The following is a 55,296-nucleotide window of genomic DNA, read 5'->3' as shown; positions in this document are numbered from 1 at the left end:
ATGCCGGAGGAGGCCCGCTTCCAATGCCCTGTCGCTCTCAGTGGGAGTGCGCATCGCCGTCGGCGTCGTGCGATCGGCCGTGCCCGTCGCTGTGCCCGTTGCCGTCGTCATCCTGCTGGTGTTGCGGTTGCTGATCCCCGACGGCGTCATCGGAACCGGGCAGCATGACGTCGGCTGCCTCCCGGTAGTGCTCCATCACGATGTCCGCCAGCTCCTCGGTCGCGCCCACGGCCTGGGAGTCCACGACTTCGACCTCGGGGTTCGCGGCGGACCAGCCTTCCGCATGCATGGCTGCGCGCTCCGTCAGCACACCCGCGAAGAGGACGTAGGGCAGGACCACGACCTTCTTCGCGCCCAGCTTGCGGCAGCGGTCCAGCCCCGAGGCCACGTCGGGCGCGGCGAGCGAGACGAACGCGACCTCCACGCCCGCGTATCCGCGGCCCTCCCACAGCAGCCGGGCGGCCCTGTGCACCTCGGCGTTGGCGTGCGGGTCCGTCGAGCCGCGTCCGACGAGCAGCACGGTCGTGCCGGCGCGGTCGCCGGGGGAGCGGGGAGCGGGGCCGTCGGTGCCGGTGCCTCCGTCCAGCGCTTCCTCGACGCGGCGCTCCAGCGCCGACAGCAGCGCCGGATGCGGGCCGAGCGGGCGCGCACAGCGGAAGGAGGTGCCGGGGTGCCGTTCCTCCTCACGGGCCAGGGCCGCGCGGATGTCGCCGTTCGAGCGTCCGTCGGAGACCAGCTTCAGCGGCACGGCTACGAAGTCCGTCACGCCGCGCTCGACGAGCTCGGAGACGGAGTCGGTCAGCGGCGGCGACAGCTCGAGCGAGCCGCCGGCGACGGGTATCTCCGGGCTGCGGGACGCGAGCTCGCCTACGAACGACCGGAAGTCCTCGGCGTCTTGGTCGTCACGGGGTCCGTGGCCGACGAGGAGAAGGGCGGGAGGCTGCGTCACTGGTTCTCCTTGCTGTGCTGGTTCTCCGTGGCCGCGCTCCCGCCGCCGTCCTCCCTGGCGCCAGACGAACTCCCGGCGCGGAGCGGCGCGTTGAGCACGGCAGCGGCCACCGCCGAACCGTCCTTCCCCGCGACGTCACCGGCGACCGGCAGACCGCTCGCCCGGCGCCGGCGTGCCACGGCGGCGGTCGCCATGGCCGGAGAACCGTCCGCGGGCACGGACTTGGTCTTGGGCACGATCAGCATGCCGTACTCGCCGGCGGCAGCGAGGGCGGCAGCCTCCGAGACGGACGGCGTCCCCATGGCGGCCCGCGTCCCGTCGGTGGGATTCGGCACCTCGACGGCGGCGAGGACATCGGCGGTGAAGGTGCGCAGCGGCAGGCGGAGCCGGTCCGCGGCCGCGAGCAGACCCGGTTCGCCGGCCTTCGCCTCGACCGTCGCCAACTCCGTGACACAGCGCAGGGACAGCCCCGCGTCACCGAGCGCCCGCTCGATCAGGCCGATCACTTCGTCGCTGCCGATGCCCCGGCCGGTGCCCACTCCGACAACCAGCGAGGGCGTGCGCGCCTCGGCCTCGGCCTCGTCCGGGTCCGCTCCCGTCGGCCGCGTCACGCGACGCACCTCTCCACGAACCGGCGGGCCATCATGGGCGCGGCGGCCCAGTGCACATGCAGATACGAGGCGTGGACGTTGCCCGAGGGGCCGCCCACGAAGCCCTCCTTGCGCCGCTCCGGACGCACGAGGCCCCACGCGGGCGTGCCGCCGGCCTGGGGAGCGAGTGTGGTGCGGTGGAACTCGTGCCCCCGCACGCGCAGTCCGGCCGGTGCCAGCACGCTGTCGTCGACGGCGACGGCATCGCGGTAGCCGAGCGTGAGCCGCCCGGTCATGCGGGCAACGCCGTCCAGCACTCCGCACATCTCCTCGCCGTCCAGTTCGCGGGACAGGTACAGCATGCCCGCGCACTCGGCCGCCACGGGACCGCCGGCGGCGACGAATTCGCGTACGGCCTGGCGCAGCGGCTTGTTGGCCGACAACTGCGGCCCGTACACCTCGGGGAAGCCGCCTCCGACGACGAGCCCGCGTGTGCCCTCGGGCAGGCTCTCGTCGCGCAGTGGGTCGAAGACGACGGTCTCCGCACCGGCCGCCTCCAGCAGTTCGGCATGTTCGGCGTAGGAGAAGGTGAAGGCGGCGCCTCCGGCGACGGCTATGCGGGGCCGCTCGCCGTGAGCGACCACAGGAGCACTCCGGCCGCTCACTTCGACCGCCGCCTCCCACGGTGTGACGGGCAGCGGGGGAGCGCTGCGCGCCAGCGCGCGCAGCGCATCCATGTCGCAGCCCTCACGCACACGGGCAGCCAGCGCGGCCACCGACTCCACTGCCTCGGCGTGCCGTTCGGCGGCCGGCACCAGCCCGAGATGCCTGGACGGTGTGTCCGCGCCGGCGTCGCGCCGCAGCGCACCCATCACAGGCACACCGGATCCCTCCAGCGCCTCTCGCAACAGGGCCTCGTGCCGGCTGGATGCGACCTTGTTCAGGACGACGCCCGCGACCCGCAACTCCGGGTCCCACGAGGCGAATCCGTGCACCAGCGCCGCGACGGATCGCGACTGCGACGAGGCGTCCACCACCAGCACCACCGGTGCCTTGAGCAGCTTCGCCACCTGCGCGGTCGAGGCCAGCTCGCCCGCGCCCGCGGCACCGTCGTACAGGCCCATCACGCCCTCGACGACGGCGAGTTGGGTCCCGGCGGCCGCGTGCGCGAACAGCGGCGCGATCCGCTCCGGGCCGCACAGATACGCATCGAGGTTGCGCCCTGGACGGCCGGTGGCCAGAGCGTGATAGCCCGGATCGATGTAATCCGGCCCGGTCTTGTGCGGCGAGACGGTCATGCCCGCCTCGGTGAAGGCGGCCATCATCCCGGTCGCCACAGTCGTCTTGCCGCTGCCGGAGGACGGTGCGGCGACGACGAGACGGGGTGGGTTCACGCAGCGTTCGCTCATGCACTCACCACTCGATGCCCCGCTGGCCCTTCTGGCCCGTGTCCATCGGGTGTTTCACCTTGGACATCTCGGTGACCAGATCGGCCGCGTCGATCAGCTTCCCGGGCGCGTTGCGCCCCGTGATGACCACATGCTGGGCGCCCGGACGCTCGTTCAGCACCGACACCACCTCGTCCGTGTCGATCCAGCCCCAGTGCATCGGGTACGCGAACTCGTCGAGCACGTACAGGCGGTAGGTCTCGGCGGCCAGGTCGCGCTTGACCTGCTCCCAACCCTCGTGCGCCGCCTCCTCGTTGCTCATCTCGCCGTCCCGCTGGATCCAGGACCAGCCCTCGCCCATCTTGTGCCAGTCGACTGGGCCGCCCTCGCCGCTGGCTCCCAGCACACGCAGGGCACGCTCCTCGCCGACCTTCCACTTGGCCGACTTCACGAACTGGAACACCCCGATCGGCCATCCCTGGTTCCAGGCGCGCAGCGCCAGCCCGAACGCGGCTGTCGACTTGCCCTTCCCTGGACCGGTGTGCACCGCAAGGAGCGGCCGGTTGCGGCGCTGGCGTGTGGTGAGTCCGTCGTCGGGTACGGAGCTCGGCTGTCCCTTCGGCACTATGCGGCCCTCCGAGTCTGCGGCTGGGTGTTCGGGGAATGCGGGGCGGCAGTGGTGGCGGCCGGCGCCGTGGACCCGCCCCGGGTGCCCGTTGCGTGCCGTACGAGGTCAGTGACCGCGTCCGCACGCAGCTCCTCCAACGTCACGGCGCTGCCTCCGAGATCGGCGGCCAGCGCGGCGGCGAGCCCGAGCCGTACGTGCCCCGCTTCGCAGTCGAGAACTACCGACGCCGTGCCGTCGGCCGCCAGCAGGCGCGCCGCGCGCCGCGCGCGCTCCACCGGCTCGGCACCGCCGGTGGCCCGGCCGTCGGTGACGGTGACCACGAGCGGACGGCGGGACGGATCGCGCATGCGCTCCACGCGAAGCACCTCACGAGCCCTGAGCAGTCCCTCCGCCAGGGGGGTACGGCCCCCGGTGGGCAGCGATTCCAGCCGCGCGGCGGCCGCCTCGACGGACGAGGTCGGCGGCAGGGCGACCTCCGCCTCCGACCGGCGGAAGGTGACCATGCCGACCTTGTCCCGACGCTGGTAGACGTCCAGCAGCAGCGACAGCACGGCACCCTTGACGGCGCTCATCCGCTGCCGCGCGGCCATCGAACCGGAGGCGTCCACGACGAACAGGACGAGGTTGCCCTCGCGGCCCTCCCGCACGACCTCGCGCAGATCGTCCCTGCGCAGCAACAGCCCCCGGCCGTCACGTCCGCGTGCGCGCTGATGCGGCGCCGCCGCCTGCACCGTGGCCGCCAGATGCAGGCGTCCCAGCGCGCCGCGCGGTTTCCGGGCGCCAGTGGTGCGGCCGTGCGCGGTGCGGGCACGGGAGCGGTTGCCGGCCACGCCCTCGCCGAGGCCGGGGACGTACAGGGTGCGGGCCCGGAAGGGCTCGGAGGCGGGAGCGGCGGGCTGCTGCGGCGCCGGGCCGCCGGTGCTGCCGTCGGGCGCTGGTGCCTGGTCGCCCTCGTCGTCCGCGCGTGGGCCGTCCTGGGCGGACGGGGCGGACGGGGCGGGCGGCGTGGGCTGCTCCTGCGGTTCGTTCCGCGCCGGTTCCTGCTGATCGGGCTGGGCGGACTCGTCACCCGGGTCGCCGTCGGGCTGCTGCGGGGGCGGCTCGCCTCCGCCGTCCGGGCCGTCGGGGTCGTCGTCGCCGTCGTCGGGCTCTGCGTGCTGCTGAAGGGTCTCGTCGAGCTTGTCCTCGTCGAGTCCCGGCGCGTCGAACGGATTCCGCCTGCGCCGGTGGGGAAGTGCCAGCAGTGCCGCCTGCCGTACGTCGTCCGCCGTCACCTCGGTGCGGCCCGCCCAGGCGGCGAGGGCCGTGGCCGTGCGCGCCATCACCAGGTCCGCGCGCATGCCGTCCACCTCGAACGCGGCGCATGTCGCTGCGATCTGCCGCAGCGGCGCGTCGCCGAGGTGCACCTGCGGAAGCAACTCCCGTGCTGCCGCGATGCGTTCGCGCAGCGCGTCCTCCTCCGCCGTCCACTGCGCCGCGAACGCGGCAGGATCGGCGTCGTAGGCGAGCCGCCGGCGCACGACGTCGACGCGTTCGTCGGTCTCCCGCGAGGCCGTCACCTCCACGGTCAGACCGAACCGGTCGAGCAACTGCGGTCGCAGTTCGCCCTCTTCGGGGTTCATCGTGCCGACGAGCAGGAACCGTGCCGCGTGCCGCACGGACACGCCCTCGCGTTCGACGTACGAGGAGCCCATGGCCGCGGCGTCCAGCAGCAGGTCGACGAGATGGTCGTGCAGGAGATTGACCTCGTCGACGTAGAGGACGCCCCGGTGCGCGTCGGCCAGCAGACCCGGCTCGAAGGCCTTCACGCCTTCCGACAGGGCCCGTTCGATGTCGAGCGCCCCCACGAGGCGGTCCTCGGACGCGCCGACGGGCAGCTCCACCAGGTGCGCGGCACGCGTCTCTCCCTCGCCTCCGAACTCGTGCGGCCCGTCGGGACAGCCGGGGTCGGGCGCTGCCGGGTCGCAGGAGAAGCGGCAGCCCGGCACGACTTGCTGCTGCGGCAGCAGAGTGGCCAGCGCCCGTACGGCCGTGCTCTTCGCGGTGCCCTTCTCACCGCGTATGAGGACGCCGCCGATCGCGGGGTTGACGGAGTTCAGCAGCAGTCCGAGCTGCATGTCCCGCATTCCGACGAGCGCGGTGAACGGGTAGGGGATGCTCATGCCCTCTTCTCTCCTCGGGGCCGGTCTTCGTGCGAGCGGTGCCAACCACCGTGCGAGCAGCCGAAGTCGGTCCTCGCTGCCGCGCCGGTCACTCGCCGTCTCCAGGGTCGCCGCGTGCAGGGCCGCCCGCGCGTGCCGGGCCGGTGCGCATGGTCTTCCCGTACGGCATGGGCCTTCGCTTCCGCGTCCCGCAGTTGGCCCGCCAGGTTCATCGCGGGCAGTTCAGTGCCGGTGGTGGAGCGGAGCAGAACAGTGCTCATGAGGACACTCCCGCGTGTTGTGCCTCGGGCGCCCCCGGGGCGATGAAGGGCAGGCCCGGCGGCGGGCCTTCCTCGATCAGGCGCAGCAGCGCGTCCGTGTCGGCGTGTTCCTCGATGAGATCGCCCAGGCGCTCCAGTTGCTCCTCGCGCAGCGCCGCGAAGCTCGTGTCCGGTGCCGGTACGAACCCGGTGCGTCCCGCGTCGGCGGCCACGCGGCGCAGAAGGGCCCGCCGGAAGCCGTCGCTCTCCAGCGACCCGTGCCAGTGCGTGCCCCACACGGCGCCAGAGCGGCAGCCGTCCAGGGCCGCGCCGTCCGCACCGCTGAACACGGCCTCACCGCCCAGCACTTCGGCGACGCCGTGATGGATCTCGTAGCCCTCGGCGTGCTCACCGAGGGCCCGGCCCGACGGACGGGTGAGCGTCTTCTCGGGCGCGAACCTCACCCGGACCGGCAGCAGCCCCAGCCCTTCGACGGTGCCCGCCCGGGACTCGACGTCGTCCTCGATGCGCTCGCCCAGCATCTGGAAGCCCCCGCAGATGCCGAGGACCGGCAGCCCTTCGGCCGCGCGGCGCCGTACCGCGTCCGCGAGTCCGCGCTCGCGCAGCCACGCCAGCGCCCGAACCGTGCCACGGGTGCCGGGCAGTACGACCAGGTCGGCGACGGCGAGTTCCTCGGGTCGGTCCGTGAACCTGACGACGACCCCGGGTTCGGCGGCGAGGGCGTCGACGTCGGTGAAGTTCGACATCAGAGGCACCGGCACGACGGCGACGCGCAGCACGTCGCTTCCGTGCGGGGGCGCCGTCGCCGACTCGCGGACGGTGCTGCGGGAGACCCTCCCCCAGACTCCGTCCGGGGGGACCCCCAGCCCGTCCTCCTCGTCGATGCCCAGCCCGTGGCGGAAGGGCAGCACGCCCAGTACGGGCCGGCCCGTCAGCCCGTGGAGCATCTCCAGACCCGGCTCCAGCAGCGCCACGTCGCCGCGGAACTTGTTGACCACGTACCCCGCGAGCAGTTTCTGGTCCCGGTCCGCCAGCAGCGCCGTCGTGCCGAAGAAGGAGGCGAAGACGCCCCCGCGGTCGATGTCCCCGACGACCACGACGGGCAGTCCGGCGGCCCTGGCCAGGCCCATGTTGACGATGTCGGTGCGGCGCAGGTTGATCTCCGCGGGGCTGCCGGCGCCTTCGCAGATCACCGCGTCGTGCGTGCGCCGCAGCTCGGCGAGGCAGTCCGCGACCGTGCCCAGCAGCCGCTCCTGCTTGCCGGAGTGGTAGCCGCCCGCGCTCATCTCGCCGACCGGCTTGCCGAGCAACACGACCTGGCTGCTGCTGTCGCTGCCGGGTTTGAGCAGCACGGGATTCATCAGCGCTGTCGGCTCGGTGTTGGCGGCGGCAGCCTGCATGGCCTGCGCGCGGCCTATCTCGGCGCCCTCCAGCGTCACGTACGAATTGAGCGACATGTTCTGCGCCTTGAAGGGCGCGACCTTCAGGCCCTTGCGCGTCAGCCAGCGGCAGATGCCTGCGGTGACGACGCTCTTGCCGGCGTCGGAGGTCGTGCCCGCGACGAGAAGTCCGCCGCCCTGCCCGCCGGCACCGGGCCTTCGCGCATGCCTGCCTTGTTCACCGGCCGTCGTCATCCGATGCCCCTTTCCGCCCGGCGCTTCCTGCCGAACGCACCGGCCACCGAGGTCACCAGCAGCGCCAGGGCGCTGACACGCCGCGAGAGTTGGACGGCTGCCGCGATGTCGTCCGTACGTACAGCGCGGCCAGGGGAGTTGAGGACCGGCCGGTGCTCGGTGCGTCCGCCGTAGCTGAGGGTTCCGCCCAGACGCACGCCCAGAGCGCCGGCGAACGAGGCTTCCACCGGGCCTGCGTTGGGACTGGGATGCGAGGGGGCGTCGGTACGCCAGGCACGCAAGGCCCCGCGCGGCGACGGACCGGCGAGCGCGGCGAGCGCGGCGGTCAGGCGTGCGCCCGGCCATCCCGCGGCGTCGTCCAGGCGGGCGGCCGCCCAGCCGAAGCGCAGGTGACGCGGCGACCGGTGACCGAACATCGCGTCGAGGGTGTTGACCGCGCGGAAGGCGGCCATGCCCGGGGCTCCGGCGGCCGCGCCCCACACCAGGGCGCCCACGACCGCGTCCGAGGTGTTCTCCGCCACCGACTCCACGACGGCCCGCGCGATGGCGTCCGCGTCCAGCGCCTGAGGGTCGCGGCCGCACAGATGCGGCAACAGCCGCCGCGCGCCCGCGACATCGCCGCTCTCCAGAGCGGCGGCCACGGCAAGGGCCTCCCGGCGGAGCCCGGTGCCGCCCAGCACGGTCCACGTCACTGCGGCGTCGGCGAGGGTGGCGCCACCGGTGCCCGCGAGAGCGCGTGCGGTGCGGGAGAGCGTGGTGACGGCAGTGACGGCTCCGGCGACGGTCAGCGCCGTGTGCAGGGCGCCCGCACCGCGGTGGTCCCGCCACAGGGCGCGCTCGGCAGCGGCGGCGGCCCGGCCGAAAGCGGCCACGGGGTGCCCTCGGCGGGGGTCGCCCAGCAGCGCGTCGCCCAGTTGACCGAGGGCCGCGCCGCATATGTAGGCGCGATGAGCCCGCACCGTCAGCGTGCCGTTGTAGTGCCTCGGAGGAGCATGCCGCGCCGCGGGCGGCCACGGTGCGGGACGTGCCTGCCGGGGACGCGGACGTTCATGTCGTCACGGAAGCCGTCGCGGAAGTCGTCGTCAAAGCTGTCGCCGCAGCCGCCGTGGACGCGGGCGGGGACCCGCGCGGCAGCGGCAGCCGTCGCGGACTCGGGAACGGACACGGGCGGGGGAGAGGCTGAGTAGCCACGCATGACGGAGTCCTCACTCAGGGTCCTCGCCCTGGTTCGACGTGCCGGCGGCGAGAGTCTCCTGGCTCCCGGATCGCTGCGTCCCCCGGCCTTCCCGCCCGTCGAACTGATGGGCCGTGGCCTTCGGTTGGGGGTGCGCTCCCCGGTGACAGTGGCGGGACCGCGCCGGATTCGCACCGGCTTCCTCTCCTGCCGCCGTTGGGCATCGGCAGTCCACCACGTACCAGGAGGGGCGTCAACTCGCCCTTGACCTGCGACGGGAGAGTGTGAGCAGGCACACGGGGAACCCCGCCGCCGCATGGAAAAGGGGTACGGAGCGCTGCTCCGTACCCCTTCCGGTATCGGCGGCCGCTGTCAACGGTTCGCCGGCGCCCGGTCGTTCAGGGCGCGGTGATGATGTAGATGCCGTAGGCGACGGCGGCCGCGCACAGCGCGAAGCACGCGTACGACCCGGTGCGTGCGAGCACGGACGCGCCACCGCCGTGCGAGCCGCCGGCCTTGCCGGCGGACGCACCCACGATGCCGAGCGTGAACACGCCCACCAGGGCGACCGTGGCTACGAGGCTCACGCCGAATACCTCGCCGAGCGCTGCCCAGTCGATGTCCATAGCGTTTCCCTGTCTGTCTTCCGGGCCGGGATCGCGATCCGTGGTCCGGGTGTGTGGTCCGGTTGTGACTGCTGGTCGGTTGCCGAGCCGGTGCGGTGCGGAGCCCGTGGACCGCACCGGCCCGGTCACCTAGCCGAGAGTGGAGGCCGCTCGCCCGCGCTCCGTCTCGGTCTGCGAAGACGAACTCGCCGTGCCGACGCCCTCCGGGGTCCTTGCCGGCCCCCCGTTGCCGTCCGCCCTGTTGTGGGCCGACGCCACGGGCGGCGGCGCGACGGTACGCAGCGCTGCCGTGACGACCCCGGCGGGTTCCGGCCCGGAAGTCCCGGGCAGGGCCGCGTCGTTGACATTCGTGTGGTCGACGGGCTGGCGGCGCGAGAGCAGCCAGATGCCGCCGCTGATGGCGAGCGCGAGCGCCGCGACCGTGCCGACGCCCCAGTCGCCCTGCCGCGCCAGCACCGCAGCACCCGCGGCGACGAGCGCCGCCGCCGGAAGCGTCAGGCCCCAGCCCGCCACCATGCGGGCCGCCGTCGACCAGCGCACGACGCCGCCCTTGCGGCCGACTCCCGAGCCCATGACGGCGCCGGAGCACACGTGCGTGGTGGAGAGGGAGAAGCCGATGTGGGAGGAGGCGAGGATCGTGACCGCGGCGGAGGTCTGCGCCGCGAATCCCTGCGGAGGCTTGATGTCGGTGATGCCGTTGCCCATGGTGCGGATGATCCGCCAGCCGCCCAGATACGTACCGAGGGCGATGGCCAGCCCGGCCGAGACGATCACCCAGGTCGGCGGGTCCGCCTGCGGGGCGATCACGCCGCCGGTGATCAGCGCGAGGGTGATGACACCCATGGTCTTCTGCGCGTCGTTGGTGCCGTGGGCGAGGGAGACCAGCCCGGCGGAGGTGATCTGCCCCGCACGGTAGCCCTTCGCGGTCTGCTGCTCGTCGGCCTTGCGCGCCGCCCGGTAGGTCAGTCGCGTCGCGAAGAGCGCGGCGAGGCCCGCGACCAGCGGAGCGGCGATCGCCGGGATGAGCACCTTCATCACCACGGTGCCGCCGTTGACGGCGCCGATGCCGACGGAGGCCACCGTGGCGCCGAGGAGGCCGCCCATCAGCGCGTGGGAGGAACTGGAGGGAAGCCCGGCGAGCCAGGTCAGCAGATTCCAGATGATCGCTCCGACCAGCCCGGCGAAGATCACTTCAGGCTGGATACCGGAGCCTTCGTCGATGATTCCTGATGAGATGGTCTTGGCCACCTCGATGGAGAGGAACGCTCCAACGAGGTTGAGGACCGCCGACATCGCCACCGCTGTCTTGGGCTTGAGGGCCCCGGTGGAGATGGTGGTGGCCATGGCGTTGGCCGTGTCGTGGAAGCCGTTCGTAAAGTCGAACACCAAGGCCGTGACGATCACGATCCCGATGAGAAGCGTGATGTGTTCCATTCACCCAGGCACAATCAGCTCGATGGTTGATGTCCAGATGAACGTAGGGAGAACGGGTGAACGGAAGGTGAACTGCGGCGGGCCTCGGGGTGTCACCTCACGGGGTCTGTTGTGAGCGGCGTCACACACCCGTCCCACCAGTGTCTTCGCCCTCTTCAACGGCTGCGGCAGGGCCTGGCGGCGGCGCACGCGAAGAACAGCAGCAGAGGAGGAACAGGCCGTGGAGTCGGCTGAATTGCTCGGCGCCTGGCGGGAGTTGGTGCACACCGCTCGGCGCACGACCGCCGAGGGGCTCGTCGTGGGAACCTCCGGCAACCTCTCCGTGCGAGTGGGGGACACGGTTCTCGTGACCCCTAGCGGTCTCTCCTACGAACGCCTCGGCGACGCCGAGTTGTGCGCCGTGGACCTCGAAGGGCGGCGCACAGCCGGGAGTCTGTCGCCGACGAGTGAACTCCCCATGCATCTGGCCGTCTACCGGCACACCGGCGCGCGGGCGGTGGTGCACACGCACGCAGTGCACGCCACGGCCGTCTCCACCCTCGTGCCCGAAGTCCCCGCCGTTCACTACATCACGGCCGAGCTTGGCGGCCCCGTACGCGTCGCGCCGTACGCCACCTTCGGCAGCGACGAACTCGCCGCACACATGCTCACCGCCCTCGACGGCCGCTACGCCTGTCTGCTGCAGAACCACGGCACCGTCGCGTACGGCGAGAACCTCGTCCAGGCGTACGACCGCACCGCCCAGCTGGAGTGGATGTGCCGCGTCTGGCTGGCCGCCTCCTCGGTGCCCGGACGCACGCCCTCCCTGATCCCGGACGACGAACTCGCCCGTGTGGAGGAGAAGTTCAAGGGATACGGGCAGCGGCCCGCCGCGCAGTGAACAGCCCCACTGCGGCACCTCGGCGGCGTGCGGACGCACGTGCCCCGGCGGGGAGTTCACCCGGGCGGCACCGCAGCACTGGCCTCGTGGCCGTTCCGTCACCGACACTGGCGCAATGCGTCTGCGCAACGCGGCCCTGGCCGCCACCTCAGTGACGGTCGCCGGTGTCGCGGCACTGGCTGCCGGACGGTACGCCGCCGACGCGGCCCTGCGGCCCGCGCGTCCCGGCAAGGCGCCGACGGGCGGGCAGCTTCCCGCCGGGTTCGGCGGACCTCCGCTGACCGTGCACGACGTCGGCGACGGCCGCGTCTCCCTCACCCGCTCCCTGACCGCGCAGCTTCCGGGTGTCTACGGGCTGGTCGGGCGGGACTGCCACGCGGTCGTCGGCCCCGTACTGGACGGGGAGCCCTCCAAGGCGCCCGCCGACACCGTCGTGCGCCGCCTGGAGCGGGTCGACCGCGGTGAGCTCAAGCCCGGTACCAAGGTGTGGTTCACCCCGCAGCTGTACACGGACGATTCCGACGCGGGCTCGGACGGCGCTTCGGGCATCGACGGCGCCCTCTCCCGCACCGCGGTCCAGGTGCCCGGTGAACTCGGCCCGCTGCCCGCATGGTTCATGCCCGGCGAGCGCGACACCTGGATCATCACGCTGCACGGGCTCGGCGCGACCCCGGCACAGGCGTTGCCCCTTCTCCCCTTCTACGCCGGCCTCAAGCTCCCCGTGCTCGGCCTGGCTTACCGCGGCGACGATGGGGCGCCGCCGCCGCCCGACGGCGTACGCCACCTCGGCGGCACCGAATGGCGTGACGCCGAGGCGGCGATCGCCTACGCGGTGCGCAGCGGAGCCACCCGGGTCGTCCTGCACGGCTGGTCCGCCGGCGCCTCCATGGCGATGCGCGCGGCGGACGAGTTGAGCGGCCACCGCTCCGGGCCGGCCGCTGCCGCGGTCGACGCGAGCGGCGGTGTCGCGGGTGACGGCGGCGTGGACCCCGACGCCGTCGGCAGGGTCGCCGGCCTCGTGCTCGACTCGCCCGTACTGGACTGGTGGGCAACCGTGCGCGCGCTCGCGGCGTCCCGGCACACCCCGCGGGCGCTGCTGCCGCTGGCCCAGCGTGCCGCTCAAGGACGTGCACGTGTCGAGCAGGAACGCCTGCGGCAGATCGTGGACCCGGCCGCACTGGACGTCCCGGCTCTGGTGCTGCACGGACCCGACGACACCGTCGCCTCCTGGCAGCGCTCGGAGGAACTCGCCGGCACCCGCGGGGAGTTCGTCCGCCTCCAGACGGTCCCCAACGCCCCGCACGCGGCGATGTGGAACGCCGACCCGGAGGCGTACGAGGAGCGGCTTCGCCAATTCCTGACGCCGCTGATGTAACCCTGCCGGGGGGGCGGCGCGGGACGCGCGCGACGGCCACGACCGGAGCCGGCGGAGCGGCAAAGAGGAAGCACCGGAGAGGCACGGGCACGGACGCACGCGCACCGCCGCGACGAGCGAGCCGAGCCGCCCGCTTTCATCCCTCAAATGGGCATCGCTGCACGGAAATCCGCCCTGCCACAGCAAGCGGATTCGGTCATTCCGGGACCCCGTTTGGGGTTTGCGCCGCAGACCGTGAAGACTGCTCCTGTGACGTCGTCCCGTACCCCGCGAGACAACCCGCTCCGCCTCGTCCCCACGCGGCCGATCGCCGCCGCCCGGCGCACCGTGACAGCCCGCCGCCGGCGCCCGTCCCCGCCGCCGCCCGAAGGGCTGCCGCCCCGCGAGCAGCTGGCCCGGCAGGCCAGGGCCGCGCTCGCCGACGCCGTCGTGCTCGCCCGCTGGGCCGAGCGGAACGAGGCGCTCCCCGGCAGCGGCCCGGAACGCGAACGGGCCGCCGCCGCACTGCGCATGTCCGCCGAGGACGTACGCACCCACTGGGACCGCGCACGCCTCGCCGGGCTCATCGAGCTGCACGGCGGCACCGCACGTCCCGGATGGCGGCTGCGCGCCTGGGAGCGTGACGACAGCGCGGTGCTGCGTGGCTGGATGGCGCTCTTCGACGCATGGTCACTCGCCTATCCGGCGCCGACTCCCGCGGATCCCGCGCTCGTCGCCGAAGTGGTGGAGGCCGCGCCCCAGTTGCTTTCTGTCATGCATCTGACCGCCGGGCCCGTCACCTTCCCCGCCCTGCACGACCTGCTGGCCCAGCGCGTGGCCGAACTGCGCGCCGAGCGTGACGCCATCGATGAGGCCTCCTCCCCGGAGGCCGGCAACGGCGCCGCCGTCACGGACCAGTCCGAACAGGTGCTTCTGCCCGCTCTGCTCGACTGGGCGCTCGACGGTTTCGCCGCCGTAGGAGCCCTCACCCGGTGCACCGATGCCGAGGCGTCCTCCGAACCGCAGGGTGCGGAAGGGGAGACGGGCGTACGGCAGGGCTCGGCGGTGCTCACCCCGCTCGGCAACTGGGCCGTATGGACCAAGCTCGAACAGATCTGCGTCGCCGCCCAGAGCCCCGCGGGGAACATCGAGCAGTCCGCCCAGGACATGCTGCGCGGCTGCGCACGGCTCACGCCCGGTCCGGCCCGCGACGAGTACCGCGCCTGGATCGCCGCCCGGTCCAACGGCGCCGCCGTCACCGAACTCCTGGCGGCTGCCCGCGGCGACGACGCCCTCATCCGCGGCCTGGCCTTCGAGGCCCTGCGCGTCATCGGCGCCCCCGCCGAGGAGGCCGTACGGGAAGGACTGCAGGAGCCGCCCCTTCGCCCCTACGCACTGCTCTGGCTGGCAGAGCTGGACGGGGCCGACCCCGAGGACCTCGCCGGAGGTGCCCCGGGAGTGCTCAGCCGTCAGGAGGCGACGTGGCTGTGGGTCGACACCGCGGCGGCGGTCACCGACCACGGCGAACAGCGCCTGCTCGTCGACCACTTGGAGACGGCCGTGCAGGGCACCGTGCCGAAGCTCTTGGAGGAGGTACGCGCAGTCGGGCATCCGCGCACCGTGCAGGTGCTGGTCGCCCTCGCGGCCGCACACCCCGACCCCGCCCTCGCCAAGGCGGTGCGCCGCGCGGCCTTCCAGGTGCACACCGGCGGAGTCTGACGGAAAGGGCCGTGCGGCTGCCGGCCCGTCAGAGGCTCAACCGCCCAGCGCGGGCGTGTAGGTGCCGAAGCTCCACACGTTGCCCTCGAGGTCACGCGCCAAGTAGTCCCGTGAGCCGTAGTCCTGGTCGACGGGCTCCATGAGGATCTCCGCGCCCGCATCGCGCGCACGCGCGCAGTGCGCGTCCACGTCCTGGACCACCACGTAGATCCCGACTGTCCCCGCCCCGCGCATCGCCTCGGAGAAGACGCCCTCCCTGCCCTTGGTGCCGACCATCACGGCGCCGTTGCCGTAGGACACCTCGGCGTGCATCACCGTGCCGTCGTCCGCCTCGTACACCGCGACGCGTCTGAAGCCGAACGCGTCCTCCAGCTGTGCGATGGCTGCCTTGGCGTCCTTGTAGAGCAGCGTCGGGTACAGCGTGGGTGCGTCGGGCATGCCGCTCGCCTTCCTTCGGGCCGGCAGAGGCCGGAACACCTCCGGCCGATCCGAAGTGTGGCACCGGTCACTGACACCGGCGCGGGGAAACCACGCGGGGAAAGCAGTTGCGCCACGCCGCTAGACTGGCGACATGGCTACTCACCCGATGCATTAGCGCCGTACGTACGCCGCCGTCCCCGTCCGTACGTACGTCCTGACCCTGCCTGGAGTAGTCCGTGATCACCGCCACCGGCCTCGAGCTGCGCGCCGGCGCCCGCATCCTGATCGAGTCCGCCACCTTCCGCATCGCCAGGGGTGACCGCATCGGCCTCGTCGGCCGCAACGGCGCCGGCAAGACGACGCTCACCAAGTGCCTCGCGGGTGAGGGTTCCCCCGCCTCGGGCACCATCAGCCGTGGCGGTGAGGTCGGCTATCTGCCGCAGGACCCGCGCACCGGCGACCTCGAGATCGTCGCCCGTGACCGCATCCTCTCCGCGCGCGGCCTCGACGTCGTGATGCGCAAGATGCGGGAGAACGAGGACCGCATCGCACACGGCCAGGGAGCCACCCGCGAGCGTGCGCTGAAGAAGTACGAGCGGCTGGAGACGGAATTCCTCACCAAGGGCGGCTACGCCGCTGAGGCGGAAGCGGCCACCATCGCCGCGAGCCTCGGCCTGCCCGACCGGGTGATGAACCAGGCGCTGCACACCCTCTCCGGCGGACAGCGCCGCCGCGTCGAGCTGGCCCGCATCCTCTTCTCGGACGCCGACACCCTTCTCCTCGACGAGCCGACCAACCACCTCGACGCCGACTCCGTCGTATGGCTCAGGGACTTCCTCAAGACCTACCGCGGCGGCCTCGTGGTCATCTCCCACGACCTGGCGCTCATCGAGACCGTCGTCAACAAGGTCTTCTATCTGGACGCCAACCGCGCGGCGATCGACATCTACAACATGGGCTGGAAGCAGTACGTCGTCCAGCGTGAGGACGACGAGAAGCGCCGCAAGCGCGAGCGCGCCAACGCCGAGAAGAAGGCCGCCGCGCTCAACTCCCAGGCCGACAAGATGCGCGCCAAGGCCACCAAGGCCGTCGCCGCCAAGAACATGGCCCGCCGCGCCGAGAAGCTGCTGTCCGGGCTCGAGGACGAGCGGCAGTCCGACAAGGTCGCCAAGCTGCGCTTCCCCGATCCGGCGCCCTGCGGCAGGACACCACTGATGGCGGAGGACCTCTCCAAGTCCTACGGCTCACTGGAGATCTTCACCGGCGTCGACCTCGCGGTCGACAAGGGCTCACGCGTCGTCATCCTCGGCCTCAACGGCGCGGGCAAGACCACGCTGCTGCGCCTCCTCTCCGGGATCGAGGAACCGGACACGGGCAAGGTCGTACCCGGGCACGGCCTCAAGCTGGGCTACTACGCGCAGGAGCACGAGACGCTCGACCCCGCGCGGACCGTCCTGGAGAACATGCGCTCCGCGGCCCCCGACATGGATCTCGTCGACATCCGCAAGACGCTCGGCTCGTTCCTCTTCTCAGGAGACGACGTGGACAAGCCCGCCGCGGTGCTCTCCGGCGGTGAGAAGACGCGTCTGGCGCTGGCGACGCTCGTGGTCTCGTCGGCCAACGTGCTGCTTCTCGACGAGCCCACCAACAACCTCGACCCGGCCAGCCGCGAGGAGATCCTGGGCGCCCTGCACACCTTCACCGGTGCCGTCGTCCTGGTCACCCACGACGAGGGGGCGGTCGAGGCGCTGGAGCCGGAGCGGATCATCATGCTCCCGGACGGCGTCGAGGACCTGTGGAACGACGAGTACGCCGATCTTGTCGCCCTGGCCTGACCGTCCGGCCGCTCCTTGATCAATCTCCGCTGGATCATTCGGCCGACGCTTGATCCTTCATATGAGTGAGAGCGGCTCGTATCCCGGCGTGCTCGCCGGGCGGGCTCGCGCACATGTGGCAGGCATCCCCGCTCCCGCTCCGTGACGAAGATCTCCCTCGCTGACCTGGAGCTTCACCGGGGCCCGCCCGTGGACCACGTAGATCCGGCCAGCGGAATCTCTCGTTCCACCGCAAACGGGCGGTAGTCCGCCGGTCACGGCTGTTCCACGGACCTTGCCGAATGGGTGGCCAGAAGCAGGGGGAGGGGTGATCATGAGAGTCACAAAGCGCACTTCCCATGAGGAGGCACGGGTGGCCGAGACTCTGAAGAAGGGCAGCCGGGTGACCGGCACCGCGCGCGAAAAGCTCGCGGCAGACCTCAAGAAGAAGTACGACGGCGGTGCGAGCATCCGGGCGCTTGCCGAAGAGACGGGCCGTTCATACGGTTTCGTGCATCGAATGCTCAGTGAGTCCGGCGTGGCCCTGCGGGGTCGCGGCGGAGCGACACGAGGCAAGAAGTCCGCCTCGGCCTGACAGGGCTTCCGGGCATCCCTTCCGGTGGTTACTCTTCGGTTACTTGACCCTTGAGTAACCACCGGAGGATGTCGATGACCCTGCTGGACAAGGACGGCGTGCGTCTCGCCGTGGACGGCGCCGTGGCCACGGTCACGCTCTCCAATCCGGCCAAGCGCAACGCCCAGTCGCCTGCCCTGTGGCGGGCCCTTACCGAGGCCGGACGAACCCTGCCGGGCGATGTCCGGGTCGTGGTGCTGCGCGCCGAAGGCAAGTCCTTCTCCGCGGGCCTGGACAAGCAGGCGTTCACCCCCGAAGGGATCGACGGCGAGCTGTCGTTCCTGGATCTCGCGGGCGCTGCCGAGGACAAGATCGACGAGACCATCGCCACCTTCCAGGAGGCGTTCACCTGGTGGCGCCGTCCCGATCTGATCAGCGTCGCCGCCGTGCAGGGGCATGCCATCGGGGCGGGCTTCCAGCTGGCGCTGGCCGCGGATGTGCGGGTGTGCGCCGACGACGTTCAGTTCGCCATGAAGGAGACCAGCCTCGGTCTGGTTCCCGACCTGACGGGCACGCATCCCCTGGTCGCCCTGCTCGGGTACTCCCGTGCGCTGGAGATCTGCGTGACGGGCCGAATCGTGCACGCTGCCGAGGCGGAGCGCATCGGGCTGGCCAATCTCGTCGTGCCGGCCGCCGAACTCGACAGCGCCGTCGCCGATCTGTCGGCCGCCCTGTTGGGAGGGCCACGCGACGCGGTCGTCGAGACGAAGGCCCTGCTCCAGGGCGCCGAGCGGCGCACCTACGAGGAGCAGTGCGCAGCCGAGCGCGCGGCTCAGACGCGCCGCCTCCGCGAACTCGCCGGCCTCGGCGAGTAGTCCACACCGGTCCGGTGAGTCCGGGTGCGGCACCCGTGCGGTAGGCAACCGCCGTCGTGCCGGGCCGCGGGCCGGGCTCACCGGTCACGTCCCTGCCGGGTCGATCGCGCTCACCAGGACGGCGACCGTCACCGGCACGTCCGGCTCCTCCGCGTCCCAGGCGGCGGCCTTCCCCGCGGCATCCCTCACGGCCCTCGCCACGTCCAGCGCCCTGGAGCCCTCGGCGACCGCGAGCTGGATCCGCAGATGCCTCCCCGCCGCACGCCCGTCCCGGTCGGTCACGTCCATGACGGTCACAGCGTCGGCGGGCTGACCGCCGGGCGCCGACCCCAGCACAGGGGCGAGGCGCGTCACGCCGGGCACGGAGATGACCGCCTGTGCCGTAGCCGCTCCGCGCGGGTCGTCCGCCGGGGCGGGTGGATGTCCGCGCGAGCCGGGCGACCGTCGGCCCCCGGTGTCCCTTCCCTGCCGCTGTGCTCCCGCACCGCCCGCACCGCCGGAGCTGTCGCCGGAACGGCCGAAGGCGCCGTGACCGTCGTGCCCGTTCCCGCTCGCCCGCAGATCGGTGACCCGGAGATCCACGGTGCCCACGCGCAGCCCCAGCTCCCGGTCGGCCGCCGTCAGCAGGGCCGCGCGCAGCAGCTCCGCCATCGTCGTCAGCGGGGCGTGCGGCGACGAGGCGAACTCCGCGTCGATGTGCAACGGCCCCGGCGGCAGTGCCGACGGAGGCGCCGGTACCGCCGGCTCGGACGCGTTCCGGGGGTCCGCCAGACGGATCCGCAGGCCACCCAGACGCGCGTCCGGCAGGGCCTCCCCGGCGCCCCTGCGAAGTGCCGCCTCGGCAGCGCTCTCCGCCAGCCACGCCCCGTCCGCCGCGTCCCCGAGAGGCAGCAGGCGGCCGAGGCCGAGCTGCAGCCGTACGGCGTGTGACAGCCCTTCGGCATCCATGCGGCCACGCTCCGTTCCTCTGTGAATCCATTGTGTGACTCACGGTGCCCGCGGTCCGCCCGGGCGCGGTCCATGAGGGGTGTTCACCCGCCCAGCTGGGAACGTACGAGGCGAGTTGGTTCAAGCGCACCTAATGTGGCACAAGAGCGGTAATTTCGACCGCTCCCTTTCGGAAAGGGGTGAAGGCCATGGCCGACGCCAAGACCGGCAATCGCTTCGAATCTGGACAGGGATCGCGCACAGCCTCACGCGATGGAGCGGGGGAGACCCGCCGCCCCAGGGCCGAGGTCGGCGACCGCGGGCGTACCACCATCTCCGACGGTGTCGTCGAGAAGATCGCGGGCCTCGCGGCGCGCGACGTGCCCGGTGTCCACGCGCTGGGCAGCGGCATGGCCCGCACGTTCGGAGCCATGCGCGACCGCGTCCCTGGCGGCGGCAGCAGGTCGCCCGCGCGAGGGGTCAGCGCCGAGGTCGGTGACGTCCAGACGGCGCTCGACCTCGAGATCGTCGTCGAGTACGGGGTCGCCATCGCCGATCTCGCCCGTTCCGTACGGGAGAACGTCATCTCGGCGGTCGAGCGGATGACGGGCCTTGAGGTCGTCGAGGTCAACATCGCCGTGAGCGACGTCAAGTTGCCCGACGAAGAGGACGAAGAGGGAGAGGAGTCGGGGCGTAGCAGGCTGCAGTAGCGGGACTGCGGACGGCCCGGGTGGCGCAGATGGGTACTGAGCGAAGGGGCGCACGATGAGCATGGCCGTGATCGGCTTGATCGCAGGGATGGCGTTGGGCTTCGCCGGATATTTCGGCGGGTTCGGTGCCTTCCTGCTCGTGGCGGCGCTGGGCGGCTTCGGCTTCGTCGTGGGTCGCTTCCTCGACGGTGACCTGCGGGCGGAGGACTTCTTCCGGATCCGTGGCGAGAGCCGGCGACGGTGACGGGACCGGGGCGGTGACCGCGGCTGAGGAGACGGACGGAACGGAACGGGGCGCGACCACCGTCGTGGAACGGGTCGTTGCCAAGGTCGCCGTGCAGGCTGCGCGGGAAGCGCTGCGCGCCACCCCCGCCGCCCTCCAGGTGCCGCCCGGGCCCCGTCACTGGCCCCGCGCCTCCGCCAGGGTGCGGGACCGGACCGCCCGGGTCCGCATCCTGGTCGAGCTGGGCTACCCTTCCGACATCGGCGCGCAGTGTGCTGCGGTGCGCCGTCAAGTCGTCTCGCGCGTGAAGGAATTGGTCGGCATGGATGTGCCGGACGTGGCCGTGGGCGTGGAACGGCTGCACTCCCCGCAGCTGGACGGCGAGAGGTCCGGGAGGGTCCGGTGAGCGACGAGCGCACCCAGCGGCTGCCGACGCTGGAGAAGGAGCCGCAGGCAGGCACGGGGGCCGGCGGGGGAGACCTGGAACAGTCGACGTCCGCCGCCGGCTACGACCCCGGCAGCAGCCCCGGACAGGCAGGCCGCGCAAGGCGGTTCTGGTCGGTCCGCCGGATGCCCGCGGGCATCGTCTCGCTGCTGGCGCTCGGCGCCGCGGGCCTGATGCTCTACGACCTGGTGTCCGTGCGGGCGGGCCGTTCCGCGATGGCGTGGCGCCACACCCTCGCCGACGAGATGGCGGTCACTCCTGTCGACGACCCCAAGGTCCTCGCGTCCGCCTGCGTCGTCACGCTGCTCGGCGTATGGCTGATCGCGCTCGCCGTCACTCCCGGCCGCCGCGGCCTGCTTCCGATGCGCCGCGAAGTCGCGGGCGTGCGTGGAGGGTTGGAGCGTACGGCGGCCGCGCTGGTGCTGCGGGACCGCGCCATGAAGGTGTCCGGCGTGCAGTCGGTGCGCGTCGCCGTGGGGCGGCGCAAGGTACGGGCGCGTGCCCAGGCGCACTTCAGGGATCTGGACGAGGTGCGCGGCGACCTCGACTCCGCCCTCGGGGACGGCATCAGGCAGCTCGGCATCGCACGTCAGCCGGGGCTTTCCGTACACGTACAGCGTGCGAAGAAGCGGTGAGCGGAATGGACGGAGTCCTGCGGAGCGTCAACAGGGTGCTGCTGGCACTGGCCGGACTGCTGCTGCTCGCCCTCGGACTCGCTGTGCTCGTCGGGGGGTTCGAACTGGCGCGGCACTGGCACTTGAGCCTGCCCTCCGGATGGCCGTGGTCCCAGCCGGACGACGTGCTGCTGTCCGACGCCGACCGCACCCGGTGGCGCGCGGAGAGCTGGTGGTGGCCGGCGGTGCTCGGTGGCCTGGCCCTGCTGGTGATCCTGCTGCTGTGGTGGCTGCTCGCGCAGCTGCGCAGGCGCAGGCTCGGCGAGGTCCTGGTCGAAAGCGGTGAGGGCGAGGGCGCGTTGCTGCGCGGAAGGGCGCTCGCCAACGTGCTGGAGGCGGAGGCCGCCTCGCTGCCGGGCGTCGACAAGGCGGCGGTACGGCTGAGTGGACGGCGCACCGCACCGCGCGCCTCGGTCGAGTTGCTGCTCGCGGCGCACGCCGAACCGGGGCCGGTCCTGGGCCGCGTCACCGGAGAAGCGCTCGAACACGCCCGTACGTCGGCGTCGCTGGACGGCCTCCCCGCGGAGGTCCGGTTGCGCACCGTCAAGCACCGTCCCGACAGGGTGGTCTGACACTCCGCGGTGTTCTGACACTCCGCCGCATCAGCGGCCACGGAGTGCGGCCCGGGCGGGCCGCGGCGTCGCGGGTGTGAGCCTCAGAAGCCGCGGCGGGAACCGCCGTCGATCGGCAGCATGACACCCGTGAGATACGACGCCGCCGGAGAGAGTACGAAGGCCGCCGTACGCCCGAACTCCTCCGGCGTCCCGTAGCGGCGCAGCGGAATCGCGGCCTCGTTGCGCTCGCGCGCGGCGTCGCCGTCACCGGACAGCGAGTCGAGATAGTGGAGCCGCTCCGTGGCGATCCGGCCCGGCAGCAGGCCGAGCACGCGGATCCCCAGCGGTCCCGCCTCGTTCGCCAGCGTCTTGGCGAAGCCGGCCAGTCCGGGACGCAGCCCGTTGGAGAGGGTGAGCGCCGGAATCGGCTCGTGCACGGACCCGGAGAGGACGAAGGCGATGACGCCGCCCTCACCCAGCTCCCCCGCTGCCGTGCGCGCAAGGCGGACCGCCCCGAGGAAGACGGTCTCGAACGCCGACCGCCACTGCTCGTCGGAGAGCGAGTCGGCCGGTACGCCCGCGGGCGGGCCGCCGACGCTGATCAGCACGCCGTCGAAGCGCCCGAAACGGGTCTTCGCCATCTCGATGAGGCGCTCGGCGGTCTCCGGGTCGGCGTTGTCGGCGCCGATCCCGACGGCCGACCCCGCACCGAGCTGTGCGGCGGCCTCGGTGGCGGCCTCATCCGTACGGCCGGAGACGACCACCTTGGCCCCGTCGGCGACGAGTGCTTCGGCCGTCGCGAACCCGAGTCCGCGGGTGGCACCGGTGATGACGTAGACGCGGTCCTTCAGCCCGAGATCCATGGCTCACAGTGTGCGCCACCCCTCACCGGCGTGCGCAGGCAGGGTCAGTCTGCGGAAGAAGGGATTCCGGCCGGAGCCGTGGAAGGCGCCGCCTTCTCCGGCTCGCCACCGCTCTCGGCCTCGTCCGAACCGCCGTTGACGCCGCCCTTTCCGCCCTCCGCTGTCTCCGCCTCCTCGGCAGAGCCCGTGCCGGACGCCTCCGCACGGTCCCGGCGTTCGCGGCGTACGAGGACCACCCAGCCGACCGGCACCCCCGCGGCGAAGAGCCACCACTGGACGGCGTACGCCATGTGCGCGCCGATGCTGCTGTGGTCGGGCTCGGGGATCCGCTCCGGCTGGCCGCCTGCCGGTTTCGGGGAGGTGGAGGTCAGCTGGAGATATCCGCGCAGCACGGGCCTGTCGAGCGTTGCGGCCTGCTGGCGGCTGTTGATGAGCATCACCTGACGGGGCGGCAGCCCTCGCTTGTCCTTGATGCCGCTGGCCTCGCTCGTCTCGTCGGCCATGACGCGGCCGGTGACCGTGACTTTTCCGCGCGGCGGCGCGGGCACGTCAGGGAAGCGGGTGAGGTCGCCGCCCGCCTCGATCCAGCCCCGGTTGACCAGAACGGCACTGCCGTCGTCTCGGACCAGAGGTGTGAGGACGAAGTACCCGATGGACTTCTCGTCGGCGCCCGTACGCTGCCTCACCACGACCTCGTGGCCGGTGTCGTAGCGTCCTGTTGCCTTCGCCGTACGGAACTGTTCGTCCTCCGCGGGGCCGTGCGCGGGGCTGCTGAGCCGGTCGAAGGGGACGGGACGGGCGCGGAGGCTGGAGGAGATCAGCTCGTTGTGCGCCACCCGCGACTCGTGCCTGTGCAGCTGCCAGAAACCCAGCTCGATCATCGCGGGGATGAGGGCGAGTCCGAGGAGGGTGAGAATCACCCACTGCCTGGACAACAGGAAGCGGTACACGTCTGACGACGTTACTCCCCGGTGCTCACCGTTCCGGTGCTGGGGCCACGTCCCGCAGGAGATGGCTGAAGGCGGCCTCGTCGAGCACGGGCGTGGCGTGCGCCTGGGCCTTGACCACCTTCGAGGTGAGGGAGTCGGGGTCGTTGGTGACCAGCAGACTCGTGAGACGCGAGACGTGCGAGGAGATGTGCAGCCCGGCCTCGATCGCCCTGTCCTCCAGCAGCTCACGGTCGACCGAGGTGTCGCCCGAAATGGCGACCCGCATCCCCTGCACGAGCCGCCCGCCCGGCTCGTACCGGCCCGGGTTCGGGTACGGGCACGCGGGCCGTTTGCGTGAGCGGCGCCAGCCCTGCCCGTACGGGCGCGACCCCCAGCCGCGGCGGCCGCCGAAGAAGCCGCTGCCCTCCGCACCCGGTCCCTCCGGCCACTCCGAGAGGGGCCGGCAGGCGTGCAGCGGCAGCCGCACCGCCTGCTGGACGGCGAGATGGAGGCTCGGCCGGAACGCCTCGGCCAGCACACGCGCGTCGTCGAGGGCGTGGTGCGCGCGCTGCTGGGAGACGCCGTAGTGCGCCGCGAGCGACTCCAGCTTGTGGTTGGGCAGTGGAAGCGAGAGCTGCTTGGCGAGGGCGATGGTGCACAGCCGCTGCCGGACGGGCGGAGTGCGCTGCGCACGTGCGTACTCCCGCGCGATCATCGACCAGTCGAAGACGGCATTGTGGGCGACCAGGACGCGGCCGTCGAGACGCGTCGCCAGATCGTCGGCGATCTCCGTGAACAGCGGGGCGTCCGCGAGGTCCTCGGTGGTCAGCCCGTGGATCCAGGTCGGGCCCGGATCGCGCTGCGGGTTGACGGTCGAATACCAGTGGTCCTCGACCTCGCCCCGCGCGTCCAGCCTGTAGACGGCGGCGGAGACGATGCGGTCGTCACGGGCGAGCCCGGTGGTCTCCACGTCCACCACCGCGTAGCCCTGCGGATATCCGTCGGGCCACACGGGCCCTGCTGCGGAGCCGACGGCTGGTGACTGAGCGGGGATCCGGCCGGCTGCCGCCGCCCTGTCCTCGGGCTCGCCCGGGAGTGCCGTCTGATCTTCGAGCATGGTCACAGAGAATACGGGGCGGCACTGACAGTTCCCGCGGGGCCTGCCGCGCGCGCCGCGCGGAACCGGGCCGGGGCGAGTGGTTCCGACGCTGCGTCAACGTCCCCGTGCGCACAGGGGATTGAGGACGGTTGTCCACGTCCCACGGAAAGCGCGCCCGCACGTGCGCGGGGGAGTGCGACCCGAACGACAGGCCAGGAGAGCAGCGCGGAGAGCGCCGGAGGAGGAGAACGGAGAGGTGCCGTTCGCGGCACAGCTGACGGGCACTCATTTTATACTTGTCGGTAACAACCCCTAGCGAGGGGCGCCGTCCGCGTCTACCTTGCTGACATGCCGTCTCAGCTGCCTGACGTCGTACTCTGGTCGATACCTGCATTCATTCTGCTCACGGTGCTGGAAATCGTGAGTTATCGCCTTCATCCGGACGATGACGCCGCCGGATACGAGGCAAAGGACGCTGCCACGAGCATCGGCATGGGGCTCGGCAGCCTCGTCTTCGACGCCCTGTGGAAGATCCCGATCGTTGCCATCTACGTGGGCATCTACGAGCTGACGCCGCTGCGCGTGCCCGTGGTGTGGTGGGCGCTGCCGCTGATGCTGCTCGCGCAGGACTTCTTCTACTACTGGTCCCACCGCGGCCACCACGTCATCCGCATCCTGTGGGCCTGCCACGTGGTGCACCACTCCAGCCGGAAGTTCAACCTGAGCACCGCGCTGCGCCAGCCGTGGACCACGTGGACCGTCTGGCCTTTCTACGTGCCGATGATCGCGCTCGGCGTGCACCCGGCCGCGCTCGCCTTCTGCTCGTCGGTGAACCTCGTCTACCAGTTCTGGATCCACACGGAGCGGATCGACAAGCTGCCCCGTCCCGTCGAGTTCGTCTTCAACACGCCCTCGCACCACCGCGTCCACCACGCCTCCCAAGGCGGCTATCTGGACCGGAACTTCGGCGGGATCCTGATCGTGTGGGACAGGCTCTTCGGTTCCTTCACGCCGGAGACGGAGCCCTGCGTCTTCGGGCTGACCAAGAACATCTCGACGTACAACCCGCTGCGTGTGGCCACGCACGAGTACGCCTCCATCGGGCGCGATCTGCGTTCGGCGCGCACCTGGAGCGAGCGTGCCGGACGGGTCTTCCGCGGGCCCGGCTGGGCCCCCGACGGGCGGATTGCGGACGGTGCGACGAGCGCCGCGGCCGTCGTCACCGAGAACGGCGCAGGGGGCACCAGCGAGGGTACGCAAAAGGCCGGGCCGCATGAGCGGCCCGGCCCCTCGCCGGCGGCGGATTCACCGGCGCCGCACGTCACTTCCTGACCGAGTGGGTCAAGAGGCGGCGCGGGCACCGGCGTTCACTCCGCCATGGGTCGTTCCTACTTCTTGACGGCCGCGAGTGCGTCCACGATTCCGTGGCCGTAGAAGCTGTTGTTGCCCTTGAGGCCGGTGCACTTGGCCTCGTAGGTGCCCTTGCCGTCGGGGTCGTAGGACTCGGGGCAGGTCACGCTCTTGGCCTGCGCCTTCAGCATCCAGGCGACGTCCTTCGGGCTGGCGTCGGGGTGCTTGCTCTTGATGAGCGCAGCGACACCGGCGACCTGCGGTCCGGCCATCGAAGTGCCCTGCAGGTAGGCGTAGTCGCCCTCGGGCATCGTCGAGAGCACGCCGCCGTCCTTGGCCGGATCCTGAGGCGTCTGGTAGCGGCGGTCGCCACCGGGCGCTGAGAGATCGACCTGGTTGAGGCCGTAGTTGGAGAAGTAGGACTTCCCGTCCTCGGCACCGGTGGAGGAGACCGAAGTCACTCCGGGCAGCATGCTCGGGATGTCCGGGCACTCCGCCGGGTTGACCGTGCGCTCCACGGGCGTGGAGTCGTCAGGGCTGGTGTCGTCCTTGATCTCGGTCGCGGCCAGGTCGTGCGAGGAGTTGCCCGCGGACGAGACGTGGGTGACGCCCTTGTTCGTCGCGTACTTCACGGCCCTGCTCACGGCGTCGGTGATCGCCTTCTGGTCCGGGTCGTCGGAGCAGTTGTAGAGCCAGGGGTCCGTGTAATAGCTGTTGTTCGTGATCTCGACGCCGTGGTCGGCGGCGAAGACCATCGCGCAGACCACTGCTTCGCTGAAGAAGAGCGAGGTCTCGGGCTCGGAGACCTTCAGCGAGGCGACCTTCACGCCCGGCGCGGCGCCGGCGACGCCGACCCCGTTGCGCGGGGCGGCGACGATGCCCGCCACGTGCGTGCCGTGGTAGTCGTTCGCCGGGTCGTAGGGACGCCAGGCGCCCTTCGTGGTGTCGGCCTTGCCGCCGACGCAGTTGGCCGACTGCTTGGCCGAGAAGTTGGCCGAGAGGTCGGGGTGCGTGTCGTCCACACCGGTGTCGATCACACCGACGGTGACGTTCTTGCTGCCCTGGTTGATCTTGCTGGCCTTGTCGGCCCTGATGGCCCGCTTGTCCCACTGCAGGGACTCAAGGGGTTCCTTACCCTCGGCCTCGGCTTTTGCCTTCGCCTCGGCACCGGTCGCCGACTTCGGCACCTTCAAGAACTGCGGCTTCCCCACGTCTGTGGTGGAGGCGCTCTCCAGAGGGGCAGTGCGGGTCGCGCCTGCCGTCTCCACGCCCTTCACCGAGCGCATCGTCTCCGCGAACTTCGCGTTCGACGAGTGCGCGACGATGACGCCGATCTTCCCGTAAGCGGTGACGACCTTGCCGTCCGCCTTCGATATCTCCTTCTTGACACGTTTCACCGTGCCGGCGTCCGCCTCCGTGTTGACGACGTAGCTGAGCTTCTCGCCGTCCTTCTTCGCGGATGCGGGCGCGTCCTGTCCGCTTGCCACGGCGGCTCCCGCCAGCCCCAGCGAAGCAGTCAGAACGAGTCCCAGCGGCATCGCGAGTCTTCGCCACCGCCTGGAATGTTGCGAATCCATGGGATCTCCATGTTGTCCGAAGTTGACCACAGAGATGGGAACTTAGCGCCGTTCGGTGCTGCTCAGCAACGGAATCCCGAAGATGGCCCAGGTTTGTCTTCGATAACTCTTCCATGTCTCAACGACATCCCCCTGTTGCCAGGCCCTTGTGAAGATCTACGATGCGCCGCACTGCACTGCTGGTATCTACACCCCGACCTGCTCATATTCCTCACCCAGCACCCACATCGACTGGAGTTCCCGTGGACTCAGCACAAGAGAACGAGAGGTCTGCGCCACCGGACGGCACGGACTACATGCAGGTGCAGCAGAGCGCGGAGTTCGGAGAGCTGCGCAGCGCTTTCCGGTCATTCGCGTTTCCCCTCACCCTGGGCTTCGTCGCCTGGTACCTGCTGTACGTGCTGCTGTCGAACTACGCCGGCGGGTTCATGGCGACCAAGGTCGTCGGCACGATCAACGTCGCCTTCGTCCTGGGGCTCGCCCAGTTCCTGACCACCTTCCTCATCGCCTGGTGGTACTCCCGTCACGCCGCGGCCAAGCTCGACCCGAAGGGCGTGGCCATCAAGAACCGTCTGGACGGTGAAGCATGAGCCTCACGCACTCGCTGGCCTCGTCACCGGGGCAGCTGCAGCTCGCGGCCGAAGGCGCAAGCCAGCACCGCACTCTGATCGTCACACTGTTCACCATCTTTGTCCTGCTCACGCTGGGCGTGACGGTCTGGGCCGGTCGCAAGACGAAGGACGCCACGGACTTCTACGCCGGCGGCCGCGAGTTCAGCGGTTTCCAGAACGGTCTGGCGATCTCCGGCGACTACATGTCGGCCGCCTCGTTCCTCGGTATCGCCGGCGCGATCGCGCTGTCCGGATACGACGGCTTCCTCTACTCCATTGGCTTCCTGGTGGCCTGGCTGGTCGCTCTGGTGCTTGTCGCCGAGCCGCTGCGCAACTCCGGCCGCTACACGATGGGCGACGTCCTGGCCTTCCGGATGCGGCAGCGCCCCGTCCGTACGGCCGCGGGCATCTCCACGATCATCGTCTCGATCTTCTACCTGCTGGCGCAGATGGTGGGCGCGGGCGCGCTCGTTGCCCTGCTGCTGGGCATCTCCGGTGACGCGGGCAAGAACCTGATCGTGGTCCTCGTCGGTGTCGTCATGATCCTTTACGTGACGATCGGAGGCATGAAGGGCACCACCTGGGTGCAGATGATCAAGGCCGTGCTGCTCATCGCGGGCACGCTCATCGTCACCGTGCTGGTGTTCCACAAGTTCAACTACAACCTCTCCAGCCTGCTGGGCGCCGCCGCGGAGAACAGCGGCAAGGGCGCCGCCTTCCTGGAGCCGGGCCTGAAGTACGGGGTGAGCGCCACCTCGAAGATCGACTTCATCTCGTTGGGGCTCGCGCTCGTCCTGGGCACCGCCGGGCTGCCGCACATCCTGATCCGCTTCTACACCGTCCCGACGGCCAATGCCGCCCGTAAGTCCGTGAACTGGGCGATCGGCATCATCGGCGTCTTCTACCTGATGACGATCGCGCTGGGCTTCGGTGCCGCCGCGCTGCTCTCGCAGAAGACGATCACCGAATCGGACCCGGCGGGCAACACCGCGGCACCGCTGCTCGCACAGGAGATCGGCGGCGGCGCGGACTCGACCGGAGGGGCGATCCTTCTCGCGATGATCTCGGCTGTCGCCTTCGCGACGATCCTGGCGGTGGTCGCGGGACTCACGCTGGCGTCGTCCTCGTCCTTCGCGCACGACCTGTACGCGAACGTGATCCGGAAGGGGCAGGCGACCGAGAAGGAGGAGGTCAGTGCGGCCCGCATCTCGTCGGTGATCATCGGCGCCGTGGCCATAGGCCTCGGCATCTTCGCCGGCGGTCTGAACGTGGCCGGACTCGTCGCACTCGCCTTCGCGGTGGCGGCGTCCGCGAACCTGCCGACGATCCTCTACAGCCTCTTCTGGAAGCGGTTCACCACCCAGGGCGCGCTGTGGTCGATCTACGGCGGACTCATCTCGTCGGTCGTGCTGGTGCTCTTCTCGCCGGTTGTCACCAGCCTGCCGACTTCGATGTTCCCCGAAGCAGACTTCGCCTACTTCCCGCTCTCCAACCCGGGGCTGATCTCGATCCCGCTCGGCTTCCTGCTGGGATGGCTCGGCTCGGTCATCTCCAAGGAGGACAGCGCGGTGGAGAAGCACGCCGAACTGGAGGTGCGCTCCCTGACGGGCCACGGCGCGCTCTGAGCGCCACCGCACGCGGGACGCCGCCGACTTCAACGATCTGTTGAATGTCCGTGGCGTCCCGTACGCTGCGAAGCATCGGCACAAACTCGTGGGAGGGCCGCCAGCAATGCTGCTCGACACATACGGCCGGGTCGCCACCGACTTGCGCGTTTCGCTGACCGACCGCTGCAATCTGCGCTGCACGTACTGCATGCCCGAGGAAGGCCTGCAGTGGCTGGCCAAGCCGGAGTTGCTCACGGACGACGAGATCGTCCGCCTCGTGCGCATCGCCGTGGACGAACTCGGCGTCGAGGAGGTCCGGTTCACCGGAGGCGAGCCGCTGCTGCGGCCGGGTCTCACCGGCATCGTCGAGCGCTGCGCAGCCCTGCCGCACCGCCCGAAGCTCTCACTCACCACCAACGGCATCGGTCTCGAACGTACGGCGGTCGCGCTGCGCGAAGCCGGCCTCGACCGGGTCAACGTCTCGCTGGACACCCTCGATCCGGAGGTCTTCCAGCGGATGACGCGCCGCAAGCGGCACGCGGACGTGCTGCGCGGTCTGGCCGCGGCTCACGAGGCGGGCCTGACTCCGGTGAAGGTCAACTCGGTTCTGATGCCGGGTCTCAACGACGGCGAGGCGCCCGACCTTCTCGCCTGGGCCATGGAACACGGCTACGAGCTCCGCTTCATCGAGCAGATGCCACTCGACGCCCAGCACGGCTGGCAGCGCGACGGCATGATCACCGCCGGGGACATCCTGGAGTCGCTCAACTCCCGCTTCACCCTCACTCCCGAAGGTCAGGACGAGCGGGGATCCGCTCCCGCCGAGCGCTGGATCGTCGACGGCGGCCCGCACCGCGTCGGTGTCATCGCCTCGGTCACCCGGCCCTTCTGCCGCGCCTGCGACCGTACGCGCCTGACGGCCGACGGCCAGGTGCGCACCTGCCTGTTCGCCACCGAGGAGTCCGATCTGCGCGGCGCGCTGCGCTCCGGCGCGGAGGACGGGGAGGTCGCCGCGCGCTGGCGGCAGGCGATGTGGGGCAAGAAGGCGGGCGCCGGCATCGACGACCCGTCCTTCGTGCAGCCCGACCGTCCGATGTCAGCCATCGGCGGCTGAGCGCCCGGGGCCGCCGCCCCCCTCCCACTCCGTGAGGCGGACGACGTCCTTGAGGAAGCCCCGCATGCCCAGGAACGACGACAGGTGCTCCCGGTGCTCGTCGCACGCCAGCCATGTCTTGCGGCGCTCGGGGGTGTGCAGCTTGGGGTTGTTCCAGGCCAGTACCCACACTGCGGGGGCGCGGCAGCCCTTGGCCGAGCAGATCGGGCTCTCGGAGGCCTCGCCGTCACCGGACGGGCCGGACGGCTGGAACGGGAAAGGCGAAGAAGGCTTTGAAGACACGGCCCTATCCAACACCCGGGGCCGGAAGACAAGCGACGCCGGGCAGCCACGGGGGGAGCCGCCCGGCGTCGGTCTGTCGCTCCGACGGGGGATGCGGAGCGCTTATGAAGTATGGCACGGGGACCCCTGCGAGGTGCAGCGGAACAACATGATTGATCTGAGCTTTTCTTGAGCTTTTACACACGGGTGTCAGGCGGCCTGCTCAACTCCGGTCGCCGGAGGGTCCGTCGGCCGCTTCATGACGGGCTTCCGGTACTGCGTCAGGCGACGTGAGCGCGGGCCGCGTGTGCGTGGGCACGAACGCCGACGGCATCGAAGAAGCGTTCTCCCGGCCCGCGTTGGCGATCACCACGGCCACGTACGGCAGCAAGGCGCCCACCACGAGCGTCATAACGGCCAACGGCCGCTGCACGTTCCACAGGACGACGGTCAACAGCACCGACGCGGTCCGGATCAGCATCGAGATCACATAGCGCCGCTGCCTGCCGCGCACATCGTCGGCGAGTGACTGGCGGGCTCCGGTGATCTGGAAGACCTCGGCTCCGCGCTGCTTCCGCATCACTCTCACCACCTCACGCGGGCCGGTCGCCCGGCCTGCCGCCGGGGACACGACCTCTCTCACGGTACGCCTGAGCTCGGACGGGTTCGAGACCGGGCCGCCCGGCGGTGTGGACCGGTCATGCTGCGGCACAGCCCGTACGGACCACTCCGCAGTGCGGCGTAGCAGGTACGGCGCCAAGCTGACGGCGCACGGACTACGCCGGCGAAGGCACGAGGAGCCGGGGCCGAAGCGGGCCCGGCGCTCTACGGAGGTGCGATGAACTGGTTGTGGGCGATCATCGTCGGGCTGGTGCTGGGTGTGCTCGCCCGGGCGATCATCCCGGGCAGACAGCGCATCCCCCTGTGGCTGACCATGATCTTCGGCCTTCTGGGAGGCGTCCTCGGCAACGCGATCGCCTCGTGGGCGGGCGTGGGCGTGACCAGTGGCTTCGACTGGATCCGCCACGGGCTCCAACTCGGCGGCGCCGTACTGCTGGTGGCGATCGGCTCGCCGCTGTGGCAGAACATCAGAGGACGGGGCAGAGGCCAGCGGGCACGCATGTGAGGAGCGGACCCGTACGTCCCGCCCCATCTCTACGACAGCGGGGACGTACGGGCTGCGGGCCGGCCAGGTCCCGGCTGACCGACCGTTCCTCAGAGACCTTCGATCTGCGCGATCCTCCGGCCGGCCTTGAGGTAGACCGTCCCGCTCACGCCCGCCTCGGCCAGTTTCTCGGGGACCACCTCGCCGAGAGGACGCAGGGCATCCGCCTCGGGCAGCACGATGGCCTGCTGCTCGCCGCCCGCCTCCGCCTCGACGACGAGCCGCAGCCCGTTCTGCTTGGCGATGCGCCGCGCGGCCGATGCGCTGGGGGTGAACTCCAGCACCCGGGTGAGGATCGCCGCGATGCCCTCGCCGCCGTGCTCCTTGGCGTCCACGCTCGGCAGCGTCTCCACGTCCGCGAAGGACTTCTTCGAGAACTGCGCCGTGAAGTGCGCCCGAGCGGCCCGCGCCGCCTCCGGCCCGTGCAGCGCGAGGACGACCTCACCCGCCAGCACCTTCTTCAGGTCCATCGGGTGCAGCGACTTGGCCTCGATACGGGCGACGACCTGGTCGATCTCGGCGTCCGTCCATTCCGTCCAGGCACGCAGGTACGGCACCATCAGCCGGTCCGGGATCGACATGATCTTGCCGAACACATCGTCCCCGCCGGCGGTCAGGCCGATGTAGTTCTCCTTGGACTTCGACATCTTGGCGCCCGAGCCGTCCGTGCCCTCGATCAGCGGCATCGCGGCGATCATCTGGGGGCGCTGCGCGTGCAGTTCCATCAGCCGGCGCCCCATCTGCATGTTCAACAGCTGGTCGACGCCGCCCAGTTCGATGTCGCAGTCCAGCTCGACGGAGTCCAGGGCCATCGCCACGGGGTAGATCAGCTCGGACATCGTCAGACCGGAGCCCTGCGCGAGCCGGTTGCGGAAGTCCTCGCGCTGGAGCAGCGCCGAGGCGGGCACCTGCGCGAGCAGGGTGATCAGCTGCGCGAACCCGATCTCGCCGAGCCAGTCGCTGTTGTTGCGGAAGCTGACGTTCTCGAAGTCGAAGAACGGCCGGACCTGCTCCTGGTAGCCCGAGAGGTTCTTCGCGATGTCCTCGTCGGTCAGCGCCGGACGCTCGGCAGTACGGCCCGACGGGTCACCGATCTTCGCCGTGAAGTCACCGATGATCAGCGTGACATCGTGCCCCATCCGCTGGAAACGGCTGAGAACGATCATCTGCACGGCGTGGCCGAGGTGCACGTCTGCGGCGGTCGGGTCGATGCCCAGCTTCACGTGCAGGCCCTTGCCCTGTGCCTGCTTGGTCTCGATCGCCTCGGCGAGCTTCTCCACCGACGGAAGCACCTCGACCGCGCGCGCACCGATCAGCGCGGCCTGCTCCTTCGCCGGAAGATCGCTCAGATCCAGATAGCGGCGCGACCCCGTCTCGGCGAGCAGCTGCTCGACGGTGGTGTCGGAGGAGAGGTCCTGGGCCAGCAGCCGGCTGGCGCGCTGTACGGAGTCGCCGAGGCGTGTCACGTTCTGTCCTGGGGATAGAAGCGGATCAGGGTCGCCGCAGAGTCTATTCGTGCCGGGCGGGCCGTCGGTGGCCGCCGTCCTTCCGGTGGTACGGCACCTTCCGGCACCCTCAGGCGGCCCCAGGTGACCGCGGGTATCTGTGGAGACCCGACAGGAGGCCGTCCGCCCCCCTGTCGCTGCCCCATCCCCTGAATCGGGCCGCGCACATATAGCTTTCGTAGGGACAGACACCGGCCGCCTTCCTCGTCACGCACGTGGCAGCGCGGAGATCGCAGAAAGGGTGGTCCCTCTTGAGCCGCTCGGTACTGGTCACGGGAGGCAACCGCGGCATCGGCCTCGCCATAGCGCGGGCCTTCGCCGACGCGGGGGACGACGTCGCAGTCACCTACCGTACGGGCGAGCCCCCGAAGGAGCTCACGGACCTCGGCTGCCTCGCGGTCAGGTGCGACATCACCGATCCCGAACAGGTGGAGGGGGCCTACAAGGAGATCGAGGAGAAGCAGGGCCCGGTGGAGGTGCTCGTCGCCAACGCCGGTGTCACTCGCGACCAGTTGCTGCTGCGGATGTCCGAAGAGGACTTCAGCACCGTGCTGGAGACCAACCTCACCGGCACCTTCCGTGTGGTCAAGCGCGCGACGAAGCGAATGCTGCGGGCCCGCACCGGCCGCATCGTGCTGATCTCCTCCGTCGTCGGGCTGCTCGGCTCTGCGGGGCAGGCCAACTACGCCGCCTCCAAGGCCGGTCTCATCGGGTTCGCCCGGTCGATCGCCCGTGAGCTGGGCTCCCGTAACATCACCTGCAATGTGATCGCGCCCGGCTTCGTCGACACCGACATGACGAAGGCGCTCAGCGACGAGCAGCGCGCGAACATCGTCGAGCAGGTCCCGCTGGGGCGCTACGCCCAGCCGGAGGAGGTCGCCGCCTCCGTCCGTTTCCTCGCCTCCGACGAGGCCGCGTACATCACCGGAGCCGTCATTCCTGTCGACGGCGGATTGGGCATGGGGCACTGAGATGAGCGGAATCCTCGCAGGCAAGCGCATCCTCGTCACCGGCGTACTGACCGACGGGTCGATCGCCTTCCACGCGGCGAAGGTCGCACAGGAGGAGGGCGCGGAGGTCGTGCTCACCGGCTACGGCCGGATGTCCCTGGTGCAGCGGATCGCCAAGCGCCTCCCGAAGGAGGCGCCCGTCATCGAGCTGGACGTGACCGACCAGGAGCACCTGGACTCACTCGCGGAGAGGGTGACCGAACACGTCGACGGGCTCGACGGGATCGTCCACTCCATCGCCTTCGGCCCGCAGGGAGCGTTCAACTTCCTCGAGGCGAGCTGGGAGGACGTCGGCACGGCCGTCCACGTCTCGGCCTACTCGCTCAAGTCCCTGACGACGGCCTGTCTTCCGCTGATGCCGCGGGGCGGTTCCGTCGTGGGCCTGACCTTCGACGCACAGATCGCATGGCCGAAGTACGACTGGATGGGCGTGGCCAAGGCGGCCCTCGAGTCCACCAACCGCTATCTGGCCCGCGACCTGGGCGCGCGGAACGTGCGCTGCAACCTCGTCTCGGCGGGTCCCCTCAAGTCGATGGCCGCCAAGTCCATCCCGGGCTTCGAGGAGTTGGCGGACGTGTGGAACCACCGGGCCCCGATCGGCTGGGACCTGACCGACCCGGACCCGGCCGGCCGCGGCGTCGTCGGCCTGCTCTCGGACTTCTTCCCGAAGACGACGGGCGAGATCGTGCACGTCGACGGCGGCGTTCACATGATGGGTGCCTGACCAGGGAATCCGTGGAATCCGCAGGCACGCCACGGCAGTTCACGAGCGCCGGGCCGGACTCCCTGTCCTTCCCCGGCCCTTCGTGCTCCGCGCAGCCTTCGTGCCTTTCGGGTCGCCCGGATTCCTCGTACCGCAGCGCCATTCCTGCGTGTGGGAGGCGGCCTCACGGGCCGCCTCCTCCTCGTCACGGGCGCGGATCGCCTCGATCAGACGGGCATGGTCCATGTGCGACTCGGGATGCAGTTCCTCACCGATGTCGAGGCGCAGGAAGTCGCGCATCACTTCGCCGAGGTCCGCGTAGAGCGCCGTCAGCACGTCGTTGTGCGACGAGTTGAGAACGCCCAGATGGAGCGAGGCGTCGGCCTCGACGAAGCGCTCCGCGTCGCCTGATTCCCATGCCGTCTCACGCCGCTCCAGCAGCGCGTCCAGCTGCACCATGTCCTGCTCGGTGCGCCGCAGCGCCGCCAATCGTGCCCCCGAGGTCTCCAACGCGGCCCGCATCTCGGCGACATGGCGCGGATCGGCGTCGGCGAAGCGGCGATGCATGACCCCGGCCAGCTCGCTCGTCGCGACGACGTACGTCCCGGACCCCTGACGGATGTCCAGCAGCCCGTTGTGCGCGAGCGCGCGCACCGCTTCACGGACGGTGTTGCGTGCCACCCCCAGCTCCTCCACCAGCTCGGGCTCCGTGGGGATCCGGGTTCCCACCGGCCACTCTCCCGAGGTGATCTGCGTACGCAGCGCCGCGATCACCTGGTCGGCGAGGGCGGAACGCTGCGGTGAGGACAGGGTCATCTGAAACTCCCAGGGGCGGAGCCGGCGTTTCGTCGAGCCGGTTCGTCACGGCGGGTTCTCCGGTAGGAGGGGACGCGCTACCGTCTATTCATCCCATGATTCTATGATGGGAGTCATGGTAATGACGGAAGACGGACTGAACCACGCCGACGGAAAGGCGAAGGCCGGGGCATCCCCGGCCTCTTCACGCGGCACCGGCCGCCCAGGACTCCCGGGTACGGTCGCCGCGAGCGCGCCGCGCTGGGCGGTGCGCGTGGTCGCCGTGGGTCTCGTCCTGGCCGCGCTCAATCTCCGTCCCGCCATATCCGCCCTCGGCCCGCTGCTGAAGGAAGTACGCAGTGACCTGGGCATGAGCGGCACCGTGGCCGGGCTGCTGACGTCCGTTCCTGCGCTGTGCTTCGCCGTCTTCGGCAGCCTCGCGCCCCGCCTCGCCCAGCGCCGTGGTCCCGTCCCGGTCGTGCTCGTGGGCATGGTCGCGATCACCGCGGGGCTGGCGCTGCGGCCGCTGGCCGGCGGAACGGTGGCCTTCCTCGCGGCGAGCGCTCTCGCCCTCGCCGGCATCGCGGTGAGCAACGTGCTGATGCCGGTCGTCGTCAAGCGCTGGTTCCCCACCCGGATCGGGGCGATGACCGGCCTGTACTCGATGGGCCTGGCACTCGGCACGGCCTGCGCGGCGGCCGTCACGGTGCCCATGACCGAGGCTCTGGGCGGCAGTTGGCGCGCCGGGCTCGGCGCATGGGCACTGCTCGGGGTGCTGGCCGCCCTGCCGTGGTTGGTGGTGCTCAAGGACCCGGTCAGCCGACGGGCGGAGCCGGACGCGGACGCTGATCCCGGGGCGGACGAGGACGGTCCGGCAGGAGCGGAGTCCTCGTCACCGCGTCCCGCACGCGAGAGCGCACGCATCCGCGTCGGCACTTCGCCCACCGCCTGGGCGCTCGGTGCCTTCTTCGGGCTCCAGGCAACCGCCGCGTACATCATCATGGGCTGGCTCCCGCAGATCTTCCGTGACGCGGGCGTCTCCGCCTCGTCCGCGGGCCTGATGCTCGCCGTCACGATGGGCATGGGCGTACCGCTGGCCTTCGTGGTCCCGCGCCTGGCGACCCGCATGCGGCACCAGGGCCCGCTCGTGGTGGCCCTGGGCCTGTGCGGTCTCACCGGGTACGCGGGGCTGTGGCTCGCTCCGGCCGGGGGCGCCTGGCTGTGGGCGCTGCTGCTGGGGATCGCCAACTGCGCCTTCCCCGTTGCGCTGACGATGATCAGCCTCAGGTCGCGCTCGAGCGCCGGCGTGGTCAAGCTCTCCGCCTTCGCGCAGAGCACGGGCTACCTGCTCTCCATCCCCGGCCCGCTGCTCGTCGGGGCACTCCACGACGCCTTCGGCGGCTGGCACGCACCGCTGCTGCTGATGACCGGGTTGCTGCTCGCGCAGACGGTGACGGGCGTGCTGGCGGGACGGGACCGTGTGATCGAGGACGGCCGGTAGGTGCGAGACTGAACGCATGCCAGTGCTTGAACCCCATCCGGAGAACGGCCAGAAGAAGCTGCTCCTGATTCTCGCCCTGATCTTCGGAATCATGATCCTCATCGGGATCGTCGCCTCCATCGCGGCACCCTGATCCCTGCGGCCGCCCCGGCGGTGGTGGGGCTGACCCCACCACCCTTAGGGGGGCCGAGTCAGGGAGAAGTGGGTGGGTCACCGGATGGGGCGCCCGCTCCCGCTTCCGTAGCGTCGTCTCACACAGCCGACGATCCACGGAACCAGGAGGGCGAGCCCATGACCACGGCCCGTGCCCGCAGCCACCGCTCCGCGTCACATGCGACGTCTGTGCGGCAGCACTCTCCGCCCGCGGCAGGCCGCACACAGCTGCCGTGGTGGGCGGCCGTCCTGCCCGTACTCGCCTTCGCGTTGCTGCTGGCGCTGCTGCTCGGCGGCAGCGAGGCCGGTGCGGCACAGCAGCAGCCGGAAGGCGCCGGGGGAGCGCTGATCGCAGCCGTGCTGGAGCGTGTGGCACAGGCGCTGCTGGGCTGACGAACGGGAGACGTCAGCCCTCCGCGTCCTTCTGAGCACTGTCAACACCCTCCGCCCTGCGCCACGTTTCGTGCGAAGCTGGGAGACATGAGCGTCGATGTGCCCCGCAGTATCGTCCTTCTCCGGCACGCCAAGGCCGACTGGCCTGAGGTGGCCGACCATGAGCGTCCCCTCGCGGACCGCGGCCGCAAGGACGCCCCGATCGTCGGAGAGTGGCTCGCCACGCACGGCATCGCCCCCGGACTGACCCTCTGCTCGACTGCCGTCCGCACCCGTGAGACCTGGAAACTTGCCGCCCACCACCTGCCGCAGCGTCCCAAGACCGTGTACGAGGAGCGTCTGTACGAGGCCTCGCCCGGCGAGATCATCGCGGTGCTGAACGATGTGTCCGAGGAGGTCCAGGACCTGCTCGTCGTCGGGCACAACCCCGGAATCCAGGGCGTCGCCGAGGCCCTGACGGGAGACGCCAAGGGCGACACCCTGGAGCGCATGTCGCGTAACGGCTTCCCGACCTCGACGGTCGCGGTGCTCCGCTTCGACGGCTCCTGGAAGTCCCTCGAGCCCGGCGTCGCCACGCTCACCGACTACTGGGAGCCGCACGAGCCGCCGGAGTAGTCCCCGGCCTCACGCGTACCACGGTGCCCCCGGCCGTCACGGCCGGGGGCACCGTTGGTCCGTCCATGTCCGCTTCGGTGCCGTGGCGGCCGGAGCCCGCGAATTCGAGCTGCGCGGCCGGGCGTTGAGGCGCTGTGGCCGCGGATTCAGTCCTCGCCGGGGGGACGCCCCGCCTCCGCGCTCTCCCGCACCGGGCCGCCGTCCTCGGCGAGCTCGTCCTCGCCGGTGCAGTCGGCGGCCTCGACCTCTTCCCGCGTCACCCCGAGCAGGTACAGCACGGTGTCCAGGAACGGCACGTTGACGGCGGTGTGCGCGGCCTCGCGCACCACGGGCTTGGCGTTGAAGGCGACGCCGAGTCCGGCCGCGTTGAGCATGCCGAGGTCGTTGGCGCCGTCGCCGATCGCGACCGTCTGCGCGAGCGGTACGCCCGCCTCAGAGGCAAAACGGCGCAGCAGCCGGGCCTTGCCCTCGCGGTCCACGATGTCGCCGGTGACGCGGCCGGTGAGCTTGCCGTCCACGACCTCCAGGGTGTTGGCGGCGGCGAAGTCGAGACCCAGCTCGTCCTGGAGTGCGTCGGTCACCTGCGTGAACCCGCCGGAGACGATGCCCACTTGGTAGCCGAGACGCTTGAGGGTGCGCACGAGGGTGCGCGCGCCGGGTGTGAGGCGCACGTCCTTGCGCACCCTGTCCACGACGGAGACGTCCAGCCCTTCGAGCAGCGCCACACGCGCGTGCAGGGACTGCTCGAAGTCCAGCTCGCCGCGCATGGCGCGGGCGGTGACCTCCGCGACCTCGTCCTCACAGCCGGCGTGTGCCGCGAAGAGTTCGATCACCTCGTCCTGGATCAGCGTGGAGTCGACGTCCATGACGACCAGCCGCTGAGCCCTGCGCTGGAGTCCGGAAGCGACCACGGCGATGTCGACGCCGTGCTTGGAGGCCTCCAGCGCGAGCGCGGTGCGCAGCATCGGGGTCTCGGCGCCGGACACGTCGAACTCCACTGCCGTGACCGGGTACTTGGCGAGCCGGAAGATGCGGTCGATGTTCCCGCCGGTGGCGGTGATGCTGGCGGCGATGGTGGCGGTCGAACCGGCGGTGAGCGGCTGACCGAGCACCGTCACATGTGAACGGCCGGTCCCGCGTGGCTCGTTGTCGCCCCTGCCGGAGATGATCTCGGCCTCGAGGCCCATCGACTCGGCCCAGCCGTGCACGGTGGCCCTCAGTTCGCCCTCGCTCGCCGTGCCGTGCGCGGCGCCCGTGTCCTCGGCCGGTCCGGGGGCGGTGACCAGGGCGCACAGCGTGATGCGGCCCCGGGTCACGAGCTGTTCGATGTCGACGACTTCCACGGCGAAGGCGGCGAGGGTCTCGAACAGACCGGCCGTGATGCCGGGCCGGTCCCTTCCGAAGATCTTCACCAGGAGGGTGGGGGTATCGGCGTACGAGGGCGGCGTGCCCGGCGATGTGGTCATGGTGTTTCAACCGTATCGCTGAGGGGCGCGGGACACCCCCGGGGGGCTTCCGGTCGCGGGCGAGCTCTCCGCAAGGGTTCCCCGTGTCCGGTGAGCGCCGTGAGCAGCGCTCTTTCCAGCCCGGTACAGGCGCGTCCCCGGCCTGTCACAGCTGACGTGGGGTTGTGACATGGGGCGACTTCCTGTCCAGGGCCCGGGCCTGAAATAGTTCCCAACGATGTTCGCCATCCCTAGGCTCCCCGCGCAGGGAGTCACTCGGGGGACAACTTTGTGGGGCATGGAGTGCCGGAACTCGTACTGGAATTGAACGGCAGGACCTGGACACTCGAACCGTCCAGACCGTATCGCGTGGGGCGCGATCCGCAGGGGGACGTGGTGATCGACGACGCCAGGGTCTCCTGGCGGCACGCCACCATCAGATGGGGCGGTCACAGCTGGGTCATCGAGGACCAGGGGAGCACCAACGGCTCGTACGTACAAGGGCAGCGCATCCAGCAGACGGAGCTCCGCCCCGGCATGACCGTACGTCTGGGCAACGCCACGGACGGACCGAAGCTCGACCTCTCGGGAAGCGGAGCGGCGCAGGCTCCCGGCGGCGACGCCCAGGGCGCGCGGACGTCCACGCCGGAGCCGCAGCGGCAGGGGGGCGGGCGCCACCCCCAGGCATCGCAGGCCGGCGCCATGCAGGCACCACCTCAGCAGCACCAGCAGGCGCAGCAGCCCCAGCAGCAACCGCAGGCCTGGCAGCAGCAGCCACAGCAGCAGCCGCCACAGCAACAGCCGCAGCAGAACCCGGGCTGGCAGCAGCCCTCTCAGCAGCCGTTCCAGAACCAGCAGGCCGGCGTGCCGCAGCAGGGCTACCAGGGCCAGCAGCCCATGCACCCCCACCCGCAGCAGGGACGCATACCTCAGCAGGGCGCACCCCACCAGAGCTCGCCCCCCTCGGGGCAGGGCGGCGACCGCAGCCCCACCACCTTCCACCAGCTCTCCCTCGGCAGGGTGATGCGGATCGGCCGCGCGCTGGAGAACGAACTAGTCGTCTCCGACCTCCAGGTCTCCCGGCACCACGCCGAGTTCCGCGCCTCGCCGGACCGCCGCTTCGAGATCCACGACCTGGGCTCGCACAACGGCACCTACGTCAACGGCCAGCCACTGCCCAAGTCGGGCTCCACGGTGATCACTCCGCAGGACACCGTCGGCGTCGGCCACTCCACCTTCCGGCTGGTCGGCGACCGGCTCGAGGAGTTCGTGGACACCGGAGAGGTCACCTTCTCCGCCCGCCATCTCACCGTGAAGGTCGACAACGGGAAGGTGATCCTCGACAACGTGACCTTCGGCGTCCCCGAGAAGTCGCTCGTCGGCGTCATCGGCCCGTCCGGCTCCGGCAAGTCGACGCTGCTGCGCGCGCTGACCGGCTACCGCCCCGCCGACGTCGGCGAAGTCCTCTACGACAGCAGGAATCTCTACCAGCACTTCGCCGAACTGCGGCAGCGCATCGGTCTCGTGCCGCAGGACGACATCCTGCACAAGGAGCTGAGGGTCCGCACGGCGCTGCGCTACGCGGCCCGGCTGCGCTTCCCCGGCGACGTCGCGGAGGCCGAGCGCAACGCCCGCGTCGAGGAGGTGCTCGCCGAGCTGAAGCTGGACGTCCACGCGGACAAGAAGGTCACGTCACTCTCCGGCGGCCAGCGCAAGCGCGTCTCCGTCGCCCTGGAGCTGCTGACCAAGCCGTCGCTGATCTTCCTGGACGAACCAACTTCCGGGCTCGACCCGGGCATGGACCGCGACGTGATGCAGCTGCTGCGCGGCCTCGCCGACGACGGCCGCACGGTGCTCGTCGTCACCCACTCCGTGGCCGAACTGGGCCTGTGCGACAAGCTGCTGGTGATGGCCCCCGGCGGAGGCGTCGCCTACTTCGGGCCTCCCGAGGAGGCGCTGAACTTCTTCGGGTACGGCACGTGGGCGGACGTCTTCTCGGCGTTCGAGAACTACCGCGACTACGACTGGATGGGCCGCTGGCACGGTTCGCAGCACTACCAGATGTACGCGGCGGACCTCGACTCCGTCACCCCGCAGCAGGCCTCGCAGGTGCACGCGCCGCCGGCCCGTACGCAGAAACCGCAGAGCTGGGGCTCGCAGTTCTGGACACTGGTGCGCCGCTACGTGTCGGTCATCGCCTCCGACAAGGGCTTCCTCGCACTCACGGTGATCCTGCCAGTCGTCCTCGGCGGGGTCAGCACGCTGATCCCCAGCGACTTCGGCCTGGGCTACGGCCCGTTGAAGAACGGCAGGACGAACCGCGACGCGAGCACGATCATGCTCATCATGGCCGTCGGAATGTGTTTCTCCGGCGCCGCCAACTCGGTACGTGAGCTGATCAAGGAGCGTGTCATCTACGAGCGCGAACGGGCCACCGGCCTCTCGCGGTCCGCGTATCTGATGAGCAAGGTCCTCGTGCTCGGGATCGTCACGGCCCTGCAGGGTGTGATCATCTCCGCCATCGGTTTCGCCCCGCGCGAGCTGCCCGCCGAAGGCGTCATCGGGGAGAACCTCCCCGCCGTCGAGATGACCCTCGCCGTGATCACTCTCGGCTTCACCTCGATGATGTTCGGCCTGATCATCTCCTCCCTGGTGAAGACGGCCGAGAAGACCATGCCGCTCCTGGTCATGTTCGCCATCGTCCAGGTGGTCTTCACCGGCGTGCTCTTCCAGCTCTTCGACACCCCGGGCGTGGGGCAGTTCTCCTGGCTGATGCCTTCGCGCTGGGCCGTGGCCGCTATGGGCGCGACGGCCGACATGAACACGCTGCTGCCGTGGGAGAAGGGCAACCCGGACCCGCTGTGGGAGCACACCGCCGGCACGTACGTGCTGGACATGGCCGTCCTGCTGGGTCTGGGTATCGCCCTGGTCTTCGTCGTGGCGAGGCTGCTGCGCCGCCACGAGCCCGAGGTCATGCGCAAGTAATGACCCGGACCGGGACGGGGACTGGGACGACCGGCTCCGGACCCCGCAACGCGCCAGGAGGCGGCGGCATCACGAGAGGATGCCGCCGCCTCCGGCGTGTGCGCCGCTAGGAACAGGGCCATTGCCCGTGCCGTGCGGCCGCTGCTCAGTACCAGTTGTTGGACTGCCAGAAGGACCACGCGCCGCAGGGGCTGCCGTAGCGGTCCTTCATGTATTTCAGCCCCCACTTGACCTGGGTGGCGGCGTTGTTCCGCCAGTCCGGGCCGGCGGAGGCCATCTTGGAGCCGGGCAGAGCCTGCACCAGCCCGTACGCGCCGCTGGGGTTCTGCGCGTGCACGTTCCAGCCGCTCTCCTTCTCGACGATGTTCGAGAAGCACTGGAACTGTGTCTCGTTGCCGATGATCTGCCGGGCGATCTGCTTCGGCGAACCCGAGGGGGACTTGGCCTTGCTGCGCTCCGCGGAGCGGCTCGCTGCCAGCTCTCGCTCCCGGTCGGCCTTCACGGCGGCTTCGTGCCGGGCCTTCGCGCGGGCTTCGGCCTTCTTGCTCGCCTCGGCCTTGGCGTGTGCGCGTGCGCGGTCGTTCGCGGCAGAGGTCTGAGCGTCGATGCTCGCCTTCTGCTCGGCCGGGCTGTCCGCGGCAGTCTGCAGTGCGACGGGCCTGGCCGCCATCTCCGGTCCGGCAGTCACGCTCCCGCTGCTCTTCTGACCTGGCACGACGGTGAAGGCGAAAGCCGTGACACCGACGGCTGCGGCTCCGGTCGCCGCAGAGATCTTGTGCAGACGGGACAGCCTGCCGTGGCGTTCGGGATTGGGAACGCTCATGGGAGGAAACCTCTTCCAGTTCGCGGACCGCAGCGACGGTGGCCGCTGCGGCGGCAGTCATTCTCAGCTGCCGTCAGTCACCGGGCAAAAATCACCATTACTAACCTTGGTAGTGGATTTGGAGCAGAGCGAATGCCTTGACGTGCCAGCGCTGCACGTCCGGTCAGTGGACAACGTCTACTAAGTACGTTCGTACGTGATCTGGGTCCTATGCGGCGACTCACACCACACACCCGGTTAGTTTTACGCAGTGTGTAGGTGCGATAAACGCAGGGTCACACTGCTGGTCCCAGGTCCTAGGTCTCCGGACCCCCGTCCAGGTCCCGCCCCGGCCCGATCCGAAGGGCTCTCCGCGCCGGTACCGTGACGGCATGCTCCGCAGTTCCGGGCTCGCCGCGGTCAGCGCCGCGATCCTCTCCATGAACAGGCAACTCGAGGTCCGCGACGTCCTGCAGACGATCGTCTCCTCGGCCCGTGACCTGCTGGACGCCGAGTACGCGGCTCTCGGCGTGCCCGACGACCACGGCGGCTTCGCGCAGTTCGTGGTGGACGGTGTGACGGATGAACAGTGGAAGTCCATCGGGCCGCTGCCCCGTCAGCACGGCATCCTCGCCGCGATGCTCCAGGAGGCCACCCCCCAGCGGCTCGCCGATGTACGCAACGACCCGCGCTTCGGCGGCTGGCCCCGCGCGCATCCGGAACTCGCCGACTTCCTCGGGATGCCCGTCGCCGACGGCGAGGAGGTGCTCGGCGCACTCTTCCTCGCGAACAAGAGGTGCGCGCCGTCCGCCGGCGGGGCGCCCGGAGAGCACGGACAGGACACCGACCGCGGGGAATCGGCAACCGGCGGGGGAGCGGCACCGGTGCGCGGCTGCGCCTTCACCGAGGAGGACGAGCAGCTGCTGCGCCTTCTCGCCCAGCACGCCGCCATCGCACTCACCAACGCCAGCCTCTACGAGCGCAGCCGTGAGTTGACCATCGCCGGCGAGCGCGCCCGTATCGGAACCGACCTGCACGACGCCGTCGCCCAGAAGCTCTTCTCCCTGCGCCTCACCGCACAGGCCGCCACGGCGCTGGTCGACCGGGACCCGGCAAGGGCCAAGGACGAACTGCACGAGATCGACCGGCTCGCCGCCGACGCCTCCGAGGAACTCCGCGCTGCCGTCGTCGAACTGCGTCCCGCGGCCCTCGACGAGGACGGTCTCGTGGCCACGCTCCGCACCCAGACGCAGGTGCTCGACCGCGCACACTCCGCCGAGGTCGGATTCGTCGCCGAGGGGACGGTGCGTGCCCTGCCTGCCGCGCAGGAAGAGGCCCTGCTGCGTGTCGCGCAGGAGGCCCTCCACAACGCGCTGCGCCATGCGTCCGCCTCGCGCGTCGGAGTCACCCTCACCTACGCCGCTGCGGGGGCGCGGCTGCGCGTGGCAGACGACGGCCGTGGCTTCGACCCGCAGGCCGTACGCAAGGCCGGACGGCACCTGGGACTGGTCTCGATGCGGGACAGGGCGAGCGGCGTCCGCGGAACCCTGACCGTCGACTCCGAGCCCGGCAAAGGAGCGGTCGTGGAGTTGGAGGTGCCCGGTGGCTGATCCGATCCGAGTCCTGATCGTCGACGATCACCAGGTCGTGCGGCGCGGACTGCGCACCTTCCTGGAGGTCCAGGACGACATCGAGGTGGTCGGCGAGGCCGCCGACGGCGACGAAGGGGTCGCGCGCGCCGAGGAGTTGCGCCCCGACATCGTCCTCATGGACGTGAAGATGCCCGGCACCGACGGCATCGAGGCGTTGAAGGAACTGCGCCGGCTGCAGAACCCCGCCAGGACCCTCGTCGTCACCAGCTTCACCGAGCAGCGCACGGTCGTGCCCGCGCTGCGCGCCGGAGCGGCGGGCTACGTCTACAAGGACGTCGACCCCGACGCACTGGCCGGTGCCATCCGCTCCGTACACGCCGGCCATGTGCTCCTCCAGCCCGAGGTCGCGGGCGCGCTGCTCTCGGACGAGGCCGGAACCGGCGGAGGCGCCGGGCGGGGTTCCGTCCTCACCGAGCGGGAGCGCGAGGTGCTGGAGCTGATCGCTGACGGGCGTTCGAACCGGGAGATCGCCCGTGTGCTGGTGCTCTCGGAGAAGACGGTCAAGACGCACGTGTCGAACATCCTGATGAAGCTCGACCTCGCCGACCGCACGCAGGCGGCCTTGTGGGCGGTGCGACACGGGCTGACGAGCTGACGGGCCGAGGGGCAGCCGGCCGGGCGGTTGGACGGCGGAAGGGTGCGCCTGCAGCGTCACCACACGGTGCCGAGGCGGTGCGGCCTCACGACTCCCATGACCTCTTCCGTTCGAGCTCCTCCGCGTACGCGTTGTACGCGGCGACCTGCGCACGCCTGGCGGTTCGCTCCACCGGCCGCAGAGCCTCAGCGCGTGCCGCGATCTGCGAGGCGCTCACCGCACCGCCGTGCTCACGGCCGTCACCGCCCTCGCCGCCGCCCCCGCGCCCGGTCCCGTCCTCCTCTCCGTACGCGATGGCGACGAGCGCGCGCACGCGCTGCGCCAGTTCCAGCACCCTCACCGCACGGGGCGGATACCCGGGTGCCAGGAGCTGCCTCCCGGCCTCCATGCGCGCCCGGTACGTCTCCAGCGCCGCGGCCGCCACCGGCCCGGAGCCCGCCACGTCCAGCTCCGTGAGCACCTCGGTCGCGTCGCGCATCGCCTCGGCCAGTTCGCGCTCGGCCTCGCTCAGCGAGGGCACGTCGGCGGGCGGCGCCTCCCGTACGGACAGGCAGTGCCAGGTGACCTCCGAGTGCACGTCCCCCTCCGGCCCGGCCTCGTACAGCTCGGGCACCAGCCCCACGCCCGCGCCCTGCGCGATCACGGCCTCACCGGCGTCCAGCGCCCGGGAGTTGAACTCCGGCGGTCCGCTCAGCCCCAGCGGATGCCCCGGCACGGGCAGCGCGACCCGCAGCCCCCGCGCCCCCATCGACCGCAGACGACCGAGGGCGAGAGTCAGTCCGACAGGCTCCGGCTCGGAATCCGCGTACGGACCCGGCGAGGCGGGAAGCCCCACAACGCGGTGCACCACGTCGTCGCCGGCGATCCGCTGCGCGGCATCGTCCGGAGAGATGAGTGCGGCGAACAGAGCGTTTCCCCAAGCGGCCAGGCGCCCCGAACGAGGTTCATCGAGCATGACCCCAGCCTAGGGAACGGACCCTCGAACGCGTGGCGTAGGTTTGGCTGGGGACTCTGCTCACAAGGCATGAGTAACGGCGACTGCATTTGGGAGACAACGCGCTCATGAGCGAAGTACTGGAGCTGGTGGACGTATCAGTGGTCCGCGACGGCCACGCTCTGCTGGACGATGTCTCCTGGTCGGTCAAGGAAGGCGAACGGTGGGTCATCCTCGGCCCCAACGGTGCCGGCAAAACCACCCTGCTCAACCTCGCCTCCAGCTACCTCTTCCCCAGCAAGGGCACGGCCACCGTCCTCGGCGACAGGCTCGGCGGCGTCGACGTCTTCGAACTCCGACCGCGCATCGGCATGGCCGGCATCGCCATGGCGGACAAGCTGCCCCGCTCCCAGTCGGTGCTGCGGACGGTCCTCACAGCCGCGTACGGAATGACGGCGCACTGGCAGGAGGAGTACGAGGACGTGGACGAGGATCGCGCACGTGCCTTCCTCGACCGGCTCGGCATGACCGAGTACCTCGACCGCAAGTTCGGCACCCTGTCCGAGGGCGAACGCAAGCGCACCCTCATCGCGCGGGCCATGATGACCGACCCCGAGCTGCTCCTCCTGGACGAGCCCGCGGCAGGACTCGACCTCGGCGGGCGCGAGGACCTCGTGCGCAGACTGGGCAGGCTGGCACGCGACCCCTACGCGCCGTCGATGCTGATGGTCACTCACCATGTCGAGGAGATCGCCCCGGGGTTCACGCACGTCCTGATGATCCGTCAGGGACAGGTGCTGGCCGCCGGGCCGCTCGAGACGGAGCTGACCTCACGTAATCTCTCGCGCTGCTTCGGGCTGCCGCTCGTCGTCGAGAACCGCGGGGGCGAGCGCTGGACCGCTCAGGGTCTGCCCCTCAGCTGATCGCGCGCCTAACATGGTCGTGTGGATGCATGGATCTGGTGGCTGATAGCCGCCGTTGGGCTGGGAATCCCACTCGTACTCACCGCGATGCCCGAATTCGGGATGCTCGCGGTGGGCGGCGTCGCCGGATCGATCACGGCCGGGCTGGGCGGCGGGATGGTGGCGCAGGTCCTCGTCTTCGCCGTGGTCTCGTCGGCCCTGATCGTCGTCGTACAGCCGATGGCACGCCGCTCCCGCAGGCAGCACCCGAAACTCAGCAGCGGCGTCGATGCGCTGCGGGGACGTCAGGCGACGGTGCTGGAGCGCGTCGACGGGCAGGGGGGCAGGATAAAACTCGCCGGCGAGGTCTGGTCGGCACGGGCCCTGGACTCGGGTGAGGCCTACGAGCCGGGCTCTCAGGTCGACGTGGTGGAGATCGACGGAGCCACGGCGGTCGTGATGGGATGACCGGCAGCAGCTAACCTCAACATCCGCGAGCGCACGGCGACTTGCGGTGGGACGATTGTTGTCGTCGGTCCTGGCGACGTCATATCAGAGACAAAGACGCAGGGGGGCGGATGGACGCCATCATCATTGTCCTGATCATCCTGGTGGTGCTGGTCTTCATCGCACTCATCAAGACGATCCAGGTCATTCCGCAGGCGAGCGCCGCCATCGTCGAGCGCTTCGGCCGCTACACCCGCACCCTCAACGCGGGCCTGAACATCGTGGTCCCCTTCATCGACACGGTCCGCAACAGGGTCGACCTGCGCGAACAGGTCGTGCCCTTCCCTCCGCAGCCCGTCATCACCCAGGACAACCTGGTCGTCAACATCGACACGGTGATCTATTACCAGGTCACCGACGCCCGCGCCGCCACGTACGAGGTCGCCAGCTACATCCAGGCGATCGAGCAGCTCACGGTCACCACGCTGCGCAACATCATCGGCGGCATGGACCTGGAGCGGACCCTCACCTCCCGCGAGGAGATCAACGCCGCACTGCGCGGTGTGCTCGACGAGGCCACCGGCAAGTGGGGCATCCGCGTCAACCGCGTCGAGCTGAAGGCCATCGAGCCCCCGACCTCCATCCAGGACTCGATGGAGAAGCAGATGCGCGCCGACCGCGACAAGCGCGCGGCGATTCTCCAGGCCGAGGGTGTGCGGCAGTCGGCGATCCTCACCGCCGAGGGCGAGAAGCAGTCCTCGATCCTGCGCGCGGAAGGTGAAGCCCGCTCCGCCGCGCTGCGCGCCGAAGGTGAGGCGCAGGCCATCCGCACGGTCTTCGAGTCGATCCACGCCGGTGACCCGGACCAGAAGCTGCTCTCGTACCAGTACCTCCAGATGCTCCCGAAGATCGCCGAGGGCGACGCCAACAAGCTCTGGATCGTCCCGAGCGAGATCGGCGACGCCCTCAAGGGGCTCGGCGGTGCCCTCGACGGCTTCCGGCCCGGCGGCGGCAACGGCGGAGCCGCCAGCAGCGGCGGGGGCTCGGCCGCCAGCATGGTGAAGCCGCCGAGGGAGAGTCCGAAGCTCGACTGACCCCCCGGAGACCCACGCAGCGAGCCCCTCCGGCATGATCGGTGTGTACGGCACTGATCTCGAAGGGGCTTCGCGTGACCATCTGGGAGGCGGTGGCGGTCTGCGCGGCGGGCATCGGGGCAGGCGCCCTCAACACCGTCGTGGGCACCGGCACCCTGATCACCTTCCCGGTGCTGCTCGCCGTCGGCCTCCCGCCCGTCACCGCCAACGTCTCGAACGCGCTCGGTCTGGTCCCGGGCTCGGTCAGCGGCGCGATCGGTTACAGACGCGAGCTGCGCGGGCAGCGGCGGCGCGTACTCCTGCTGGGCGGCGTGGCGTTCGCCGGCGCGATGACGGGGGCGGCCCTGCTGGTTGCTCTGCCCTCCAGCGCCTTCGACATGATCGTCCCCGCGCTCATCGGTGTGGCGCTGCTGATGGTGGCCGTCCAGCCGTGGCTGACCCGTCTCGCACAGCGCCGCCGCGAGAAGCGAGGTACGACTGCGCGCACCGACGGCGGTGTCCCGTTGTCGACGGGAATGCTGTTCGCCAGCGCATACGGCGGCTACTTCGGCGCCGCCCAGGGCATCATCTACCTCGCCCTGATGGGGATGTTCCTCGACGAGGACCTGCAGCGGATCAACGCCGTGAAGAACGTCCTCGGCGCGCTCGTCAACGGCACGGCAGCCGCCTTCTTCCTCTTCGTCGCCGACTTCGACTGGACGGCCGTCCTGCTCATCGCCGCGGGCAGCGCGGTCGGCGGTCAGTTCGGCGCCCTCGTGGGGCGCAGACTTCCGCCGGCCGCGCTGCGGGTGATCGTCATCGCGATCGGCACGGTGGCGATCATTCAGCAACTCCTGCGCTGAGAACCGGAGTTCCGCGCTTCTTCCTCTTCTGCGTGCGGCCGTCTGCCGGGCACTTCCGCCACTGTTCGACGTGGGCTCCGCGGGCCCGGCCCGTCAGGCCGTGGCAGGCAGTGCCGGCACGGAGACCGACGCCCCCGGCACCGCGAGCCAGTCCGGCAGGCCGTCCCCGTCCTTGAGGCCCAGGGCGAGCAGCAGCGCGTCGGCCGGAGTCGGCTCGAAGGGCTTCACGGTCAGAGCCATCGCGGCCTGTGCGGGCGTGCGGTCCGCCTTCCGGTGGTTGTCCGCTGCGCAGGCCGCGACCGTGTTGAGCCAGGTGTCGCCCCCGCCCTGAGAACGCGGCACCAGGTGGTCCACCGTGGTCGCCCGGCGCCCGCAGTACGCACACCGGTGCCTGTCCCGTACGAGGACGCCGCGCCGCGACCACGGCGCCCGTTGTCGGAACGGCACCCGCACGTATCTGCAGAGCCTGATCACCTGCGGCACAGGAAGATCGATGTTCGCCGCCCGCACACGGAGGCCGGGGTGGGCGTGCTCCACGACTGCCTTGTCCTGCATGACCAGCACCACGGCCCGGCGCAGCGACACCGTCGACAGCGGCTCGAAGCTGGCATTCAGGATGAGCGTCTCGCGCATCCCCTCCACCTCCCGTTTCCCTCCCGCCCTTGCGGCGGTGGCCCCACTCTGCCGTCGTGGTTATCCCCGGACAACGCAATTTCCACCCGCCGTACGGGAGTCGACGACCAGCCTGCGGTGTGGTGAAAGGGAGAAGAAGAATGCGGCGGGAAGAAATCCGGAGAGCGCGGGGAAATGCGAAACCGGGAAACGCGAGCGCGGGTGGCGTGATCCTGCGAGAGCCGGCTGAAGCCGAAGGGCAGCCGGCGCGGTCGCCGGCCCCGGGCCAGGCTCCGGCGGACGGCAGGCGCAGACACAAGCGCCCCGCCGTCCCCGCACTGCGGTGCCGACTGCCCGCCACCACTGTGCGATCCCGGAACGACGGGGCGCAAAGGATTTTCAGGCCCGCGGCCCGGGCCCAACCCCTGGGGTCAGCCTCCGACTTCCTCGTGCAGACCGATCAACTGGGCCCGCCCGATCGCCTTGAATCGAAGGTTGAAACCGACGAAGGCGGGAGAGGCGTCGCCGTCCGGGCCGAGTTTCTCGTCCTGGACGGCGTAGACCGTAAAGACATAGCGGTGCGGTCCGTCCCCGGGCGGCGGTGCCGCCCCGCCGAAGTCCCGGGTGCTGAAGTCGTTCCGTACGTGAATCGCGCCCTCGGGCATCCCCTTCATGTCACCGCTGCCGGCACCGGCGGGCAGCTCCGTCACGGAGACGGGGATGTCGAAGACGCACCAGTGCCAGAAGCCGCTGCCCGTCGGGGCGTCGGGGTCGAAGCACGTCACGGCGAAGCTCCTGGTCTCCGCGGGGAAGCCGTCCCAGCGCAGATGGGGCGAGGTGTTCCCCTCCGAATAGAGCTGGTCCGGCCGCAGCCGCCCGCCCTCCGACACATCGTCACTCACCACCTCGAACGAGGCGACGGGGGGATGGAAGTCGTGCGGGAGCGGCGGTTGCTTCTGGTCGGTCACGTCGGTACCTCCTCATGGCGCGAATCGCTGCACCGGCCAGCCTAACGAGCCCCTGTGGTGGTCTTTGTCACCATGGACCCACGACGAGACCTCGAAGCGGTGGTGCGACGATGACCAGTCCCGTGGAACTGCCCGAACTGCCTGAACTGCCCGACGGCGGGCTGCCGGGGCTGTTCGACGGCACCGTGCCCCCCGGGGTGTACCGCTGCGACTCCGTCGGCCCGCACGTCCTGATGCAGGCGGACGCCGCGAACTGGACCGGAGCGGTGATCGATCTCAGTGACGTCACCGACAAGGCCGAATTCATGAACCGATGTGCCACCGGCCTCGAACTGCCCGGCTGGTTCGGACACAACTGGGACGCGCTCGCCGACTCCCTCACCGACCTCTCCTGGTGGGGAGAGACGGACGGATACGTGCTGATGACCGCCGGCTGGCCGGGCTTCGAACAGGCCGACCCCAAGGCCGCCGCCACCGCCGTGAACGTCTTCACGGCGGCGGTCGGCTACTGGTCGGTGCGGGACGCACCGCTGTCGGTGCTCCTCGGCTGACCTACGCACGCACCGCCGCCCGGCGGCGGCAGCGGCCCCGGACTCACAGCCAGTTGCGGCGCCCCCCGACCTCCGTGAGCCACTGGTTGATGAACGCCGTCCAGTCCGTCTGGTGGAAGTCGGTCAGATCCACCTGGAAGGCGCGGAACGAGTCGCTGCCGCTGGTGAAGAGGCCCGGCGTCTTGTCCATCTCCATGACGACGTCCATCTGACGGCCGTCCGCCACGAACGACAGCTCGACCTGCGACAGCCCCCGGTACTGCTGCGGCGCCAGGAACTCGATCTCCTGGTAGAAGGGCAGCTGCTGCCGCGTACCCCGGATCCGCCCCTTCTCCATGTCGGCAGTCTTGAAGCGGAAGCCGAGCGTCCCGAACGAGTCCAGGATCGCCTGCTGGGCAGGGAGCGCGTGGACGTTCACGGGGTCGATGTCCGTGGAGTCGACGGCCTGGGCGATCGCGAGCTCCGTCGAGACCCCGATGTGCATGCCCGTGAGCTGCTGCCCCATGAACATCGTGATCGGCGTCTCCCACGGCACGTCCAGCCGGAAGGGAACGGTGTGCCGGGCACCTTCCTTCAGTTCCAGAGCACCCCCGAGCTGCTGCCTGCCGAACTCGATGTTCTGCTTCAGCTCACCGTCGTTGGTCTCCACCTCGACCTTCGCCATGAGCCCGACGGACAGGCTCTGGATCTGCTGGTCGACGGAGCCCGCCTCGATGTGCACTTCCCCCTGTACGACGCCGCCCGGCACCACGTTCGGCTCGTGCAGCACGGTGTCCACCGACGCACTCCCGACCCCCAAGCTCGCGAACAGCTTCTTGAAACCCATCTCTCAAGTCCCTCCCAGGTACTTCCTGTGCGTCTCTTCTGATCACTCGTGATGTGCTCGGCACTTCGCTACGAGGTACGCCCGGCGACGTCCGACGGTTCCAGCATCAGAGCAGGATGATCGACGACCGGCTTGAAGCACAGACCTCCGGCTCGGTTACCCTCTGTCGGCATGATCACCGGCGGAGACCGTACGCGAGAGAACGACGACAGCCACACACCGCTGCCCCGTTCGTTCTTCGACCGCCCCGTCCTCGAGGTCGCGCCCGAACTCCTGGGCCGGTACCTCGTACGCACGGCACCCGACGGGCAGATCGTTCTGCGCATCACGGAGGTGGAGGCGTACGCGGGAGAGGCTGACCCGGGCTCGCACGCCTACAAGGGGCGCACACAGCGCAACGCCTCGATGTTTGGACCTCCCGGGCACGCGTACGTCTACTTCATCTACGGCATGTGGTTCAGCCTCAACCTCGTCTGCGGAGCCGAGGGCCATGCGAGCGGTGTGCTGCTGCGCGCCGGCGAGATCCTCACGGGCGGGGAGCATGCGCGGAAGCGACGTCCGAAGGCGCGGAGGGACGCGGAACTGGCCAAGGGCCCGGCCCGGCTGGCCACGGCCCTGGACGTGGACCGAACGCTGAACGGCACGGATCTCTGCGGCACGGAAGAGCATGCACCGCTCCGCATACTGGCTGGTGAAGTCGCTGCCACCGCACAGCTGCGCAGTGGCCCCCGGACCGGTGTGGGGGGCGCGGGGGCGATGCATCCATGGCGCTACTGGATCGACCAGGACCCCACGGTGAGTCCTTACCGGCCACATCAACCCCGGCGTCGCCAGAGGTCACTTGACTCTGAAGGTAGGAAGAACTAACGTGGACCGAGTCGCTGAAACCGATCGGCAGTAGCCACGGCCTCGAAGCCGAGGAAACCCATCGGATGCGATCAAACACTACCTACGATTTCCCCAACGGGGCTTGTTTTTGGTGCGCCAAAAACTGGCCGCAAGACTCCGATTAGGAGTTGGGCGAGGAAATCCGCTAACGTAGTGACACCGAGAGGGAAGCGCCCGGAGTGGCCCGTGAGGGTTGTGATGGAAGCGTCCGTTCTTTGAGAACTCAACAGCGTGCCAAAAGTCAACGCCAGATATGTTGATACCCCGCATCCCCGGGTTTTTGGGGGTGTGGATTTCTTTGATGACAGCGAGGACGCTGTGCACGACCGGGATTATTCCTCCTGGTTGTGCCGCTCTTTGTGGTCTGTCTTTTTGAAGGCATTCACGGAGAGTTTGATCCTGGCTCAGGACGAACGCTGGCGGCGTGCTTAACACATGCAAGTCGAACGATGAAGCCCTTTCGGGGGTGGATTAGTGGCGAACGGGTG

The 55,296-nt window shown here is 70.4% G+C and carries 58 protein-coding genes, 1 rRNA gene and 1 riboswitch (1 of these 60 only partly in view); of the genes, 32 read left to right on the top strand and 27 right to left on the bottom strand.

From position 1 onward, the window contains the following. The 11 genes from cobC to I004_RS33355 form a co-directional block, all read right to left on the bottom strand. Positions 1-54, bottom strand: the start of a protein-coding gene (gene cobC / locus I004_RS33375) for an Rv2231c family histidinol phosphate aminotransferase CobC (protein ID WP_051344931.1). It extends 1,089 nt beyond the left edge of the window; the window shows 54 of its 1,143 coding nt (coding positions 1-54); it begins with the start codon at positions 52-54; its stop codon lies off the left edge, out of view. Continuing rightward, a complete protein-coding gene (locus tag I004_RS0111075) occupies positions 38-949 on the bottom strand; it encodes a sirohydrochlorin chelatase (RefSeq protein WP_028435548.1) in 912 nt (303 codons plus the stop codon). The genes cobC and I004_RS0111075 overlap by 17 nt, the downstream gene beginning before the upstream one ends. After that, complete coding sequence (locus I004_RS37505; protein WP_051344930.1) at positions 946-1,560, bottom strand: cobalamin biosynthesis protein; 615 nt, start codon at positions 1,558-1,560, stop codon at positions 946-948. Before I004_RS37505 ends, I004_RS0111075 begins: the two co-directional genes overlap by 4 nt. Further along, on the bottom strand, positions 1,557-2,948 hold the full coding sequence (locus I004_RS0111065; RefSeq protein ID WP_199779369.1) for a cobyrinic acid a,c-diamide synthase CobB: 1,392 nt from the start codon (positions 2,946-2,948) through the stop codon (positions 1,557-1,559). The genes I004_RS37505 and I004_RS0111065 overlap by 4 nt, the downstream gene beginning before the upstream one ends. 4 nt (positions 2,949-2,952) lie before the next feature. Continuing rightward, positions 2,953-3,552: a cob(I)yrinic acid a,c-diamide adenosyltransferase gene (gene cobO, locus I004_RS0111060; protein WP_028435546.1), complete on the bottom strand. Its 600-nt coding sequence runs from the start codon at positions 3,550-3,552 to the stop codon at positions 2,953-2,955. Beyond that, complete coding sequence (locus I004_RS33365) at positions 3,552-5,717, bottom strand: putative cobaltochelatase (RefSeq protein ID WP_078511013.1); 2,166 nt, start codon at positions 5,715-5,717, stop codon at positions 3,552-3,554. Before I004_RS33365 ends, cobO begins: the two co-directional genes overlap by 1 nt. A 256-nt stretch (positions 5,718-5,973) precedes the next feature. Then, positions 5,974-7,611, bottom strand: coding sequence for a cobyric acid synthase (locus tag I004_RS0111050; RefSeq protein ID WP_028435545.1), 1,638 nt, complete (start codon positions 7,609-7,611; stop codon positions 5,974-5,976). Then, positions 7,608-8,570, bottom strand: a complete 963-nt coding sequence (locus tag I004_RS0111045) for a cobalamin biosynthesis protein (protein WP_028435544.1) — start codon at positions 8,568-8,570, stop codon at positions 7,608-7,610. Before I004_RS0111045 ends, I004_RS0111050 begins: the two co-directional genes overlap by 4 nt. 2 nt (positions 8,571-8,572) lie before the next feature. Continuing rightward, positions 8,573-8,806, bottom strand: a complete 234-nt coding sequence (locus I004_RS33360; protein ID WP_037975806.1) for a hypothetical protein — start codon at positions 8,804-8,806, stop codon at positions 8,573-8,575. Positions 8,807-8,858: 52 nt separating this feature from the next. Continuing rightward, positions 8,859-8,989: riboswitch (cobalamin riboswitch) on the bottom strand. A gap of 194 nt (positions 8,990-9,183) precedes the next feature. Continuing rightward, positions 9,184-9,411, bottom strand: a complete 228-nt coding sequence (locus I004_RS0111040; RefSeq protein WP_028435543.1) for a hypothetical protein — start codon at positions 9,409-9,411, stop codon at positions 9,184-9,186. A 129-nt stretch (positions 9,412-9,540) separates the two neighbouring features. Beyond that, on the bottom strand, positions 9,541-10,845 hold the full coding sequence (locus I004_RS33355) for an inorganic phosphate transporter (protein ID WP_051344929.1): 1,305 nt from the start codon (positions 10,843-10,845) through the stop codon (positions 9,541-9,543). A gap of 220 nt (positions 10,846-11,065) precedes the next feature. Here I004_RS33355 and I004_RS0111030 point away from each other — a divergent pair, with 220 nt between their 5' ends. The 3 genes from I004_RS0111030 to I004_RS0111020 all read left to right on the top strand — a co-directional run bounded on the left by I004_RS0111030 (position 11,066) and on the right by I004_RS0111020 (position 14,798). Next, positions 11,066-11,725, top strand: a complete 660-nt coding sequence (locus I004_RS0111030; RefSeq protein ID WP_028435542.1) for a class II aldolase/adducin family protein — start codon at positions 11,066-11,068, stop codon at positions 11,723-11,725. A 115-nt stretch (positions 11,726-11,840) separates the two neighbouring features. Further along, the gene (locus tag I004_RS0111025; RefSeq protein WP_028435541.1) at positions 11,841-13,100 is read left to right on the top strand and encodes an alpha/beta fold hydrolase; all 1,260 of its coding nucleotides are present in this window, start codon (positions 11,841-11,843) and stop codon (positions 13,098-13,100) included. A gap of 249 nt (positions 13,101-13,349) precedes the next feature. Further along, the gene (locus tag I004_RS0111020) at positions 13,350-14,798 is read left to right on the top strand and encodes a hypothetical protein (RefSeq protein WP_078511012.1); all 1,449 of its coding nucleotides are present in this window, start codon (positions 13,350-13,352) and stop codon (positions 14,796-14,798) included. A gap of 36 nt (positions 14,799-14,834) precedes the next feature. Here I004_RS0111020 and I004_RS0111015 read toward each other — a convergent pair whose 3' ends face one another. After that, entirely contained in the window at positions 14,835-15,236 is a 402-nt protein-coding gene (locus tag I004_RS0111015) for a VOC family protein (RefSeq protein ID WP_028435539.1), read from the bottom strand. Positions 15,237-15,454: 218 nt separating this feature from the next. Here I004_RS0111015 and I004_RS0111010 point away from each other — a divergent pair, with 218 nt between their 5' ends. The 3 genes from I004_RS0111010 (at position 15,455) to I004_RS0111000 (ending at position 18,481) form a co-directional block, all read left to right on the top strand. Beyond that, a complete protein-coding gene (locus I004_RS0111010) occupies positions 15,455-17,053 on the top strand; it encodes an ABC-F family ATP-binding cassette domain-containing protein (RefSeq protein ID WP_028435538.1) in 1,599 nt (532 codons plus the stop codon). A gap of 352 nt (positions 17,054-17,405) precedes the next feature. Next, positions 17,406-17,627 carry a helix-turn-helix domain-containing protein gene (locus I004_RS0111005; protein WP_028435537.1) on the top strand — a complete coding sequence of 74 codons (222 nt, stop codon included), beginning with the start codon at positions 17,406-17,408 and terminating at the stop codon, positions 17,625-17,627. A gap of 74 nt (positions 17,628-17,701) precedes the next feature. Further along, on the top strand, positions 17,702-18,481 hold the full coding sequence (locus tag I004_RS0111000) for an enoyl-CoA hydratase/isomerase family protein (RefSeq protein ID WP_028435536.1): 780 nt from the start codon (positions 17,702-17,704) through the stop codon (positions 18,479-18,481). An 84-nt stretch (positions 18,482-18,565) separates the two neighbouring features. Here I004_RS0111000 and I004_RS0110995 read toward each other — a convergent pair whose 3' ends face one another. Next, on the bottom strand, positions 18,566-19,429 hold the full coding sequence (locus I004_RS0110995; protein WP_028435535.1) for a hypothetical protein: 864 nt from the start codon (positions 19,427-19,429) through the stop codon (positions 18,566-18,568). A 188-nt stretch (positions 19,430-19,617) separates the two neighbouring features. Here I004_RS0110995 and I004_RS0110990 point away from each other — a divergent pair, with 188 nt between their 5' ends. The 5 genes from I004_RS0110990 to amaP are packed head-to-tail and all read left to right on the top strand — an operon-like array spanning position 19,618 to position 22,032. Next, entirely contained in the window at positions 19,618-20,118 is a 501-nt protein-coding gene (locus tag I004_RS0110990; protein ID WP_028435534.1) for an Asp23/Gls24 family envelope stress response protein, read from the top strand. Between the two features lie 55 nt (positions 20,119-20,173). Then, positions 20,174-20,362: a hypothetical protein gene (locus tag I004_RS0110985; RefSeq protein WP_028435533.1), complete on the top strand. Its 189-nt coding sequence runs from the start codon at positions 20,174-20,176 to the stop codon at positions 20,360-20,362. A 13-nt stretch (positions 20,363-20,375) separates the two neighbouring features. Next, positions 20,376-20,747 carry a hypothetical protein gene (locus I004_RS0110980; RefSeq protein ID WP_028435532.1) on the top strand — a complete coding sequence of 124 codons (372 nt, stop codon included), beginning with the start codon at positions 20,376-20,378 and terminating at the stop codon, positions 20,745-20,747. After that, on the top strand, positions 20,744-21,421 hold the full coding sequence (locus I004_RS0110975) for a DUF6286 domain-containing protein (RefSeq protein WP_028435531.1): 678 nt from the start codon (positions 20,744-20,746) through the stop codon (positions 21,419-21,421). The genes I004_RS0110980 and I004_RS0110975 overlap by 4 nt, the downstream gene beginning before the upstream one ends. Before the next feature lie 5 nt (positions 21,422-21,426). Beyond that, complete coding sequence (gene amaP, locus I004_RS0110970) at positions 21,427-22,032, top strand: alkaline shock response membrane anchor protein AmaP (RefSeq protein ID WP_028435530.1); 606 nt, start codon at positions 21,427-21,429, stop codon at positions 22,030-22,032. An 83-nt stretch (positions 22,033-22,115) separates the two neighbouring features. Here amaP and I004_RS0110965 read toward each other — a convergent pair whose 3' ends face one another. The 3 genes from I004_RS0110965 to I004_RS0110955 are packed head-to-tail and all read right to left on the bottom strand — an operon-like array spanning position 22,116 to position 24,923. Then, complete coding sequence (locus I004_RS0110965) at positions 22,116-22,877, bottom strand: SDR family oxidoreductase (RefSeq protein WP_028435529.1); 762 nt, start codon at positions 22,875-22,877, stop codon at positions 22,116-22,118. Positions 22,878-22,921: 44 nt separating this feature from the next. After that, the gene (locus I004_RS33350; protein ID WP_051344928.1) at positions 22,922-23,827 is read right to left on the bottom strand and encodes an SURF1 family cytochrome oxidase biogenesis protein; all 906 of its coding nucleotides are present in this window, start codon (positions 23,825-23,827) and stop codon (positions 22,922-22,924) included. 25 nt (positions 23,828-23,852) lie between these two features. Beyond that, positions 23,853-24,923 (bottom strand): DEDDh family exonuclease, encoded by a 1,071-nt coding sequence (locus I004_RS0110955; protein WP_078511010.1) that lies wholly within the window; start codon positions 24,921-24,923, stop codon positions 23,853-23,855. 330 nt (positions 24,924-25,253) lie between these two features. Here I004_RS0110955 and I004_RS33345 point away from each other — a divergent pair, with 330 nt between their 5' ends. Further along, the gene (locus I004_RS33345; protein ID WP_078511009.1) at positions 25,254-26,237 is read left to right on the top strand and encodes a sterol desaturase family protein; all 984 of its coding nucleotides are present in this window, start codon (positions 25,254-25,256) and stop codon (positions 26,235-26,237) included. Positions 26,238-26,293: 56 nt separating this feature from the next. Here the strand turns inward: I004_RS33345 and I004_RS0110945 are convergent, their stop codons facing one another. Further along, entirely contained in the window at positions 26,294-27,832 is a 1,539-nt protein-coding gene (locus tag I004_RS0110945; RefSeq protein WP_028435527.1) for a S8 family serine peptidase, read from the bottom strand. Between the two features lie 296 nt (positions 27,833-28,128). Between I004_RS0110945 and I004_RS0110940 the strand changes: the two genes are divergently transcribed. The 3 genes from I004_RS0110940 (at position 28,129) to moaA (ending at position 31,164) form a co-directional block, all read left to right on the top strand. Then, complete coding sequence (locus I004_RS0110940) at positions 28,129-28,422, top strand: DUF485 domain-containing protein (RefSeq protein WP_486579966.1); 294 nt, start codon at positions 28,129-28,131, stop codon at positions 28,420-28,422. After that, the gene (locus I004_RS0110935) at positions 28,419-30,068 is read left to right on the top strand and encodes a sodium/solute symporter (RefSeq protein ID WP_037975799.1); all 1,650 of its coding nucleotides are present in this window, start codon (positions 28,419-28,421) and stop codon (positions 30,066-30,068) included. The genes I004_RS0110940 and I004_RS0110935 overlap by 4 nt, the downstream gene beginning before the upstream one ends. A 106-nt stretch (positions 30,069-30,174) precedes the next feature. Next, positions 30,175-31,164 (top strand): GTP 3',8-cyclase MoaA, encoded by a 990-nt coding sequence (moaA, locus tag I004_RS0110930; RefSeq protein ID WP_028435524.1) that lies wholly within the window; start codon positions 30,175-30,177, stop codon positions 31,162-31,164. On the opposite strand, the gene I004_RS0110925 is transcribed toward moaA, so the two are convergent. Together I004_RS0110925 and I004_RS0110920 are read right to left on the bottom strand one after the other, a co-directional pair. Further along, positions 31,147-31,368, bottom strand: a complete 222-nt coding sequence (locus I004_RS0110925; RefSeq protein ID WP_028435523.1) for a hypothetical protein — start codon at positions 31,366-31,368, stop codon at positions 31,147-31,149. The two genes, moaA and I004_RS0110925, sit on opposite strands and share 18 nt — an antisense overlap. 280 nt (positions 31,369-31,648) lie before the next feature. Beyond that, on the bottom strand, positions 31,649-32,005 hold the full coding sequence (locus tag I004_RS0110920; RefSeq protein ID WP_028435522.1) for a DUF3099 domain-containing protein: 357 nt from the start codon (positions 32,003-32,005) through the stop codon (positions 31,649-31,651). Between the two features lie 258 nt (positions 32,006-32,263). Here I004_RS0110920 and I004_RS0110915 point away from each other — a divergent pair, with 258 nt between their 5' ends. After that, a complete protein-coding gene (locus I004_RS0110915; RefSeq protein ID WP_028435521.1) occupies positions 32,264-32,551 on the top strand; it encodes a GlsB/YeaQ/YmgE family stress response membrane protein in 288 nt (95 codons plus the stop codon). Between the two features lie 89 nt (positions 32,552-32,640). Here the strand turns inward: I004_RS0110915 and tyrS are convergent, their stop codons facing one another. Further along, entirely contained in the window at positions 32,641-34,056 is a 1,416-nt protein-coding gene (gene tyrS / locus I004_RS0110910) for a tyrosine--tRNA ligase (protein WP_028435520.1), read from the bottom strand. A 290-nt stretch (positions 34,057-34,346) separates the two neighbouring features. Here tyrS and fabG point away from each other — a divergent pair, with 290 nt between their 5' ends. Beyond that, entirely contained in the window at positions 34,347-35,066 is a 720-nt protein-coding gene (gene fabG, locus I004_RS0110905) for a 3-oxoacyl-[acyl-carrier-protein] reductase (protein ID WP_028435519.1), read from the top strand. A 1-nt stretch (position 35,067) separates the two neighbouring features. Then, positions 35,068-35,829 carry an enoyl-ACP reductase FabI gene (gene fabI, locus I004_RS0110900; protein ID WP_028435518.1) on the top strand — a complete coding sequence of 254 codons (762 nt, stop codon included), beginning with the start codon at positions 35,068-35,070 and terminating at the stop codon, positions 35,827-35,829. 39 nt (positions 35,830-35,868) lie between these two features. On the opposite strand, the gene I004_RS33340 is transcribed toward fabI, so the two are convergent. Beyond that, positions 35,869-36,624 carry a FadR/GntR family transcriptional regulator gene (locus I004_RS33340; RefSeq protein WP_078511007.1) on the bottom strand — a complete coding sequence of 252 codons (756 nt, stop codon included), beginning with the start codon at positions 36,622-36,624 and terminating at the stop codon, positions 35,869-35,871. 115 nt (positions 36,625-36,739) lie between these two features. Here I004_RS33340 and I004_RS33335 point away from each other — a divergent pair, with 115 nt between their 5' ends. From I004_RS33335 to I004_RS0110875, 4 genes are all read left to right on the top strand, one after another. Beyond that, positions 36,740-38,104, top strand: a complete 1,365-nt coding sequence (locus I004_RS33335) for a CynX/NimT family MFS transporter (protein ID WP_486579897.1) — start codon at positions 36,740-36,742, stop codon at positions 38,102-38,104. Between the two features lie 16 nt (positions 38,105-38,120). Further along, positions 38,121-38,237 carry an SGM_5486 family transporter-associated protein gene (locus tag I004_RS40240; RefSeq protein ID WP_281393728.1) on the top strand — a complete coding sequence of 39 codons (117 nt, stop codon included), beginning with the start codon at positions 38,121-38,123 and terminating at the stop codon, positions 38,235-38,237. A 158-nt stretch (positions 38,238-38,395) separates the two neighbouring features. After that, a complete protein-coding gene (locus I004_RS0110880) occupies positions 38,396-38,650 on the top strand; it encodes a hypothetical protein (RefSeq protein WP_486579895.1) in 255 nt (84 codons plus the stop codon). Between the two features lie 87 nt (positions 38,651-38,737). Continuing rightward, positions 38,738-39,265, top strand: a complete 528-nt coding sequence (locus I004_RS0110875) for a SixA phosphatase family protein (RefSeq protein WP_028435516.1) — start codon at positions 38,738-38,740, stop codon at positions 39,263-39,265. 146 nt (positions 39,266-39,411) lie between these two features. Here the strand turns inward: I004_RS0110875 and serB are convergent, their stop codons facing one another. After that, the gene (gene serB, locus I004_RS33330; protein WP_078511006.1) at positions 39,412-40,731 is read right to left on the bottom strand and encodes a phosphoserine phosphatase SerB; all 1,320 of its coding nucleotides are present in this window, start codon (positions 40,729-40,731) and stop codon (positions 39,412-39,414) included. Between the two features lie 270 nt (positions 40,732-41,001). On the opposite strand from serB, the gene I004_RS0110865 reads away from it, so the two are divergent. After that, on the top strand, positions 41,002-43,695 hold the full coding sequence (locus I004_RS0110865) for an ABC transporter ATP-binding protein/permease (protein WP_486579894.1): 2,694 nt from the start codon (positions 41,002-41,004) through the stop codon (positions 43,693-43,695). A gap of 145 nt (positions 43,696-43,840) precedes the next feature. Here I004_RS0110865 and I004_RS33325 read toward each other — a convergent pair whose 3' ends face one another. Beyond that, entirely contained in the window at positions 43,841-44,518 is a 678-nt protein-coding gene (locus I004_RS33325; protein ID WP_078511005.1) for an aggregation-promoting factor C-terminal-like domain-containing protein, read from the bottom strand. Positions 44,519-44,889: 371 nt separating this feature from the next. Here I004_RS33325 and I004_RS0110855 point away from each other — a divergent pair, with 371 nt between their 5' ends. Then, on the top strand, positions 44,890-46,107 hold the full coding sequence (locus I004_RS0110855; RefSeq protein ID WP_028435514.1) for a GAF domain-containing sensor histidine kinase: 1,218 nt from the start codon (positions 44,890-44,892) through the stop codon (positions 46,105-46,107). Further along, the gene (locus I004_RS0110850) at positions 46,100-46,744 is read left to right on the top strand and encodes a response regulator transcription factor (RefSeq protein WP_028435513.1); all 645 of its coding nucleotides are present in this window, start codon (positions 46,100-46,102) and stop codon (positions 46,742-46,744) included. The genes I004_RS0110855 and I004_RS0110850 overlap by 8 nt, the downstream gene beginning before the upstream one ends. Before the next feature lie 85 nt (positions 46,745-46,829). On the opposite strand, the gene I004_RS0110845 is transcribed toward I004_RS0110850, so the two are convergent. After that, on the bottom strand, positions 46,830-47,699 hold the full coding sequence (locus I004_RS0110845) for a hypothetical protein (protein WP_028435512.1): 870 nt from the start codon (positions 47,697-47,699) through the stop codon (positions 46,830-46,832). 107 nt (positions 47,700-47,806) lie between these two features. Here I004_RS0110845 and I004_RS0110840 point away from each other — a divergent pair, with 107 nt between their 5' ends. The 4 genes from I004_RS0110840 (at position 47,807) to I004_RS0110825 (ending at position 50,963) form a co-directional block, all read left to right on the top strand. After that, the gene (locus I004_RS0110840) at positions 47,807-48,601 is read left to right on the top strand and encodes an ABC transporter ATP-binding protein (protein WP_028435511.1); all 795 of its coding nucleotides are present in this window, start codon (positions 47,807-47,809) and stop codon (positions 48,599-48,601) included. A gap of 21 nt (positions 48,602-48,622) precedes the next feature. After that, positions 48,623-49,048, top strand: a complete 426-nt coding sequence (locus tag I004_RS0110835) for an NfeD family protein (RefSeq protein WP_037975796.1) — start codon at positions 48,623-48,625, stop codon at positions 49,046-49,048. Positions 49,049-49,158: 110 nt separating this feature from the next. Beyond that, on the top strand, positions 49,159-50,121 hold the full coding sequence (locus I004_RS0110830; protein WP_028435509.1) for an SPFH domain-containing protein: 963 nt from the start codon (positions 49,159-49,161) through the stop codon (positions 50,119-50,121). 74 nt (positions 50,122-50,195) lie between these two features. Next, the gene (locus tag I004_RS0110825) at positions 50,196-50,963 is read left to right on the top strand and encodes a sulfite exporter TauE/SafE family protein (protein ID WP_028435508.1); all 768 of its coding nucleotides are present in this window, start codon (positions 50,196-50,198) and stop codon (positions 50,961-50,963) included. Between the two features lie 93 nt (positions 50,964-51,056). Here the strand turns inward: I004_RS0110825 and I004_RS0110820 are convergent, their stop codons facing one another. Together I004_RS0110820 and I004_RS0110815 are read right to left on the bottom strand one after the other, a co-directional pair. Beyond that, positions 51,057-51,596 carry an HNH endonuclease gene (locus tag I004_RS0110820; RefSeq protein WP_028435507.1) on the bottom strand — a complete coding sequence of 180 codons (540 nt, stop codon included), beginning with the start codon at positions 51,594-51,596 and terminating at the stop codon, positions 51,057-51,059. A gap of 410 nt (positions 51,597-52,006) precedes the next feature. Beyond that, complete coding sequence (locus I004_RS0110815; protein ID WP_028435506.1) at positions 52,007-52,543, bottom strand: YbhB/YbcL family Raf kinase inhibitor-like protein; 537 nt, start codon at positions 52,541-52,543, stop codon at positions 52,007-52,009. Between the two features lie 110 nt (positions 52,544-52,653). Here I004_RS0110815 and I004_RS0110810 point away from each other — a divergent pair, with 110 nt between their 5' ends. Continuing rightward, positions 52,654-53,094 carry a barstar family protein gene (locus I004_RS0110810; RefSeq protein WP_028435505.1) on the top strand — a complete coding sequence of 147 codons (441 nt, stop codon included), beginning with the start codon at positions 52,654-52,656 and terminating at the stop codon, positions 53,092-53,094. A gap of 43 nt (positions 53,095-53,137) precedes the next feature. Here the strand turns inward: I004_RS0110810 and I004_RS0110805 are convergent, their stop codons facing one another. Then, on the bottom strand, positions 53,138-53,920 hold the full coding sequence (locus tag I004_RS0110805; protein WP_028435504.1) for a sporulation protein: 783 nt from the start codon (positions 53,918-53,920) through the stop codon (positions 53,138-53,140). 171 nt (positions 53,921-54,091) lie between these two features. Between I004_RS0110805 and I004_RS0110800 the strand changes: the two genes are divergently transcribed. Continuing rightward, on the top strand, positions 54,092-54,787 hold the full coding sequence (locus tag I004_RS0110800; protein WP_051344926.1) for a DNA-3-methyladenine glycosylase: 696 nt from the start codon (positions 54,092-54,094) through the stop codon (positions 54,785-54,787). A gap of 402 nt (positions 54,788-55,189) precedes the next feature. Then, positions 55,190-55,296, top strand: a 16S ribosomal RNA gene (locus I004_RS0110795); the annotation flags it as partial.

The organism is Streptomyces sp. TAA486 (genome assembly GCF_000426165.1).
This window is presented reverse-complemented; position numbering and strand designations above follow the sequence as displayed.

Excerpts from the sequence above, each read along its gene's own strand:
- I004_RS0111065 (WP_199779369.1), bottom strand. The coding sequence starts at position 2,948 with ATGAGCGAACGCTGCGTGAACCCACCCCGTCTCGTCGTCGCCGCACCG.
- I004_RS33365 (WP_078511013.1), bottom strand. The coding sequence starts at position 5,717 with ATGAGCATCCCCTACCCGTTCACCGCGCTCGTCGGAATGCGGGACATG.
- I004_RS0111050 (WP_028435545.1), bottom strand. The coding sequence starts at position 7,611 with ATGACGACGGCCGGTGAACAAGGCAGGCATGCGCGAAGGCCCGGTGCC.
- I004_RS33360 (WP_037975806.1), bottom strand. The coding sequence starts at position 8,806 with ATGCGTGGCTACTCAGCCTCTCCCCCGCCCGTGTCCGTTCCCGAGTCC.
- I004_RS0111040 (WP_028435543.1), bottom strand. The coding sequence starts at position 9,411 with ATGGACATCGACTGGGCAGCGCTCGGCGAGGTATTCGGCGTGAGCCTC.
- I004_RS33355 (WP_051344929.1), bottom strand. The coding sequence starts at position 10,845 with ATGGAACACATCACGCTTCTCATCGGGATCGTGATCGTCACGGCCTTG.
- I004_RS0111025 (WP_028435541.1), top strand. The coding sequence starts at position 11,841 with ATGCGTCTGCGCAACGCGGCCCTGGCCGCCACCTCAGTGACGGTCGCC.
- I004_RS0111015 (WP_028435539.1), bottom strand. The coding sequence starts at position 15,236 with ATGCCCGACGCACCCACGCTGTACCCGACGCTGCTCTACAAGGACGCC.
- I004_RS0111000 (WP_028435536.1), top strand. The coding sequence starts at position 17,702 with ATGACCCTGCTGGACAAGGACGGCGTGCGTCTCGCCGTGGACGGCGCC.
- I004_RS0110995 (WP_028435535.1), bottom strand. The coding sequence starts at position 19,429 with ATGGATGCCGAAGGGCTGTCACACGCCGTACGGCTGCAGCTCGGCCTC.
- I004_RS0110990 (WP_028435534.1), top strand. The coding sequence starts at position 19,618 with ATGGCCGACGCCAAGACCGGCAATCGCTTCGAATCTGGACAGGGATCG.
- I004_RS0110985 (WP_028435533.1), top strand. The coding sequence starts at position 20,174 with ATGAGCATGGCCGTGATCGGCTTGATCGCAGGGATGGCGTTGGGCTTC.
- amaP (WP_028435530.1), top strand. The coding sequence starts at position 21,427 with ATGGACGGAGTCCTGCGGAGCGTCAACAGGGTGCTGCTGGCACTGGCC.
- I004_RS0110965 (WP_028435529.1), bottom strand. The coding sequence starts at position 22,877 with ATGGATCTCGGGCTGAAGGACCGCGTCTACGTCATCACCGGTGCCACC.
- I004_RS0110955 (WP_078511010.1), bottom strand. The coding sequence starts at position 24,923 with ATGCTCGAAGATCAGACGGCACTCCCGGGCGAGCCCGAGGACAGGGCG.
- I004_RS33345 (WP_078511009.1), top strand. The coding sequence starts at position 25,254 with ATGCCGTCTCAGCTGCCTGACGTCGTACTCTGGTCGATACCTGCATTC.
- I004_RS0110945 (WP_028435527.1), bottom strand. The coding sequence starts at position 27,832 with ATGGATTCGCAACATTCCAGGCGGTGGCGAAGACTCGCGATGCCGCTG.
- I004_RS0110940 (WP_486579966.1), top strand. The coding sequence starts at position 28,129 with ATGCAGGTGCAGCAGAGCGCGGAGTTCGGAGAGCTGCGCAGCGCTTTC.
- I004_RS0110935 (WP_037975799.1), top strand. The coding sequence starts at position 28,419 with ATGAGCCTCACGCACTCGCTGGCCTCGTCACCGGGGCAGCTGCAGCTC.
- moaA (WP_028435524.1), top strand. The coding sequence starts at position 30,175 with ATGCTGCTCGACACATACGGCCGGGTCGCCACCGACTTGCGCGTTTCG.
- I004_RS0110920 (WP_028435522.1), bottom strand. The coding sequence starts at position 32,005 with ATGCGGAAGCAGCGCGGAGCCGAGGTCTTCCAGATCACCGGAGCCCGC.
- I004_RS0110915 (WP_028435521.1), top strand. The coding sequence starts at position 32,264 with ATGAACTGGTTGTGGGCGATCATCGTCGGGCTGGTGCTGGGTGTGCTC.
- fabI (WP_028435518.1), top strand. The coding sequence starts at position 35,068 with ATGAGCGGAATCCTCGCAGGCAAGCGCATCCTCGTCACCGGCGTACTG.
- I004_RS33340 (WP_078511007.1), bottom strand. The coding sequence starts at position 36,624 with ATGACCCTGTCCTCACCGCAGCGTTCCGCCCTCGCCGACCAGGTGATC.
- I004_RS33335 (WP_486579897.1), top strand. The coding sequence starts at position 36,740 with ATGGTAATGACGGAAGACGGACTGAACCACGCCGACGGAAAGGCGAAG.
- I004_RS40240 (WP_281393728.1), top strand. The coding sequence starts at position 38,121 with ATGCCAGTGCTTGAACCCCATCCGGAGAACGGCCAGAAGAAGCTGCTC.
- I004_RS0110880 (WP_486579895.1), top strand. The coding sequence starts at position 38,396 with ATGACCACGGCCCGTGCCCGCAGCCACCGCTCCGCGTCACATGCGACG.
- I004_RS0110875 (WP_028435516.1), top strand. The coding sequence starts at position 38,738 with ATGAGCGTCGATGTGCCCCGCAGTATCGTCCTTCTCCGGCACGCCAAG.
- serB (WP_078511006.1), bottom strand. The coding sequence starts at position 40,731 with ATGACCACATCGCCGGGCACGCCGCCCTCGTACGCCGATACCCCCACC.
- I004_RS33325 (WP_078511005.1), bottom strand. The coding sequence starts at position 44,518 with ATGAGCGTTCCCAATCCCGAACGCCACGGCAGGCTGTCCCGTCTGCAC.
- I004_RS0110855 (WP_028435514.1), top strand. The coding sequence starts at position 44,890 with ATGCTCCGCAGTTCCGGGCTCGCCGCGGTCAGCGCCGCGATCCTCTCC.
- I004_RS0110845 (WP_028435512.1), bottom strand. The coding sequence starts at position 47,699 with ATGCTCGATGAACCTCGTTCGGGGCGCCTGGCCGCTTGGGGAAACGCT.
- I004_RS0110840 (WP_028435511.1), top strand. The coding sequence starts at position 47,807 with ATGAGCGAAGTACTGGAGCTGGTGGACGTATCAGTGGTCCGCGACGGC.
- I004_RS0110830 (WP_028435509.1), top strand. The coding sequence starts at position 49,159 with ATGGACGCCATCATCATTGTCCTGATCATCCTGGTGGTGCTGGTCTTC.
- I004_RS0110820 (WP_028435507.1), bottom strand. The coding sequence starts at position 51,596 with ATGCGCGAGACGCTCATCCTGAATGCCAGCTTCGAGCCGCTGTCGACG.
- I004_RS0110810 (WP_028435505.1), top strand. The coding sequence starts at position 52,654 with ATGACCAGTCCCGTGGAACTGCCCGAACTGCCTGAACTGCCCGACGGC.
- I004_RS0110805 (WP_028435504.1), bottom strand. The coding sequence starts at position 53,920 with ATGGGTTTCAAGAAGCTGTTCGCGAGCTTGGGGGTCGGGAGTGCGTCG.
- I004_RS0110800 (WP_051344926.1), top strand. The coding sequence starts at position 54,092 with ATGATCACCGGCGGAGACCGTACGCGAGAGAACGACGACAGCCACACA.